45 protein-coding genes (1 of these 45 running past the window's edge) are annotated in these 57,671 nt (G+C 60.1%); 20 read left to right on the forward strand and 25 right to left on the reverse strand.

The genetic code is table 11. The annotated features are described in order from the left end of the window. Window positions 1-161: 161 nt before the first annotated feature. Genes FHT76_RS22425 through FHT76_RS22440 form a run of 4 tightly spaced genes read right to left on the reverse strand, consistent with a single transcriptional unit; the run spans window position 162 to window position 2,723 of the window. On the reverse strand, window positions 162-464 hold the full coding sequence (locus FHT76_RS22425) for a putative quinol monooxygenase (RefSeq protein WP_259185884.1): 303 nt from the start codon (window positions 462-464) through the stop codon (window positions 162-164). Between the two features lie 27 nt (window positions 465-491). Beyond that, window positions 492-1,175, reverse strand: coding sequence for a type 1 glutamine amidotransferase domain-containing protein (locus tag FHT76_RS22430; RefSeq protein ID WP_183863049.1), 684 nt, complete (start codon window positions 1,173-1,175; stop codon window positions 492-494). A 48-nt stretch (window positions 1,176-1,223) separates the two neighbouring features. Next, window positions 1,224-2,279, reverse strand: coding sequence for an NAD(P)-dependent alcohol dehydrogenase (locus FHT76_RS22435; RefSeq protein ID WP_183863051.1), 1,056 nt, complete (start codon window positions 2,277-2,279; stop codon window positions 1,224-1,226). 12 nt (window positions 2,280-2,291) lie between these two features. Continuing rightward, on the reverse strand, window positions 2,292-2,723 hold the full coding sequence (locus tag FHT76_RS22440) for a heme-binding protein (protein WP_183863053.1): 432 nt from the start codon (window positions 2,721-2,723) through the stop codon (window positions 2,292-2,294). A gap of 448 nt (window positions 2,724-3,171) precedes the next feature. Here FHT76_RS22440 and FHT76_RS22445 point away from each other — a divergent pair, with 448 nt between their 5' ends. From FHT76_RS22445 to FHT76_RS22455, 3 genes are all read left to right on the forward strand, one after another. Further along, entirely contained in the window at window positions 3,172-4,395 is a 1,224-nt protein-coding gene (locus FHT76_RS22445) for an MFS transporter (protein WP_259126301.1), read from the forward strand. A gap of 190 nt (window positions 4,396-4,585) precedes the next feature. Further along, window positions 4,586-5,302: an alpha/beta fold hydrolase gene (locus FHT76_RS22450; RefSeq protein WP_183863057.1), complete on the forward strand. Its 717-nt coding sequence runs from the start codon at window positions 4,586-4,588 to the stop codon at window positions 5,300-5,302. Between the two features lie 12 nt (window positions 5,303-5,314). Beyond that, complete coding sequence (locus FHT76_RS22455; RefSeq protein WP_183863059.1) at window positions 5,315-5,620, forward strand: putative quinol monooxygenase; 306 nt, start codon at window positions 5,315-5,317, stop codon at window positions 5,618-5,620. A gap of 9 nt (window positions 5,621-5,629) precedes the next feature. On the opposite strand, the gene FHT76_RS22460 is transcribed toward FHT76_RS22455, so the two are convergent. Beyond that, window positions 5,630-8,500 (reverse strand): helix-turn-helix transcriptional regulator, encoded by a 2,871-nt coding sequence (locus FHT76_RS22460; RefSeq protein WP_259185886.1) that lies wholly within the window; start codon window positions 8,498-8,500, stop codon window positions 5,630-5,632. Window positions 8,501-8,962: 462 nt separating this feature from the next. Between FHT76_RS22460 and FHT76_RS22465 the strand changes: the two genes are divergently transcribed. The 9 genes from FHT76_RS22465 to FHT76_RS22505 all read left to right on the forward strand — a co-directional run bounded on the left by FHT76_RS22465 (window position 8,963) and on the right by FHT76_RS22505 (window position 20,488). After that, the gene (locus tag FHT76_RS22465) at window positions 8,963-9,991 is read left to right on the forward strand and encodes a substrate-binding domain-containing protein (RefSeq protein WP_183757651.1); all 1,029 of its coding nucleotides are present in this window, start codon (window positions 8,963-8,965) and stop codon (window positions 9,989-9,991) included. A 167-nt stretch (window positions 9,992-10,158) separates the two neighbouring features. After that, a complete protein-coding gene (locus tag FHT76_RS22470; protein WP_259126304.1) occupies window positions 10,159-11,685 on the forward strand; it encodes a sugar ABC transporter ATP-binding protein in 1,527 nt (508 codons plus the stop codon). A 16-nt stretch (window positions 11,686-11,701) separates the two neighbouring features. Further along, on the forward strand, window positions 11,702-12,691 hold the full coding sequence (locus FHT76_RS22475) for an ABC transporter permease (protein WP_183863064.1): 990 nt from the start codon (window positions 11,702-11,704) through the stop codon (window positions 12,689-12,691). Window position 12,692: 1 nt separating this feature from the next. Then, entirely contained in the window at window positions 12,693-13,700 is a 1,008-nt protein-coding gene (locus FHT76_RS22480; protein ID WP_259185889.1) for a sugar-binding transcriptional regulator, read from the forward strand. Then, on the forward strand, window positions 13,697-14,692 hold the full coding sequence (locus FHT76_RS22485) for an aldo/keto reductase (RefSeq protein WP_183863068.1): 996 nt from the start codon (window positions 13,697-13,699) through the stop codon (window positions 14,690-14,692). Before FHT76_RS22480 ends, FHT76_RS22485 begins: the two co-directional genes overlap by 4 nt. A 12-nt stretch (window positions 14,693-14,704) precedes the next feature. Then, a complete protein-coding gene (locus FHT76_RS22490) occupies window positions 14,705-16,453 on the forward strand; it encodes a glycerol-3-phosphate dehydrogenase/oxidase (RefSeq protein ID WP_183863070.1) in 1,749 nt (582 codons plus the stop codon). Then, window positions 16,426-17,268 carry a class I fructose-bisphosphate aldolase gene (locus tag FHT76_RS22495; protein WP_183863072.1) on the forward strand — a complete coding sequence of 281 codons (843 nt, stop codon included), beginning with the start codon at window positions 16,426-16,428 and terminating at the stop codon, window positions 17,266-17,268. The genes FHT76_RS22490 and FHT76_RS22495 overlap by 28 nt, the downstream gene beginning before the upstream one ends. Before the next feature lie 68 nt (window positions 17,269-17,336). Beyond that, entirely contained in the window at window positions 17,337-18,866 is a 1,530-nt protein-coding gene (locus tag FHT76_RS22500) for an FGGY-family carbohydrate kinase (protein WP_259126306.1), read from the forward strand. Window positions 18,867-18,868: 2 nt separating this feature from the next. Continuing rightward, window positions 18,869-20,488: a GMC family oxidoreductase gene (locus FHT76_RS22505; RefSeq protein ID WP_210296714.1), complete on the forward strand. Its 1,620-nt coding sequence runs from the start codon at window positions 18,869-18,871 to the stop codon at window positions 20,486-20,488. A gap of 372 nt (window positions 20,489-20,860) precedes the next feature. On the opposite strand, the gene FHT76_RS22510 is transcribed toward FHT76_RS22505, so the two are convergent. The 12 genes from FHT76_RS22510 to FHT76_RS22565 form a co-directional block, all read right to left on the reverse strand. Next, complete coding sequence (locus FHT76_RS22510; protein WP_183863077.1) at window positions 20,861-22,111, reverse strand: glycosyltransferase family A protein; 1,251 nt, start codon at window positions 22,109-22,111, stop codon at window positions 20,861-20,863. Between the two features lie 127 nt (window positions 22,112-22,238). After that, a complete protein-coding gene (locus tag FHT76_RS22515) occupies window positions 22,239-22,997 on the reverse strand; it encodes a TylF/MycF/NovP-related O-methyltransferase (protein ID WP_183757669.1) in 759 nt (252 codons plus the stop codon). A 107-nt stretch (window positions 22,998-23,104) separates the two neighbouring features. Continuing rightward, window positions 23,105-23,917, reverse strand: coding sequence for a cephalosporin hydroxylase family protein (locus FHT76_RS22520; protein ID WP_183863079.1), 813 nt, complete (start codon window positions 23,915-23,917; stop codon window positions 23,105-23,107). After that, window positions 23,910-24,656: an FkbM family methyltransferase gene (locus FHT76_RS22525; RefSeq protein WP_183863081.1), complete on the reverse strand. Its 747-nt coding sequence runs from the start codon at window positions 24,654-24,656 to the stop codon at window positions 23,910-23,912. Before FHT76_RS22525 ends, FHT76_RS22520 begins: the two co-directional genes overlap by 8 nt. Then, window positions 24,653-25,888 carry an FkbM family methyltransferase gene (locus tag FHT76_RS22530; RefSeq protein WP_246712648.1) on the reverse strand — a complete coding sequence of 412 codons (1,236 nt, stop codon included), beginning with the start codon at window positions 25,886-25,888 and terminating at the stop codon, window positions 24,653-24,655. The genes FHT76_RS22525 and FHT76_RS22530 overlap by 4 nt, the downstream gene beginning before the upstream one ends. A 33-nt stretch (window positions 25,889-25,921) precedes the next feature. Then, window positions 25,922-27,223: a glycosyltransferase family 4 protein gene (locus FHT76_RS22535; protein WP_183863085.1), complete on the reverse strand. Its 1,302-nt coding sequence runs from the start codon at window positions 27,221-27,223 to the stop codon at window positions 25,922-25,924. Continuing rightward, on the reverse strand, window positions 27,220-28,293 hold the full coding sequence (locus FHT76_RS22540) for a radical SAM protein (RefSeq protein WP_183863088.1): 1,074 nt from the start codon (window positions 28,291-28,293) through the stop codon (window positions 27,220-27,222). Before FHT76_RS22540 ends, FHT76_RS22535 begins: the two co-directional genes overlap by 4 nt. Window positions 28,294-28,632: 339 nt before the next feature. After that, a complete protein-coding gene (locus FHT76_RS22545; protein WP_259126308.1) occupies window positions 28,633-31,932 on the reverse strand; it encodes an MASE1 domain-containing protein in 3,300 nt (1,099 codons plus the stop codon). A gap of 578 nt (window positions 31,933-32,510) precedes the next feature. Continuing rightward, the gene (locus FHT76_RS22550; RefSeq protein WP_183863092.1) at window positions 32,511-32,957 is read right to left on the reverse strand and encodes a hypothetical protein; all 447 of its coding nucleotides are present in this window, start codon (window positions 32,955-32,957) and stop codon (window positions 32,511-32,513) included. A 326-nt stretch (window positions 32,958-33,283) separates the two neighbouring features. Further along, on the reverse strand, window positions 33,284-34,120 hold the full coding sequence (locus tag FHT76_RS22555; RefSeq protein ID WP_405049259.1) for an alpha/beta fold hydrolase: 837 nt from the start codon (window positions 34,118-34,120) through the stop codon (window positions 33,284-33,286). 307 nt (window positions 34,121-34,427) lie between these two features. Then, a complete protein-coding gene (locus FHT76_RS22560; protein ID WP_183863096.1) occupies window positions 34,428-35,612 on the reverse strand; it encodes an adenylate/guanylate cyclase domain-containing protein in 1,185 nt (394 codons plus the stop codon). A 218-nt stretch (window positions 35,613-35,830) separates the two neighbouring features. Then, on the reverse strand, window positions 35,831-36,202 hold the full coding sequence (locus FHT76_RS22565; RefSeq protein WP_183757684.1) for a response regulator transcription factor: 372 nt from the start codon (window positions 36,200-36,202) through the stop codon (window positions 35,831-35,833). 774 nt (window positions 36,203-36,976) lie between these two features. Here FHT76_RS22565 and FHT76_RS22570 point away from each other — a divergent pair. The 3 genes from FHT76_RS22570 to FHT76_RS22580 are packed head-to-tail and all read left to right on the forward strand — an operon-like array spanning window position 36,977 to window position 38,753. After that, window positions 36,977-37,534, forward strand: a complete 558-nt coding sequence (locus tag FHT76_RS22570) for a TetR/AcrR family transcriptional regulator (protein ID WP_183863098.1) — start codon at window positions 36,977-36,979, stop codon at window positions 37,532-37,534. A 10-nt stretch (window positions 37,535-37,544) separates the two neighbouring features. Continuing rightward, window positions 37,545-37,964, forward strand: coding sequence for a sensor histidine kinase (locus FHT76_RS22575; RefSeq protein ID WP_246712636.1), 420 nt, complete (start codon window positions 37,545-37,547; stop codon window positions 37,962-37,964). Window positions 37,965-37,997: 33 nt separating this feature from the next. Further along, complete coding sequence (locus FHT76_RS22580; protein ID WP_183863100.1) at window positions 37,998-38,753, forward strand: SDR family oxidoreductase; 756 nt, start codon at window positions 37,998-38,000, stop codon at window positions 38,751-38,753. Between the two features lie 137 nt (window positions 38,754-38,890). Here the strand turns inward: FHT76_RS22580 and FHT76_RS22585 are convergent, their stop codons facing one another. The 8 genes from FHT76_RS22585 to hemA form a co-directional block, all read right to left on the reverse strand. Next, window positions 38,891-40,291: an amidohydrolase family protein gene (locus FHT76_RS22585; RefSeq protein WP_259185890.1), complete on the reverse strand. Its 1,401-nt coding sequence runs from the start codon at window positions 40,289-40,291 to the stop codon at window positions 38,891-38,893. A 108-nt stretch (window positions 40,292-40,399) separates the two neighbouring features. Further along, window positions 40,400-41,257 carry a LysR substrate-binding domain-containing protein gene (locus tag FHT76_RS22590; RefSeq protein WP_259126311.1) on the reverse strand — a complete coding sequence of 286 codons (858 nt, stop codon included), beginning with the start codon at window positions 41,255-41,257 and terminating at the stop codon, window positions 40,400-40,402. A 137-nt stretch (window positions 41,258-41,394) separates the two neighbouring features. Further along, the gene (locus FHT76_RS22595) at window positions 41,395-41,886 is read right to left on the reverse strand and encodes a heme-binding protein (protein ID WP_259126312.1); all 492 of its coding nucleotides are present in this window, start codon (window positions 41,884-41,886) and stop codon (window positions 41,395-41,397) included. Window positions 41,887-41,979: 93 nt separating this feature from the next. Continuing rightward, window positions 41,980-42,561, reverse strand: coding sequence for a response regulator transcription factor (locus FHT76_RS22600; RefSeq protein WP_259126313.1), 582 nt, complete (start codon window positions 42,559-42,561; stop codon window positions 41,980-41,982). Further along, complete coding sequence (locus FHT76_RS22605) at window positions 42,558-44,003, reverse strand: sensor histidine kinase (RefSeq protein ID WP_259126314.1); 1,446 nt, start codon at window positions 44,001-44,003, stop codon at window positions 42,558-42,560. The genes FHT76_RS22600 and FHT76_RS22605 overlap by 4 nt, the downstream gene beginning before the upstream one ends. A gap of 288 nt (window positions 44,004-44,291) precedes the next feature. Next, the gene (locus tag FHT76_RS22610; RefSeq protein ID WP_259185891.1) at window positions 44,292-47,450 is read right to left on the reverse strand and encodes an efflux RND transporter permease subunit; all 3,159 of its coding nucleotides are present in this window, start codon (window positions 47,448-47,450) and stop codon (window positions 44,292-44,294) included. 8 nt (window positions 47,451-47,458) lie between these two features. After that, window positions 47,459-48,676 (reverse strand): efflux RND transporter periplasmic adaptor subunit, encoded by a 1,218-nt coding sequence (locus FHT76_RS22615; protein ID WP_259185892.1) that lies wholly within the window; start codon window positions 48,674-48,676, stop codon window positions 47,459-47,461. A gap of 89 nt (window positions 48,677-48,765) precedes the next feature. Then, entirely contained in the window at window positions 48,766-50,124 is a 1,359-nt protein-coding gene (gene hemA / locus FHT76_RS22620) for a 5-aminolevulinate synthase (protein ID WP_183863110.1), read from the reverse strand. Between the two features lie 364 nt (window positions 50,125-50,488). Between hemA and FHT76_RS22625 the strand changes: the two genes are divergently transcribed. The 5 genes from FHT76_RS22625 to FHT76_RS22645 all read left to right on the forward strand — a co-directional run. Then, on the forward strand, window positions 50,489-52,768 hold the full coding sequence (locus tag FHT76_RS22625; protein ID WP_183863112.1) for a CDC48 family AAA ATPase: 2,280 nt from the start codon (window positions 50,489-50,491) through the stop codon (window positions 52,766-52,768). Window positions 52,769-52,930: 162 nt separating this feature from the next. Then, window positions 52,931-54,760, forward strand: a complete 1,830-nt coding sequence (locus FHT76_RS22630) for a sensor histidine kinase (protein ID WP_259126318.1) — start codon at window positions 52,931-52,933, stop codon at window positions 54,758-54,760. Continuing rightward, window positions 54,757-56,100: a sigma-54 dependent transcriptional regulator gene (locus tag FHT76_RS22635; protein WP_183863113.1), complete on the forward strand. Its 1,344-nt coding sequence runs from the start codon at window positions 54,757-54,759 to the stop codon at window positions 56,098-56,100. Before FHT76_RS22630 ends, FHT76_RS22635 begins: the two co-directional genes overlap by 4 nt. A 184-nt stretch (window positions 56,101-56,284) precedes the next feature. Then, complete coding sequence (locus FHT76_RS22640; RefSeq protein WP_183863116.1) at window positions 56,285-57,268, forward strand: tripartite tricarboxylate transporter substrate-binding protein; 984 nt, start codon at window positions 56,285-56,287, stop codon at window positions 57,266-57,268. A 118-nt stretch (window positions 57,269-57,386) separates the two neighbouring features. Further along, window positions 57,387-57,671, forward strand: the 5' portion of a protein-coding gene (locus FHT76_RS22645) for a tripartite tricarboxylate transporter TctB family protein (RefSeq protein WP_183863118.1). The gene runs 177 nt beyond the window's last position; the window shows 285 of its 462 coding nt (coding positions 1-285); the start codon lies at window positions 57,387-57,389; the stop codon falls past the right edge of the window.

Consider the following 57,671-nt stretch of genomic DNA (forward strand, 5'->3'; position numbering starts at 1 on the left):
CGAAAACATCCACCGCCTAACAGAGCCGGATCTCGGTACTGATGCGAGGCCAGCAGTGCAGCAGCCGTCAATGCGCATCGAAAATCGCGCTTACGGAAGATCGGCGATATGTTCGCGATCATAGGCTTGCACGACTTCAAGCATGAGATCCTCCGTTCCAGTTACTCTCCGAGCGCGACAGCTTCGAGGACAAGCGCCGAGCGATCCGCCAACGCCGGAACACGGGCGAGATAGGCCTGGAAGTGCTGCGTCTGGCGATGGGCTTCGACCGCCTCCGCGTCACGATAGAGCTCATCGAGCACGTAGCGCGTGGGCATTGAGGTGTCTCGCCATATGTCCCAGCGCAGATTGCCCGGCTCTGCCCGGCAATGCGGGATCATGCCGATCAGCAACTCGCGCAGTTCATCCGCCTTGCCGGGATGTGCAGTCAGGCTGGCGGTGATTTTCACGAATGATTGCGGCATGATGGTTCTCCCGTTTGACGTTGCTGCCTAGGCCAAAGAGGCGCGGTCTCGCAGGGCCGCAAGCAGCTTCTTTCCGAGTTCGCCTGCCGAAGCGGGATTCTGGCCCGTGATCAAACGTCCGTCGACGACGACATGCTCCTGCCAATTGGCAACCGACGAATAGTCGGCGCCCTCGGTTCTGAGCGCGTCCTCGAGTTCGTAGGGCACGTCCTCGCGGGCATAGTCATATTCCTCTTTCGTGGAGAAGCCCGTGAGCTTTTTGCCATGGACGAACGGTTTGCCGTCTCCGACGTCCACACCGAGCAGCGCGCAGGGTCCGTGGCACACGGCGGTCACCAGCTTGTTCGTCGTCCAGGCACGCGCGACCGCCTGCTGCACCTGCGCATTGCGCTGTATGTCGACCATCGGCCCCAGGCCGCCGGGCACAAGAATGGCATCGTAGTCGGCCGCATCCACCTCGCTGAGTTTACGACTGCGATTTAGCCGCCGAAAAGCCTTGCTCTCGAAGAACGCCTTCTGGGCGAGGTCCTTTTCGTCATAGGCGTCGTAAGGAGTCCAACCGCCGGCAGGAGAGGCGAATTCCACGGCGATGCCGGCGGTGTCGAGGACATCGAACGGATGGGCAACTTCCGCAAAGAAGAAGCCGGTTTTCCGGTTGTGCGGTCCGATCACGGCTGCGTTGGTGACGATGAACAGGACATGCTGGGTCATGATTGTCTCCTAGACATATGGTTCGGTTGGTTCTCGCGGGCCGTCCCGTCAGAATGTGACCACGGCACGCCCGACGATCTTGTTGTCCCGCATGAGATCGATGTATTCGTTGATATTCTTGAACGAGATCGTCTTGATCGTGTGCTGGATCTTGCCCGCGGCTGCCAGCGCCATGACCTCGATCAGATCCGCGTTGCTTCCCCAGAACGAGCCGTGAAAGGTTTGCTCGCCGGAGACACGTGGAAACAAAGGAATGTTGATCCGGTCGCCGATGAAGCCGACGTCGGCATAGTGCCCGCTGATCGCCAGGCGTGAGAAGGCTAGTTGCATCATCTCCGTAGCACCGGCGCAGTCGATGATCGCGTCGAACTTGTCCTGGCCGGTCGCCTTCTTGAGCTCTTTTCCGACATCCTCCGACGACTTGCCCTCGATCGCGATGATATGGTCGGCACCGTATTTCTTGGCGACCTGAAGCTTTTCCTCGTTCCGCGCGACGGCAACGACCGGGCCGCCCGCGCCCAGCAGCTTGGCATATTGGACGGCATAGGTGCCAAGGCCGCCGATGCCGAATACGCCGATGACCTTATCGGGTCCCAGGCCACCGGCATCGCGGATCTTCTTGAGTCCGCGATAGGGGGTCAGTCCGGCATCCGTCAGTGGTGCCAGCTGCTCGAACTTGAGATGTTTGGCAACTTTGATGGCATAGCGGGCTGGCACCGGGATGTATTCGGCAAAGCCACCATAGGTACCGAAGCCCGGCCAGCGGACATTGGGGCAGATATGCGTATTGCCGACCTGGCAATGCTTGCAGACACCGTCACCCCATCCGGGCGAGACGACGACATGATCACCTTCCGAAAGGCCAGAGGCTTTGGCCACCACGCCGCCGATCTTCTCGACCGTTCCGGTGATTTCATGACCAGGAATGACGGGGGGCGGGATATCGCCATAGCCCTGGAAGAAGCCATCGATGAGGAGCACGTCCGAGCGGCACATGCCACAGGCGGCGACCTTCACGAGCACCTCGTCGGGCTGAATATCGGGAACCTTGATGTCCTCAAGAACGAGGGGCTTGTTGTATTCGAGAATACGCGCGGCCTTCATAACAGGTCTCCTTCACCGTGTTGGATTTCTCATGATCGCGGCTGCCGCCGCCTCGGCGACCGCGATGTCCTGCTCGACAGAACCGGCGCTTGCGCCCACCGCACCGACGATCTGATCGCCAATCGTCACAGGCAGACCGCCGCCGAAAATCACGACACGGCCATCGTTGCTCTGCTCGATCCCGAACAGCGGTGCGCCGGGCTGTGCCAATTCAGCGAGATATTCGGTCGTCTTGTTGAACATCCGGGATGTCTTTGCCTTGCCGATGGCAAGATCGATGCTGCCTTCGAGCGCACCGTCCTGGCGTGCGAAGGCGATCAGCGCGCCACCCGCATCGACCACGGCGATGTTGTAGGGAATGCCAATTTTGGCCGCCTTGACCTCAGCTGCTTGGAGCATCTGCTTGGCGTCCGACAAAGTTAGCGTGCTCAGCGCGCGAGGCATGGTCCCTCCTCGATCCGATAGTTCCTCGACCAGTCACGTCCAGGCGCAAGCAGGCATGGCCAACAACGACCACCGAAAGCTAGAACCTGTTGATGCTGTCGGGCCGTAACCTGTGGGATTTCGTTATCCGCCGACCCCCACCTTGATATCACCGCTCAAGGAAGGTCGCCGGTTAAAAAAGGTAAATCTCCGATCAGGGCGAGCGGGCTCGGTTGGGATGGCCGCAATTCGCCTTCATATCCGTTTTGGACATGGTGGCCGTCGTATCAACGCAGCGGCCACTGTGGAGACAGCCCATTTCTCATCCGATCGGCCACCTTCCAATAGGTTCCGCTGGTGTTACGACTGTGGTCAACCGTGCATGAGTTGCAGACATAGATAGGTTGCCCATACACTTTTGCGCCGTGACGCGGTTGCCGGACAATTGGTTTCGACGAGGGAAGTCTTTATGAAGGGAACGGACTTCTCCGAATTCAGGAGCGGCTGGCGGATCGTTCTGGCCAGCCTGCTTGGAACGGCTTTTGGCTTGCCTGCCGTAGTGTTTTACACGATCGGCGTTTTCGCTCCGATCTTTGCGCGGGAATTCGGCTGGTCGTTCGCGACAATTTTTGGCGGCCTGTCGTTGTTGGCCGCTTCGGTCCTGGCTGTCGGGCCATTTTTCGCGATCTTGATCGACAAGTTTGGAGCACGGCTGGTGGCGTCGACCTCTCTGTCGTGCCTGGGCCTGAGCTATATGACGCTTGCGGCATCGAGCGGCTCGATTGGACAGTATTATCTCTCGTGGCTGGCCATCGCGATCTTCGGGCTGGGGGCGACGCCAGTCGTCTTCACGCGGGTGATCAACGGCGTATTCGAGGAACGCCGGGGGCTTGCCCTTGGCATCGCGTTGTCAGGCGCGGGGCTGTTCGCCTTCGTGGTGAAGCCGCTGGCGCAATTTTTGATCGAGACGGGCGGCTGGCGTGTCGCGATCCTCATCGTGGGCACAATGCCGATAGTCATGGCATGTCCGATGGTGCTTTGGGGCTTTGCCGGATTGCGCAGCAGGAATGTCGACGCGGGGTTGGCACCAAGGATTGCGTCGGAAGGCATGACCGCACGCGAGGCCTTCCGCTCACGCTCGTTCTGGCTTCTGGCCATCGTCTTCATTCCGATGTCCCTTGCCGTCGCGGCTCCGCTTCCCAACATCGAGAACATCCTTCGCTCGCTGCATCTGTCGCCGACCGAAGTCGTCCAGCTCGCCTCGCTCGTCGGCATAGCGGCTGTAGCCGGTCGGCTGCTGGGCGGCGTTCTGGTCGACAGGTTCTGGGCGCCGGCTGTTGGTACGGTCATATTGACGCTCGGCGCGGTCGCCTGCTTCACCCTGTCACTGGACGATGTGAGCTTCGCCATGGCTTGCATCGCCATTCTATTGCTTGGCCTGGTATCCGGGGTGGAATTCGACCTGATGGCCTATCTGGTTTCCCGCTATCTCGGGATGCGGAGCTACGCCACGACATATGCAACACTATACGGTATCTTCGTGGTCGGGGCTTTCGTGGGCCCCAGCCTGTTTGGCTACGCGTTCGACAGCACCGGCACCTATTCGGGCATCCTCAAAGCCTGTGCGCTGCTGCTCATCGGCGGCGCGACAGTGGTTCTTTTCCTGGGGCCTTATCCAACCCGGAAAGCCTAGCAGCGCCAGCGGGCCGATCCCGGTGGTTGTGTGACCGCGTTCGATTTTTACGTCTTTTAACCAGCCGAGCCGCAACCCTCACGATATCATCTCCGCAGTTTCCAGGACGGCCGGCATCGGTCCGCCGCCCATCGCGAGACATCAGGAGTTCGACACGATGAAACCCACAATCTGGATATTGTCCGCGGCCATGACTGCTTTTGCTCCAGCGGCCTCTGTCGCCGCCGAAAAACCCGTCTCGATCGTTCTGGTGCACGGCGCGTTCGTCGACGGCTCCGGCTGGCAGGCGGTGTTCGACACCCTGAGCAAGGATGGGTATGAGGTGCTGGTGGTTCAGAACCCGACGATCAGCCTCAGTGGCGATGTCGCGGCCACGGAGCGTGTGATCGCTAAGGCGAAACATCCGGTGGTCCTCGTTGGCCACTCCTACGGTGGGATGGTCATTACCGAGGCCGGCGATAACCCCAAGGTGCAAAGCCTGGTCTATGTCGCGGCGTTCGCGCCCGACGCCGGGGAGTCGGTGGCATCGCTTGCGGAACAGCCGGTTCCGGCCGGAGAATCGGCCGCACCGCTGTTGCCGCCCAGTGATGGCTACCTAACCGTCGACCCGTCGAAATTCCCGAAGGCATTTGCCGCCGATGTCGATGCCTCAATTACAGGCTTCATGGCCGCAGCCCAGGTTCCCTGGGGACTGGACGCTGTGAAGACCCCAATCAGCAAGGTCGCGTGGAAGGCCAAGCCCTCGTATTTCATGGTCACCACGAAAGACATGATGATCCCCCCAACCTTCCAGAGGGGATTTGCCAAACGGGCCGGCAGTGTGACCACCGAGATCGACAGCAGCCATGCCGTCATGCTTTCGCATGCCAAAGAGGTCGCAGCCTTCATCGAAACTGCGGATAAATAGCGGAACCGGATCATGCCCTACATCAAGATCATGGCCAACTTGCTTGCCAAGCCGGGCAAAGCCGAAGAACTTGAGGCGCTGCTCTTCGCCATGGCACCCGAGTGCAGGATGGAGCCGGGGAACCTGAGATGGGATGTCTGGCGGGATCAGGCGAAAGCCGACCGCTATGTTCTGGATGAACTCTATATCGACAACGCCGCGGTGGCGGCGCACCGCGAGACGCCGCATTTCAAGAATTACCTCGCCAGCATCCATGATCTCGCCGAACGGAGCGCCTTTGTCCTCGACCCCGTAATGGTTGCGAGCAAGAATGGCTAGGGTCAAAACTCAATCAGGATAGGTGTTTTGCCGGAGAGCTTCGAGAAGTTGACGCGCCTTCACCACGGTCACGCAGGGTAGTACGTCATCGAACTCGGCGCAGACGGGCGACAGCAGTTCGGCCGCGGCGTCGCGCCGGTCGGCTTCGACCCATAGTTCCGCCAATGCCGTCGATGCCCGAAGCCGGAAGAAAAGCGCGCCGCTTTCCCTTGCTGTTTCCGCCGCGAGCAGCAGCGTTTCCGACGCGCCCGACAGGTCGCCATCCAGTCGCTGCAGCATGGCGCGCACGCGTAACAGCTCCGGTCGAGACCAGTGTTCACCCTGTCGGTCGGCGCGGTCGAAAGAGGCACTCAGGCTGTCGCGGGCCAGCGCGATGCGCCCTTCGCGCAAGGCAGCCTCGGCGAGAGTGGCGAGATAGAACGGCACCCGAACAAGGAAGTTGTTGGCGACGAGTTGCTCGATCGCGAGTTTCATCGTGTCGACCCCTTCCGGGTCGCCGTCCGTGCTCCCGACGACGCCGCGGTAGAACAGGCAGACCGGCCGCCAGATCGCGATTTCGCATAGAGTAAGATTGCGGGCAAGCGCCGCGACATGCAGGCGTGCGATTTCGGTATCGCCGGACCAAAAGGCGATAGGCAAGGCGGCCTGCGCCAGAGCGTTGGAATGCGAGACCGTGTGGTTGAGTGCGACACTATGGTCGAGCGCGTCCTGCAATGCTGCCGCCGCTTCACGGCGATCTCCGGCTACCCAGGCCGTCATCGCCAATGCCACCCGGATCGACACGAACCGGTCCATCTGGAAGCGGGCAACAGCCGAGCGCTTTGCCGAGGTGGCATTGTCGCGCGCGAGCCGTTTCAGGCCGGAATGCGCGCGCCCGATATCGCCGCGATAGAAGACGGCCGTGAGCCTTACCCGTTCTCCCTCTACGATAGCCAGCCGTTCATCATCGCCGCCTGCGAGTTTGGCAAACTGCTCAAGCGTCGCGATCGCCTGCCTGTGTCGCCCGGTGAAGCTCTGCAATATGCCAAGCCCCCACAAGGTGCGAAGTTGATAATCGACATTGCCGATCTCGCGCGCCAGTCGGTTTGCCTCCGTCCACGCCGCGTCGGCTTCGGGACCGAGATTATCGGAGAAATTGAGGCCCGAGGCATAGGACGCGATGAGCTTCATCTTGATAGCGGGGTCGCAACGCGACAGTGCTTCCGTGCATCTCAGCGCACGCTCGACACATTGCCGGCTTTCAGCGACGGTCGACAATTCGTCCCAAAGCGGAATTGCAGCGGCGGTAAGGCGCACGCCCACCTCCGGCTGGGCGCCGTGACCGAGTGTCCAGTCGATCGCCTTGCGCAAGTCGTTCGTCCGCTGTGCGTAGCACGCGGTCCATTCATTTCTCGGCCTCCACAGCCACTCCGCTTCGGCTTGCTCGAAAAGCCGGAGCAGGTAGCGCGCGTGGCTGGATCGGGCATTGGCGGCTTCTCCACTCCTGTCCAACTGCTCGGCCGCAAAGCTGCGAGTGCAGTCGAGCAGACGATAGCGTAGTCCTTCGACGTCGTGCGCGGCCGACAAAAGCGATTTTGCCGCAAGGTTTTGCGTACAAGCGGCGATCTCCTCGATTGCTAGGCCAATGTGGTCGGCCACGCCGATGACATCGGAGAAAGAGAAGCTTGCCGAAAAGACCGACAGGAAGCGTAGAAGCTTGGCCTCCTCCTTGGACAGGAGCTGATAGCTCCACTCCAGGGTCGCGAGCAGGGTCTGGTGTCGTGGCGGGGTCCCCGCGGAACTGGCGACAAGTGGCTCAAAACTGTGCTCGAGCAGAAAGAGCAGGGTTGTCGGTTTCAATAACGGCAGCCGCGATGCTGCGAGCTCGATTGCAAGCGCAATACCGTCCAGACGCCGGCATATTGCTGCCACGACTGGTGCGTCAGCGTCATCGAGTTGGTATCCGCAGGCTTCGTTGACGCGTTGAACAAAGAGTTGGACCGCGGGGAAGGTCAGGGCATCTGCTCGGTTCTCTCCGCGGTGTTCGTCTGGATAGGGAAGCGGAGACAGGCGATAGACGCTCTCCGACCGTGATCGAAGCGGCTCCCGGCTTGTGGCGATGATGTGAAGGCCCGGAAGCGCAAGCGTAAGGTGTTCCGCGATCGCCGACGCGGTGCTGAGAACATGCTCGCAGTTGTCCAGCACGAGCAGCATTTCGTGACTGCGCAATGCCTCGACGATCCCGGCAAGCGTATTCGCCGATCTGCCGCCGATGCCCAGCGACGTCGCTATCGTCACCTCCACAAGCTGGGGATCGCCGATGACGGCAAGATCCACAAAACAGACACCGTCCCGATAGTTGTCCAGAAGGCTTTTTGCCGTGGCGACAGCGACAGTCGTCTTGCCGACTCCCGCTGGTCCGACAACGGTTACCAGTCGGCTTTCCGGAAGCCTGGCGGCGAGCTCCGCAACGACGTCGTGGCGACCGACAAGTTGCGGCAGGCGGGGCAACTCGCGGATGAAAGCGTTGGCCGCATCGAAGGAGAGGTGCGGCTGGCTTCCACCATAGATGCGCAGGGGCGCAACGAAGCGGTAGCCGCGGCCGGCCACGGTGGCAATGCACGACAGGCCTGAGGCCGTTCGTGGAAGGGCCCGGCGCAGCGCGGCGATGTTGACTTTCAGGTTGCTTTCGTGAACGAAGGTGCCCGGCCAGGCGAAACTCATAAGCTTGTCCTTGCCGACGACCTCTCCCGGGTGGCTCACGAGCAGGTGGAGCAGATCGACGGCCCGGCTTCCCAACCGCAACGGCTTGTCGCGAAACATCAGTAGTTGCCGGTCCGGAATGAACCGATAGTCACCAAAGCAATATGTCTTGCCGTCTGATTTGCCGGATCGTTCCATGCGCTCTCAGATGATTTCGCTGTGACCGTGCTGTCATGAGTTGCGCCGAACGAATTCAAGGCTCAAACTGGCGCTTGCCAGCGAATTTAGCCGCTTTTCGCGCCAGGGTCACCCACCCGTGTTGGCTCAACAAGTGAAGACGTTCATCATGACTGAGCGCACGATCATGCCGCACTCGGGCGACAATATCACCTCGCGGTAAAGTGCTGGCATTGCTGGACCTGTTGCGCCGTGGCAGCAATAACGACGCAAGGCATGCAACCTCGCAGCCGAAATTGAATTCCGTCTGATTGTGACGTTGTGAAATATATTTCACAATATGAATTATATTGACAAGTATTTCATCTTCGCCTTTATTGTTCCCATCGAACTTCGAGGAGGAAGTTCGGTTTCAACGCGATCAGCGGCGTCGGTTTGACGCCCTCGGGCTTTTGGGAGGGGCTTCGGCCTCGAGGAGGAATCTTGCGCAAATTTTTAGGCTCGACCGCATTGGCGGTCCTTGCAACAACGCTTTTTGCCGGCACGGCGTCGGCGGAGACCGACAATCCGTTCCGCTGTAAGCCGGGTGAAAAATACGTCATGAACGTCATGGTTTCGGGCGTCGAATACTGGTTCCCGGTCTATGAGATGTTCAAGCAGGCCGGCCAGCAGTTCGGCTGCGAAACGGCCTATACAGGCACGCCGGAATATGACGTCAACAAGCAGATCGCCACCTTCGACCAGGCGCTGGCCCAGAACCCGGCCGGCATCCTCGTCCATCCGATGAACTCCGATCCGTTCATCGAGCCGATCAACCGCGCCATCGACCAGGGCACGGCCGTCGTCACCTTCGCCGCCGACTCGCCGCTTTCCAAGCGCGTTTCGTTCATCACCTCGGACAACAACCGCGAAGGAGTCTATGCCGCCGATGCGATTGCCGAGAAGATGGGTGGCAAGGGCGAATATGCGGTTCTGGAAAATCCTGGTCAGGACAACCACGACAAGCGCATCACCGCCTTCATCGGCCGCATGGAAGAAAAGTGGCCGGACATGAAGCTGGTTGGCCGCGCCGCTTCCAACCAAGACCCGACCAAGGCCTATCAGGGGCTTTCGAGCCTGATTCAGGCCAATCCGAACCTCGGTGCAGTCTTCATGCCAGAGGCGAACTCCGCGATCGGTGCCTCGCAGGCGTCCAAGGAAAACGGCGGCAAGGTTCTCGTGATGTGCGCCGACGTCAACGCCAACATCCTCGACATGATCAAGGCCGGCGAAGTCTTCGGATCGATCAACCCGAACCAAGGCATGCAGGGCTATATGGGCTTCATGCTGCTGTGGCTTGCAAAGCACCCGGAACTGATCGACCCGATGAATGACGCCAAGCGCTCGGGCTTCAACCCGATGAGCATCCCGGTGGTGGACAACGGCCTTTCGATCGTCACCGCCGAAAATGCCGACGACTTCTATTGGGACAAGTACCTGAAGCGGCGTGGCACGAAGGGAATCGAGGAATAAGGGGCTCTTCTCCCCGGGTGGATGAGGGGCTGGCTCTGAGCATGCCGCACTGTCCCTGTCCCGTCATCGCCTCGCAAACTTGGCACTTCTCCCCGCTGGGGGAGAAGCGTCAGATTACAGCGGCCGCCTCGATCTGTTGCCGGCTATGAAGTAAGGGAAAATGACCAATGACGGAGCCGGTGCTTACCATTCACGGCATGACCAAGCATTTCGGGGCGGTGAAGGCCTTGACCGATGTCAACTTCACGCTCGAACGCGGCGAGGTTCATGCGCTGTGTGGCGAAAACGGCGCCGGAAAGTCGACCCTGATGAACATCATCGCGGGCGTGCTGCAGCCGACCGAAGGCGAGATCCGCGTTGATGGCAAACCCGTGCGTATTGCTTCGCCGGCTGCCGCGCAATCGCTGGGCATCGGTCTCGTGCATCAGGAAATCGCACTTTGCCCGGATGCGACAGTGGCCGAAAACATGTTCATGGCGGCGACCAACCGGCGACGCACCCCTTTCATGAATTACCGTGCCCTGGAGCGCGATGCCCAGGCAGTGATGAACCGGCTCGCCGCCATCGATGTGCGCCAGAAGGTCGCGGACCTGCCGATTTCCAGCCAGCAGCTTGTCGAGATCGCCAAGGCGCTGACGCTAGACTGCCGCGTTCTGATCCTCGATGAGCCCACTGCTGCGCTTACCGAAACGGAGGCGCAGCGGCTCTTTTCCATCATCCGCGACCTCAAGGCGAACGGCATCTCGATCATCTATATCAGCCATCGCATGGCGGAGATCTTCAGTCTCTGCGACCGGGTGACCGTGTTCCGTGACGGCCGTTATGTCTGCACCGACAACATCGCCGATGTCACGGCTGACGACGTGGTGAGCCGCATGGTCGGTCGCGAGATTACGCAGCTCTATCCCGACAAACTCGGAGCGGGCGAGGCATCCAGCGAGACGATCCTTGAAGTCGATGGCATCAGCGACGGTGCGCGTTTTCATGACATCAGCTTCGATTTGCACAAAGGCGAAATCCTCGGCATTGGTGGCCTGATCGGCTCCGGCCGCACGGAAATCGCCGAGGGCATTTGCGGCCTTCGTGCGCATACATCCGGCGAGGTCCGCCTGCATGGCAAGTCTCAGGCGATCCGCGCCTATGCCGATGCCGTTAAGGCCGGTATCCTCTATCTGTCGGAGGATCGTAAGGGCGCGGGCATTTTCCTGGAAATGTCGATCGCCCAGAATATCTCGGTGCTGAACCTGAAGGCGCTCACCAATCATGCCGGTCTGCTCAACGGTCGCGCCGAGGCGATGGTGGCGGAGGATTTCGCGCGGCGGCTGGCGGTGCGCATGCTCGGCGTCGAGGCGCCGGTCAAATCGCTTTCGGGCGGTAACCAGCAGAAGGTGGCGATCGCCAAGCAACTTGCCGTCAATCCCAAGGTGATCCTGATGGATGAGCCGACACGCGGCATCGATGTCGGCGCGAAAGCCGAAATTCACCGGCTGCTGCGCGACCTTGCGCGCGGCGGTATCGGTATCGTCGTCATCTCTTCGGAAATGCCCGAGCTGCTCGGGCTCTGCGACCGCGTGATGGTCGTGCGGGAGGGGCGCATCGCGGGCGAGCTTGGCCCGCAAGACATGACGGAAGAAGCCGTGATCCGCCTTGCATCGGGGGTCAGCGCGGCGAGGACGGCAGATCATGCCGCTTAAGGAGGGGGAGACGGGAATGGCAATCGACACGATGGCGGCGGACATGCCGAAAACGGGGCATTGGAAACGCATCGGCACCATGCGCGAGGCGGGGCTGATCGCTATCATCCTAGCTCTCTGTGTGATCATGAGCTTTGCCTCTCCGCACTTCCTCACGTTCGGCAATTTCCGCGCCATGCTGATGAGCTTTTCTGTGGAGGGCATCGTCGTCGTCGGCATGACGATCCTCCTGATCGTCGGCGGTATCGATCTCGCCGTCGGCTCGGTGGTCTGCTTTGCTATGGTGCTCTCCGGCTCGCTGTTCCTTGCCGGATTGGACCCGTGGACGTCCTCGCTAGTCGGCATTCTCGCCAGCGGTTTCATTGGGGCGATCATGGGCTTCTTCGTGACGGTGGTCGGGCTCAATCACTTCATCACCTCACTTGCGGGCATGGTGATCGTACGCGGGCTTTGCCTGATCATAACCAAGGGCACGCCGCTCTCGCTTTTCACGCTGCCGGCAAGTTTCAAGGCCGTGGGGCAGGGCACGTTCTATGGTGTTCCCTACGTGATCCTGATCTTCGTCGCTGTGGTCATCCTGTTCGATTTCCTGCTGCGCCGGGCGACTGCCTTCCGCAAGGTCTTCTACACCGGCAGCAACGAGAAGGCGGCACTCTATTCCGGCATCCGCACCAACCAAGTGAAGTTCTGGGTGACGGTTCTCTGCTCAACGCTGTCAGGTGTCGCAGGTGTCATCTATATGTCCCGCTTCGGTGCCGCGACGCCCACTTTCGGCGTCGGCATGGAGCTGAATATCATCGCGGCGGCGGTTATCGGCGGGGCTTCACTGAACGGTGGCTCGGGCACGATCTTCGGCGCCATCCTTGGCATTGCGCTGCTCTCGGTCGTCACCTCGTCGCTGATCCTGCTCGATGTCTCCGTCTATTGGCAGGACATGATCAAGGGGTGCATTCTGCTCGCCGCCGTTTCCATCGATCATTTCCTGCACAAGCGGAAGGCCGTCTGATATGCCGATCGCCAAACTGAAACCCAAGACCACAGCGCCACGCGAGGAAATCGTCATCGCGCGCCAGATGCACCAGGCGCTCGTGCTGCACTTCCTCGAAGGTTTGACGCAGTCGCAGATCGCCGACCAGCTCGGCATCTCGCACGCCACCGTCAACCGGCTGATCAAGCGCGGCCGCCAGCTCGGCCTTGTCGAGATCAAGATCAAATCGCCGGTCGAACCGCTGGTGGACATGGAAGAACGCCTGCTTTCGCTCGGCGGCATCCGCCGCGCCGTGGTGGTGCCGACAGTCTCCGACAATCCGCAGACGGCGTTGCAAGCGGTTGGGGAAGCGGCGGCTCGGCTGCTGCTGGAGGAAATCGCCGATGGCGACACGATCTGCATCACCGGCGGCAAGGGTGTCGGGGCAGTCGTCGCCGGCCTGCAGCCCGCCCGCCGTTTCGACGTCGAGGTGATCCCCGCGACCGGCTGCGTTCAGGGCAAGCACTATACCGACGTCAACCACGTCTCGACGCTGATGGCCGACCGGCTCGGCGGACGCTCCTACCAGATCCACGCGCCGCTCTTTGCCGATGATGCCGTGCAGCGGGACATGCTGCTCAACATGCGCGCCGTCGCGGATGTCTTCCGGCGGGCGCGGGAAGCCAAGGTCGCGGTGGTTGGTAGCGGCTCGATCCTCAGCGCAGACTCGACGTACTACGATCTGCATCCTTCTTCGAGCGAGGACCGCAAGGCCATTGAACATTCCGGCGCGAGTGCGGAACTGCTCGCCCATCTGCTCGATGGCGAAGGCCGGGTCTGCGATTACAGCCTGAACCGGGCGCTGGTTTCGCTGACGCTGGAAGAGTTCGCCTCGATCCCGACGAAGATCGGCGTGGCAAGCGGCCTCAACAAGGCCAGCTCGATCCTGAGCGTCCTACGCGGCAACCATCTCGATACGCTCGTCACTGACGAGGCCACCGGGGCGCGCATTCTTGAAATTGCATCCGGGGAAGGGTTTTCGGCATGAGCGGCGAACAGTTGATCCGCGAGATCGGGCGCTCCGGCGTCAGGGCCTCGGCCGTAGGGCTGGGCACGTGGGCGATCGGCGGTTGGATGTGGGGCGGCACCGACGAGGCGCAATCCATCGCCGCCATCCACGCCTCGCTTGATGCCGGCGTGACCCTCATCGACACGGCCCCGGCTTATGGCCTCGGCCGCTCTGAGGAGATCGTTGGCAAGGCGCTCACCCGCCGGCGCGACAAGGCTGTCATCGCCACCAAGTGCGGCCTCGTCTGGCATACACAGAAGGGAAAGCATTTCTTCGACCAGGATGGCAAGCCGGTTCACCGCTATCTCGGGCGTGACTCTATCATTCACGAAGTCGAGGAAAGTCTGCGCCGGCTCGGCACGGATTATATCGACCTCTACATCACCCACTGGCAGGACGTAACGACACCGATCGAGGAGACCGTGCGGGCGCTTGAAGAGTTGAAGTCGGCTGGCAAGATCCGTGCCATCGGCGCAAGCAACGTCGATAAGGCCGGGCTTCAGCAATATGTTCAAACTGGATCGCTCGATGCGATCCAGGAGCGGTTCAGTATGATCGATCGCGAAATCGAGGCGGACCTGCTGCCACTTACTGTTCAAAGCGGGATTTCGACGCTCAGCTACTCCTCGCTGGCGCTCGGTCTGCTGTCGAGCACCATCGGACCGGATCGCATCTTCGCAGGCGACGACCAGCGCAAGGGCAATCCGCGCTTCTCCGTCGCCAACCGGCAGAAGGCGAAGGCGTTTTCCGACGCGATCGGGCCGATAGCGGAGCGGCATGCGGCGAGCGTCGCGCAGGTGGTGATCGCCTGGACGCTTTCGCAGCCGGGCGTCACCTTTGCTCTCTGTGGCGCACGCAATCCGGCGCAAGCACTCGACAATGCACGAGCCGGAACGCTCAGGCTTTCTGCGGACGATCTTTCGGCCATTGACGCGGCGCTGGCCGCGAAACTGGCTAACATGGACGGATAACAGGCTGTCATCATGAACCGTGAAGAGACATTGGACGGGCTCCGCAAGAGCCCGAAGGTGGACGTGTGCGTCCTCGGCGGCGGTATCAACGGGCTCAGCGTCTTTCGCGAGCTGGCGCTGCAGGGCGTGAATGTGCTGCTGGTCGAGAAGGGCGACTATTGTTCCGGTGCCAGCGCCGCGCTCTCGCGCATGGTGCATGGTGGGCTGCGCTATCTCGAAAACGGCGAGTTCAGCCTGGTCCGGGAATCGCTGGTCGAGCGCGACCGGTTGTTGCGCAACGCCCCCCATTACGTCGCACCTCTGCCGACCACCGTTCCGATCTTCGACGTTTTCTCGGGTCTCGGTAATGGCATCGTGCGTTTCCTCGGCCTCACCCGCCGCCCGAGCCGCCGCGGCGCCATCGCCATCAAGGCGGGGCTCAGCATCTATGATTTTCTGACACGCAAGCGCGCCCTGATGCGGAAGCACCAGTTTCGCGGCCGCCGCAGCACGCTTGCCAAATGGCCGGCGCTCAACCCGGCGATCCGGAGCGCCGCTACCTATTACGACGCCTGGGTCAGCCACCCAGAGCGCGTCGGTATCGAGATCTTACGCGACGGCCTCTCAACCGACACGAATGCCTCCGCTCTGAACTATGCGACGATCGAGCAGGCTCCAGCCGGAGGTTTTCTGCTGCGTGACGGGATTTCGGGCGAGACGCTGACAGTCAAGCCATCCCTCGTCATCAACGCCACCGGCGGCTGGATCGATATCGCCAATGACACGCTCTTTCCGCAAGAGGCTCCTTCCGCGCCGCTGATGGGCGGCACCAAGGGGTCACATCTGATCATCGACCATCCCGGTCTGCGCGACATGCTCGACGGCCACATGATCTATTATGAAAACGAGGACGGCCGCATCTGCATTCTCTTTCCCTATCTTGGAAAGGTGCTGGTCGGCTCCACCGATATCCGGGTGGATGACCCCGAAACGGTGCGCTGCGAGGCAGACGAGCGGGATTATATCCTACAATCACTGGCATTCGTGCTGCCGGGCATTTCGATCCGGCCCGAGGAGATCGTCTTCCAGTTTGCTGGCGTTCGGCCCCTGCCGGCAAGCAATGACAGCTTCACCGGCCGTATTCCGCGCGATCATTTCTGCACGATGCTTGAAGGCCGCGACGGCGAGCCGCCGGTCCTCTGCATGATTGGCGGCAAGTGGACCACTTTCCGTTCCTTTGGGGAACTGGCAGCCGATATGACGCTGGAACGGCTCGGCCGAAAACGTCGCATTGATACCGCCGAGCGTACCTTCGGGGGTGGGCGCGGCTTTCCAGGCAAGCCGAACCTCTGGGTCCATCAGCTCGCTGAGGCGACGGGCATCACCCTCGATCGCACGGAAACGCTCTTTGAACGCTATGGCACGGACGCGCAGGAGGTCGCCCACTTTATTGCGCTGGAACCGGACTATCTTCTGCCTCATGCCGGCTACAGCACCCGCGAGTTCATCTATCTCATGCGTCACGAAGCCGTGGAGCATCTGGACGACCTGCTCTTGCGGCGCACAACACTCGCCATCAGTGGTGAACTTTCGCTCGACATGACCGACGCCGTGCTCGCCATCCTCTCGGTGGAAAAAAGCTGGCCGCCCCAGCGCGCCGCCGAGGAGCGAACCCGTTTTCTGACCCTCCTGAACGACCGTCACGGCGTTTCGGAGGAAGCCCTTTCCGCAAGGAACGAACAAAGGAGTGAATTATGCGAGACAACCGCAAGGTCCGGATGAACCGGCTGTTCGGCAACGGCCGTTGCCTGGACGTGGCGATCGATCATGGCGTCTGCAACGAGCCGTCCTTCCTCGATGGGCTGGAGAACATGCCCGCCGTGCTGAAGGCGCTGGTCGACGCGAAGCCCGATGCGATCCAGATGAACTATGGTCAGGCCGACCTGTTGCAGGACCTGCCCGGCAAGGACAAGCCGGCACTCGTCATGCGCATCGACATGGGCAACCCCTATAACCGCATCCGCCACCGGGATATGTGGGCCGTGTTGCAGAACGAGGCCGAGCCGCTGATCGGCGCGCTGCAGGCGGATGCGGCCTGCGTTGTCGTCAATCTGTTCATGCTGCCGGATGAGCCTGATCTTTTCCGCCAATGCGTCCAGAACATTGCCCGTGTTCGCGCCGATTGCGAGAAATACGGCATGCCGCTGATGATCGAGCCGCTTGTGATGCAGCCGGTGACTGAGCACGGCGGCTACATGGTCGATGGCGATGCCGACAAGATCGTGACGCTGACGCGGCTTGCCCGCGAGATGGGTGCCGATATCGTCAAGGCCGACCCGACGATCAACCCGGAGGATTTTCACCGCGTGGTCGAGGCGGCACGCTGCCCGGTTCTCGTGCGCGGCGGCGGCAAGGAGGACTTGTCCGCCGTCTTCGCCAAGTCCGCCGCCTTGATGCGGCAGGGTGCGGTGGGCATGGTCTATGGGCGCAATGTCTACCAGCATGCCAATCCGAGCGCCGTCGTGCGCGGCCTGCTGGCGATCATCCACGAGAATGCGACTGGCGAAGAGGCGTTTGCACTTTATCGGAAGGGGTGATGGAGCTGGGCCTGTGTTTTCAGCCAGAATCACGCAAGACTCTACCAGAACCTTGGGAGGGGTTCGGAATGGAAAAATATCTGTTGGGGCTCGATGCCGGAAACACGGTCATCAAGGCTGTAATCTTTGATCTCAATGGCCGGGAGGTGGCTTACGCCGGGGAGGAGGGGCATAGTCGTATGCCGTACCCCGGTCACGTGGAGCGCGATCTCGGCGAGCTCTGGGCCAATGCCAAACGGGTGATCCGCACCTGCCTCGACAAGGCCGGCATCGCTGCCACGGATATCGCCGCGATCGGCTGTGCTGGCCATGGCAATGGTCTTTATGCGCTCGATCGCGATCGTCAGCCGCTTCTCGGTATCCAGTCGCTCGATACGCGCGCGACCGGACTTGTCGAGGAATGGGCAGCGGAAGGGGTCGGCGACCGCACAGCACCGATCGCGCGTCAGCGCCCTTGGCCCTCCCAGACGCCGACGCTGCTTGCCTGGCTGAAGCGCCACCGGCCGGACATGTTCCAGCGCATAGGCACGGTGTTCTTCTCCAAGGATTTCGTTGTCAACCGACTGACCGGTAGCCGCGTCAGCGAAGTTTCCGACATGTCCGGAGCCGGCTTGCTCGACCTTGCGGCCCGCCGCTATGACAGGACACTGATGGCGGCCTACGGCCTCGCAGACAGCATGCACATGCTGCCGCCGCTGATAGAAAGCGCCGATATCGCGGGACATGTGGCGGAAGAGGTGGCGGCCGAAACCGGGCTCGCGGCAGGCACACCTGTCATCGGCGGGCTGTTCGACGTCGTGGCCTCGGCGCTCGGCTCGGGCGTGTCGCGCACCGGCAGCGCCTCGATCATCGCCGGCACCTGGAGCATCAACCAGGTGATCATCGACGGTCCCGATCTCAATGGTCCTGTCTTCATGTCCTCCACCTTCGATCGCAGCCGCTATATGGCGATGGAAAATAGCGCGACGTCGGCCGCCAATCTCGAATGGCTGGTGCGAGAGTTCTTCGAAGGGGAGCATGAGGAAAGCGTCTCGCCCTTCGATGCGGCTTGCGCGCTTGCAGCCGCGGTCAAGCCGGCGACTGACGATCCGCTCTATCACCCCTATCTCTATGGCGCCCAGCAGGATGGCCACGCGCGGGCCGGCTTCTACGGCATGGCCGGCTGGCATACCAAGGGGCACCTGATCCGGGCGCTTCTGGAAGGCGTCGCCTTCGGCCATCGCCAGCATATCGAGACGATCCGCAAGGCGGGCGCAACCTTCGAGGAGGCTGTGCTCTCCGGCGGCGGCTCGCGCAGCAAGCTCTGGCCGCAGATCTTTGCCGATGTCCTCGGCGTTCCTGTCACCGTCGCCGTTTCGCGGGAAACCGGGGCGCTCGGGGCTGCGATCGCGGCGGGGATGGGCGTCGGCCTGTTTGCCGATTTCACCGAAGGGGCCACCGCCATGGTCCGCAACGATCGGCATTATCAGCCGAACGGCGCGCTGTCGGCCCACTACGACCGTCGCTATGGGCTCTACAAGGATATTGCTGAGGCGATGGCGCCGCTGTGGCGGCGCCTTTCGGAAGCGCAAAGTCCCGCGACAGGAGTTGCAGCGTGACCATGCCCATGAATGAAATGCCCGTGGATGAAGGCAGCTACGATTTCATCGTCGTTGGCGCGGGGTCGGCTGGTTGCGTACTGGCAAACCGGCTCTCGGCCGATCCGAAAAACCGGGTGCTGCTGCTCGAAGCCGGCGGCTCGGATCGGTATCATTGGGTGCATGTGCCGATCGGTTATCTCTATTGCATGGGCAATCCGCGCACCGACTGGATGATGAAGACGGCCGCTGAAAAAGGCCTCAACGGCCGCGTCCTCAACTATCCGCGCGGCAAGGTGCTCGGGGGCTGCTCCTCCATCAACGGCATGATCTACATGCGGGGGCAGGCGGCCGATTACGATGGCTGGCGGCAGGCGGGCAACGCCGGCTGGGGCTGGGATGACGTGCTGCCGTATTTTCTGAAGTCGGAAGACAATTATCGCGGCAGATCGGTCATGCACGGCGCGGGCGGCGAATGGCGCGTCGAGCGCCAGCGGCTGTCCTGGCCGATTCTCGATGCGTTTCGCGATGCCGCGGAAGAACTGGGTATCCGAAAGACCGACGATTTCAACGACGGCGACAACGAAGGGTCCGGCTATTTCGAGGTCAATCAAAAGGGCGGGCTACGGTGGAACACGACGAAAGCCTTCCTGCGGCCGGCGATGAAGCGCCGGAATTTGCGCGTGCTGACGGGCGCCGAAACCGAGCGGCTGGAATTTGACGGGAAGATGGTAACGGGCGTGCGTTTCCGCCGGAAGGGCCGATCCTGTGTTGCGCGGGCGTCACGCGAGGTCGTGCTCTCGGCCGGGGCGATCAACTCGCCGAAAATTCTGGAGCTCTCGGGGGTCGGCCGGCCGGATGTTCTTTCGGCGCTCGACATTCCTGTCTTGCACGATCTTCAAGGCGTTGGCGAAAATCTGCAGGACCATCTGCAAATCCGCACCGTCTTCCAGGTCGAGGGCGCACGCACGCTGAACCAGCTCTATCACAACCTCTTCAGCCGGGCCGGCATGGGCCTGCAATATGCAATCAGCCGCTCCGGTCCCTTGTCGATGGCGCCGAGCCAACTCGGCATTTTCGCCAGAAGCGATCCGGCAGTTGCGACGGCCGATCTCGAATATCACGTACAGCCGCTCAGCACCGACCGTCTCGGTGAACCGCTTCATCGTTATCCTGCCGTAACTGTCTCTGTCTGCAACCTCCGGCCGGAAAGTCGCGGCGCGGTGCACATGACGACTCGTGATGCCTCGGTCGCCCCTGAAATCCGTCCCAACTATCTGTCGACCGCGGGCGACCGGCTGCTGGCGGCAAATTCTATCCGCCACGCGCGCAGCCTTATGGAAACGAAGGCTATCTCCCGTTTTCGACCGCAGGAGATGCTGCCGGGCCGGCAATATCAGAGCGATGACGAGTTGATCCATCGTGCCGGTGATATCGCGACCACGATTTTTCACCCTGTCGGCACCTGCAGGATGGGAAGCGATCCGATGGCGGTGGTGGATGCAAATCTGCGCGTGCATGGGCTTGAGAAGCTGCGCGTTGTTGATGCCTCGATCATGCCGACGATTGTGTCCGGCAATACGAACTCCCCGGTGATCATGATCGCGGAAAAGGCAGCGGAGATGGCGCTGAGGATGCAATAGCTGGACGATGCTTTCTTCCATCCGCCTAGACATTCAGGAGCATCTACCAGTGCCCGAGATGTTCAAGTTCAGCACTGTGCCAATGGTCAACGCCCCGCACACATCTGTCGCGATGCAGGCTTTTTTGTAAGTCGCTGTGTGATCAGGCGCCGCAACCAAACTTCCCTATGCCAAGCCCGCTTTATGCGGGCTTCTTACGTTTATGCTAATCGCCGCAGCGGCGCTCCATCAAGGTTCAAAAGACGGCCTTGACGGGCCCGACGCAACGAAGGCTCGCCGCCCGCCTGCCGTATCGCTCGTCTTTGCGGCGCCTGCCAAGCGTTAAGGTAACGCAATATTCGGGCCGAAAACGATATGCAGCTCGCCTGCAGACTAAGTCACCACCGACGACACCATATCGCTTTCGCAAAAGACCATGTTTGGCCTGTATCCGTTGTCCAGGAAAGTGTCGCGCCCAGCAGCACTTGACGTAAATACTGCTGCTGCGGACGTTATTTCGGGGGTGTGCTCGGTTGGCGCCGGAAGTATCGTGATGTTATTGTTGAGGCCAACCTCGAGAAGAAGGCTTGCGAGCGAGTCGACGGACGAGACCTGATCAAGGATCAGGTACTTCAGGCTCGACGCGGCATTCACTTTTTGTGCCAACGTTTGAACCGCCACCATCAGGGGCAGCCTCTCACGGAGGCCTTGGATCTCGGGATGTTGGCTGCCGCCCCCATAGCACATTCGCGCAAAAATCTCGTAAGCCTTGATATATTCGCCTCGTTCGAACCACATGCGCAATGCCACCGACATTCGTCGCATTGTAAAGACCTTGCACGCCTCCTCGTATTGCGTCGATTTTGCTGGCGAGAGGTCAATCTGGCCCCGTTTTGAGCCCAAATAGAGAAAGTATTCGAGGCCACCCCGATAGCGGTCCCATCCTGTCATTGCCTCGTCGTTACCGGCCTGCGCACGGTCCCGCACGACAGCGGTCCGCACGACGGATCGATAGAAAGGCTTGTCGAGAAAAGCGACTGCGCCGACATCGAGCAAATGGGCAAGATGGGAGAATGCCCAGAAGCAAAAGTCTTTCGGCACGAAGGCCGACCTCAAGGCCGACGTTCTATAGATAGCGATTTCAGGAAAAATGTGCCGCTTTGTCATGAAGTCGAAGACGTCGCTGAAGCTTCGGCGAGAGAATTTGCGATTCTTTTCAATGGTGTAGAACAGACTAAGATCGACCTGATCAATGGCATCGTACATCGTCCACGGGGCATAACAGGCGACCGTTTCGGGATTGATGTTGAGGTAGACGATGGCCGCCCGCAGGTTCTGGAAATTCAGAAGATCGTCGTCGGCAAGATAGAGTGCGTACTCTCCGACCGCTTGCTGATAGGCGTTTGCGAGGTTGGGCCAACCTCCGCCATCTACGTCACGCCGGCAATACTTGATCGGCAAGCCCTGAAGGAGAAACTCCTCGACGACCGTCGCCGTGTCGTCGGTAGAAGCGTTGTCCGAGATGACGATTTCATACGGAAAATCGATAACTTTCTGTTCTACGAAAGTGGTCAGCAGAAAGCGTAGGAAGGCCGCGCGATTGTACGTCGGTATGCAAATGCTTAACTTCGTCTTTTTTTCCATTGCTGCGTTCCGCTGTCGTATTCGCGCGCTCAGCGCTGTCCTGCTTAGCCCTTTGGCCGCTCATCCAAGGTGGCGTCCACGTGGACGACCAGACGTGAGATCTAGTGCCCGGCGTTCCCTGTCGACGTCACTTGACCACCCATGCTCCCGGTGCGTTTGCCCAGGGGAATCTTGATAAGGGTTTGTCGATCTTCCTGTTGCGCGCGAATTCATCCCAAGCGAGCGTTTCGCCTGGCCACTTGCTTGTCGCATATTCATCGAGGATCAGCACGCCGCCGGGCACCAAGCGGTCCCAGCATTGCTCGAGGATGATGCGCGTCGGCTCATAGATGTCGACGTCGAGATTGAGCAGACAGAAGCGAGCTTCGGGATTTTCTTCGAGCCAGCGAGGCAAGGTCTTGCAGATATCGCCCTTGACGATCGAGCCACGATTGCTGGGGATCACTCCATCTTCGTTGTGGAGCTTGAGCAGCGCCTGGAATTCCTCCAGGAAGCTGCCGGAGCTAAGGCCGCCGACTTCCTTCTGGATGTTCGCATCAACCGCACCGTCTTCGCTTGCAAGCGTGGGAAAGCCATCGAACGTATCGAAACCGATGACCTTCTTATGCGTGGCCGTTGGTGTAAACGTCTCGAGGAATTTATGCCAGCTGAAGAACGACTTGCCGAAATAGACGCCGAAATCTGCATAGTGTCCGGGCAGATCTACAGTGAGCTTGAAAAGCTCATAGTGGGCAAGCTGGCGAATGAAAGAACGGCGGCTCGCATAGACCGGGAACAGATCCAGGTAATGCCGAATTTCATGCGGCCATCTCTTTGCGAGTTCATCAAGCTTCGAGAAGAACACGCTCTCGCCGCCGGAAGGATAGTAAAAAGTATCGGTAGCCATTCAGTTTTCCTGCTCGTTACGGGATCGCTTCAAAACGTCGTTACTTTCGAAGCGGAGGTGCTGCACGGTGACAAACGGATAGAGCGCTTTCTGCCTGTGGGCAGCGTTTAAATGCGGCGCAAGAATCCGTCAGCCGATGCCGTAATCATGATCTTGTTCTCGATGATCTTGTCGGTTTCGAATGACAGCTTTCCACCCTCCGAACCGGTCCGTCCTTCAGATGACAGGAGTTCGAGATACGCCCTGACGGCGGTCTTTGGGTTGTTTCCTTTGCCCCAAGGTCGATCGCCGCACATATCTTCGGGCAGATCCTCGACACCAGTGTCCCACACGACGCAATAGGATCCCTTTGACGTCAACGGCGCATAAAGCTCCAATTCAGCGAGGACGTGGTCATGCGTGTGGTTGGAGTCCAGAAAGACCATGACCCGTTCGTAGCCTTTCGCGTGCGCAGCTACCTGGGAAAAGACGTCCGGTGCGGTCGACGAGCCTTCAATCGTGACGATCTTATGAGCGAGCGGATGACTCTCTATTCCCGCGCGGTTGTGTTTTCGGATATCGATGTCGACAGCGACGACCTTGCGGCGGCTCGCCTTGGGATCGAGAACACGCCCATCGGCAATGGCGTCACAATAGTCGAGCATGGCGAGCATCGACGCGCTCATGACGAGCGATCCGCCATGTGCGATGCCTGTCTCGATGATGAGGTCAGGCCGGCATGCCCAGATCAGTTCCTGTATGGCATAAATATCCTGCGGCACCTGGATGATCGGGCGGCCCAACCACGTGAAGTTCTGAACGTAGTTGTGACGGATGCATTCGCGGACCCACACTTGTGAGAGGCCGATGAAGCCTGCATCCTTACTCGCACTCTCGATGTTGCCGGCGACGTATGCCGCAAATTTCTGATCTTCAGTCATGATGCTTCTCTTGGGGCGTACGCGTGCAGTGGATGTCCCACCACTGCGTGCGCGGGGCTAGTCTGTTTCCATTGAAGTCGCGGACAGTGTGCGAATAGCTATCGACAACAGAGCCGTACGATGACCATGCGCCAGGAACGTCATCGCCGAACGGCCCAGACGAACCCACCGGAAAATTGTGGCCAAGCGAGCTATCGCGCAGCGACGGAACGGTCGATTGATCGAGCAACTTGAAACCGTCGTAGCCGCATGCAGCGAGCGTCTCCAGATACTGGAAGCCGAAACGACAATCCTCGACGCTGACGTACAAAGGGAGGCTCGGGAGTTCCTTCAATTGATCGAGGACCACGTGGTCGACGCCCTCGACATCGATCTTTAGATACAAGGGTACGCCGTACGTGGCGAACAACTCCGACAAAGTCACGCAGCGAACGGTGATCTCACGGCAATTGCCGTCGTTGCGCCCAGCCCAACCGATATCAATGCTGCTCCAATGATCGTTTTCGAGGTTAATGTGGAAGACCGCTTCGCCTGAACGCTCAAAGATTGCCGCGTGAACAATGGTCAGTCGCCCGTCGTTCAGTTCCATCTCGAAACGCCTGGCGGCCCTTTCGCAAAGCTCCGGGTTGGCTTCAAGCGAGACCACGCGGAAGCCGCGTTTCAGATAGTAGTCCGTGTCGTCACCGTTGTTCATCCCGAGATCGAAGACGAGTTGGCTGCCGCTTGCGAAGTGTTTCATTGGATACGGACTTTTTCCTGAGGAACTGCATAGACGACCGCTCCGGTGCCACACCAGCTATGAAGCCGCATAAAGAAGCGGTACGCCGGAAGCTGCTCCATCAAATACTCAGGGGTGCGCCATAGACCGTCGCTGTTGTGGTAGGTTGTGACGGCAACGATGGGCCGATGCCGCTGCAGCGTTTCGGATGCACCCATAAGGGCGTTCAGTTCCGCCCCTTCTAGGTGCAGCTTTAGAAAGCCGGGGGAGAGAGCCAAACTATCCAGCGTTACAGTCCGAACATGCTCTCGACCCGTATCGGATAGTTGGGAGGCGTATCCGAGCCCGTTGTGGAAGCAGCGTTCATGCTCCATTGAATCAAGTGCATATGGCAGCAGCGTCACATCGCCGGCGCCCTTGGCGTCCAGAGATGCAAGCCTTCTGCTGAAGGCGGCGGCATTCTTCGCATCCGGCTCGATTGCAACGATAGCGGCCTGACGAGGCCCGGCGTTGGCGATCAGCTTCGCAGTAATGCTTCCGTCATGCGCGCCGCCATCGACAAAGACCGACACTGCATTCAAGCAATGCCGTATCTCCGGAATGAAGAAACGATCGTCGCCGGTGACCGGTGCGCCTTCAAAGGTCCATTCATCGCGTAGACGTCGCCATGCCAGAAATTGCAGGTGGTGGGCACGCGAAAGATCATCCTCCCATCCCAGCAGGACTTTCGTTGTCGTGGCGAATTCTTCCGATGTCAGCTTTTCGGCGAACCAACCGTTCGAGAGGGGATGCTGCTCCCGGTAGCTCTCGGCGATATCGTAAAACGGCACAACGTCATGCCAGCCCGCTTCACGCAAAGCCGTTTCCAAAGGAACGAAGGGCGTCGTGGCGATGCTGACCGCCAGCAGCGCCGAGCGCATCATGTCGTTAGGCACCTCGGACGGGTGAAGAACCTGCACGTCTGCCCAAAACGCGTCGTTACGAAGTGCGACTGCATTCCTGTCGACGACGAACGCAAAGTCATGCCCTATTGAGCGAAGGTAATCACGCGCAAGGCGTCCCATGTCGCCGGCGCCGTAGAGCACCAGTGGATCGCGCAGCGGGCGCGCTGAAAAGCGGCAGGTGGCATCATTAATTCGACGCAGAAGCTCTTGTGCAGCCAACCCGTCCGGCAGTGCAGGAAAGTGAAGCGCGCCGTGCGCGGCAGACGCTTGTGCGACCTCTTGCGATCTCGCTCCTTGGTGATGAAACATTGCCGTCACGTGACCTTCATCCTTCTTTCCTGGTCACGCGACCACACACTCACGGTCTCGAGAAAGGCAATTGAAACGATCCCGTGACCAATCTTCGTCCATCGGTTCGGCAACCAGCGAGAGCAGCGACGTGTCTTCGGGAAAGCAGGTGAGAAAATGATCAATCGTTCCCTTTGCTGCACGCCCACCCGTCCGAAGATCGAGCTTTTCGAGCGTTGCAGTGGCCAGGGTCTTGGTCGACAAGAACCATTCAGCGGCTGTATTGCCAAGCCTGCTGCGGAAATCAGTGCGCCGCTTTTCGACCTGCAGAAGGTCAGCGTAAATTTTCTCAAACGCCATGGCGCTAGAAACGGGCGTCCGCGTCGTGGCTATATGGTCAGCTGCTTTCCTGCCCATTTCTGCGACAGCTTCCGGATTTCGCATCATCCAGCGAAGCCGTTCCGTGGCCTCCGCGATGCTGCTCACGATAAATCCTGTTCGACCATCTTCGACGATGGCCGCTTCCGCGGGATTGTTAAACACGACCGGCACACACCCCGATGACATTGCCTCGGTCAGGGCGTTTTCCGCCGTCCCAAGATGTTCCGTCTGCAGCAAGTAGAGAAAGATGCTGGTTTGCGCGAAGACATCCGCCGGATTGTCAGTATGACCCATAAAGCGGACGCGTCGCGGGTCCTTCATGGCAGCCGCCGTATGAACGACTTCGCTCAATGGGCTGACTTCGCCCCATAGACGGACCGGTGCCTCTGACGTGGCCGCCTCGTCGGCGACACGAAAGATATCCGGGCTCATCTTGGCGAAATCGACTGTCCCCAGGTAGCTGATGGAATTGCCGTTTCGCCGTACACCGTCAACTGTCCGAGGTGGAAGGCCAAAGCCGCTGTTGACGACACCAAATCTGTTTCTTGTCGCGGGAGGAAGCGTTGCGACGTTAGGCGCAGCGAATGAGCACTCCGACGAAAACACGAATCGATCGTCACCGGTCAGAAGCCCAGTCGGCAGATAAGGAGCCGCAATACCCGAGATGTGCGACCAAAACAGTGTCCGCATCTTCGGCCAGGCGGTTTCGCACAGGCATTCGTACAATCTCGGATGGTTCCACCATTCGACCTGAACGATATCCGCCTTTGCCGCCATCGACGATATGGTTTTGCGATCCGGTGCGACCACAACATCGGCGCCGACTTGCTTAAGCAAGTCGACATGGCGGAGGTCGCGGGGAGCCTCGAGTAGAAGGTAGGTTCGCTTGATGGAAGTTGGATCAACGCTGCACAGGCTGCTGTGCGCTTTGCCCACTCCACCTCCGAGATGAGCCGCAATGTGTAGAATGTTCATTCGGCCGCCTCGACTGCAAGTCTGCGGCCGCCGGGAGCCTGAGCGCCGGGATCCATGGTCACAGCAGACTTGAATTTCTCGAGTAGCATCGGGCGAAACGCGTCGATGTTGTCGGGGAGGCAATGGGTCAACTGGCCACAATTGCCGCAGGTACCGTTTTCACATCGACGCCCCTCCAGATGTTGCAGTCGCAGGGCATTCATGGTGTCCGAGTTCCATATCTCCCTCATCGTCTGCTTTCGGACGTCACCGATGATGAGTTTTCGTCCCCAATCAAGGAAGCATGAGCTGACGAGGCCGTCGGCGTTTACGGAATAGCCGTAGAAAATGTAGGGACAGGTGTCGGTATTGCCGATCTCCTGCTGGTAGATGCCGCCGGTGATTTTGACACCCGTATGCTTTTCGATATCGAATTCCGGCCAGCACGGTGCAAAATTCTCAATGAAGATGCGGTCACAATGATCGCCGAACGTATCGAAGAACTCTTGCCTTTGGGCTTGGGTGATCAGTTCTCCAGGGATCTTGATGGAGATCTCCATGTTTCCCTTGTTGGCATAGAGCCATTTGACGTTCTTCACGAAAGCGTCGAAATCGAACTTGAACCCTGTAAACTGGATGTACTGCTCTCGCGTCATTCCATCCACGGAGATGTTGAGCTTATCCAATCCAGCTTCAATAATCGGCCCCATTCGCTCTGGGGTGATGAAAGTGCCGTTCGTCGTTGAATCGATATAGTCTGCATGTCCGCTTTGCTTTGCGTAGGCAACCATGTCAGCGAAGCGCTTGTTCAGAAGCGGCTCACCATCCTTGTACATCCTTAGGACTTTGATTTTTTGTGGAAACTCGCCAAGATTGTCGACGACTTTCTGAAAAACCTCATACTTCATCGCGCCTTGAAAGCGGCCGGTATCGGCGATCAGGTCGCGGTGTCCCGTCGGACAGAATGTGCACTTAAAGTTGCAAGAACTGGCCGGATCAACAAAGACGATGAAGGGCGTGTCGAGGGGTATAACCGTCTCCAACGCAGTACGATCATCGAGATTGATTCTGGGCTTAAGCTGCGCCTTCATTAAACGTCTCCGGTCTCTCCGGCGTTGAAAGGCTGCAGGCGCGCACGACGACAGGACGATATTGGCCGGCCTTGGTTTGGCCCCCGATATTCCCACGCCAGCACCCGCAAACCGCTCACAACGGCTGGATATCACGGCTCAACTCAATCAAACGTTGGTTGCGCCAAGCTGACCGCGCTCGCGGCAGCGGTGGCTGAGGACAGACGGTAGTCTCAGGCTGGCACGGCCATATTAGGTGGTTGGTTGCCCGCGTCCGATGTGCGACCGGCGAGCGGTCGTCGAGAAAGTCGCGGGACGCGATCCCGTTCGGCCCTCAGACCAGATTGAAGCATCTTGTCCTCACAGTTCCAGGTTCACTTCGATCGGCAATGTGAAGATGAATGTAGCGCCGAACGGCTTGTTGTCCTCCGCCCATAGCCGTCCGCCATGCGATTCGACGATCGAACGACAGATCGCCAGTCCCATGCCCATTCCCTGTTCCTTCGTCGTGAAGAACGGCTGGAAGATCCTCTCGGGAAATTCGACGCCAGGGCCGTGATCGCTGATCTCGGTCTGCACGACGCCCTTCATGCGGCGCAAACGCACGCTAAGGACTCGATCGCCTGTCGTCATCTCCATCGCCTCCATGCCGTTGCGCATCAGATTGATCAGAACCTGCTGGAGCTGGACGCGATCGACCGCGACGCGCGGGAGGCCGTCTTCGACTTCGACGAGCAGACGGACGTGACGTCTCGAAGCTTCCTCGGCTAAAAGGTCGCGCGCCTCCGCGATGACCCCTTCAAGGTCCGTAAGGCTGCGGGTCTCCACGGATTGTTTGAACAGCGCGCGAATGCGGGTCACGACATTGCCTGCGGAGTTGGCGCTACGCATGATGCGCTCCAGAGCCATCCGGGCGCGCTCCATATTGGGTGGGTTCGCGGTTAGCCAGCGCTGGCAGGCGTCCGAACTGGATACCAAGGCCGCCAGCGGCTGACCGACTTCATGGGCAATGGATGCCGAAAGTTCGGCAAGGCTAGCGGCCTGGCTCGCGCGCGCCATGTTCTCGTGAGCCATCCGCAGATCCTCCTGCGCCTTGATGCGATCCGTAGCGTCGAGAAAACTGCCGATGCTGATGCCGAGGCTGGCGAGGGCCGACGGGAATACCGTGGTGTGGAGACCTTCGAGCGCGCGTCCGTCATAGGTCGTGAACTTTGCATGCTCGGCGTGAGACTGCTCGCCACGGAAGCGTGCTTCGAAACTCCGCCTCACCCTATCGGATGGCGCCTGCCAATACGGGGTGATCGGCCCCGTCAGGTCGATGTCGTGCTTGGCGCCGAAGAGCTCGATGGCGCTCCGATTGACTTCTTCGATCACAGTGAGGTCCATGGCCTCCTTCAGGAAGTCGGGATGCTCGTTCATGTACCGGCCGAGGTCCGTTACGCCCTGCGAGCGCACCTGATTCAATAGCTCATCGAGGCGGGAAGTATTCACCCGCCAAAGAGGAATAGGTGTGTAATGGAACACAGCGCGATAAAGCTGCTCGCTTTGGCGCAACGCCTCCTGGGCGCGCACCTGGTCATCGATGTCGTGGGAGAGGCCAAACCACTGGGTGATGCGCCCGCTTGGGTCCCGCAGCGGCTCGGCACGACCATCCACCCAGCGATAGACGCCATCCGCGTACCGCATGCGATACTTCATGGAGAAATGCTCGCCTGTAGCGAGGCAGCGGCCGAGCGCCTCCTTCAGACCCGCGACATCATCGGGATGCGCAATAGCCTCGATAATCGTAGGCAGTCGGTTCCCTTCCGGGTTGTCGAGGTCTGGTATCCCCGGGCCGAAAAAATCCCCGATACGCTTGTTGAAGAAGGTCGTCCGCCCTTCGGGGTCCAGCCGCCACAGGAGGCTGGGCACCATGTCCACCAGTTGCGAGAGTTCGCGCTCGCGCTCGCGCAGGGCTTCCTGGGTGCGCATCTCATCGTCGATGTCGACGCTCACGCCGTACCATTGGACGATCTTGCCTGAGTCATCGCGCAGGGGCTCGGCACGGCTCTCGACCCACCGATGGCAGGTACCGGAGCGGCGCTGACGGTACCTCGCCGTGAAAGAAGTCCCCGTCGCGATTGCGTGCGCCAAGGTCCTATCCACCCCATCCCGCTCATCCGGATGGACGACGGCCAAATATCGCGCGCCATCAGGCGCGACCATATCCTTCAAAGTAATGCCGGTGATATCCGTTGTTCGCTTGTTGAGGTAACAGGGTGTTCCTTCCGGTGTCATGCACCAGATCATGGCAGGCACGGTGTCGATCATCTGCTGCAACTGCCGCTCGCTTCGCCGCAGCGCGTCTTCCGCGTGCGTCTGATCGTCGATATCGTGACAGAGGCCGTACCACTGGACGATGCGTCCACCGTCGTCCCGCATCGGCTCTGCCCGGCTCGACATCCAGCGATAAACACCATCGGCACGCCGCAAGCGGCATTGCAGAGCGAAACTGTCGCCGGTGGCGAGGCAGCGTCGCAGACTCTCCCTAACCTGAGCCGCATCGTCCGGATGCACGGTCTCTGTGAACGCTTCCAGTCGGCTCATGCCGGGCCTATCTGTGTCTTCTACGTCCATGCCGACATAGTCGACCATGCGCCGATTGAAGAAGACTGGTTCTCCGTTCGGGCTCAGCCGCCAAAGGTGGATGGGAACCATGTCGATGAGCTGCGATAGCTGCCTCTCGCTTTCACGCAATGTCGCCAACGCGGTATGGTGCTGCCGGGATATTGCCGCCACGACGAGCGCCGAAAGGGCCGAAATCGCCAAAAACAGCTGCAGCATGATCTGCTTTTGATGCTGGGATTCGGGATCGCCGGCAAACTGACTGACGCCGGTGATCGTGAATGCTGCCGTGATCAGAGCGAGGAGAGCCAAGGCGATGACCGCACCCTTAAACTCAAAACGCACAGCGGCCCAAAGTAGAGGCGGCATGATGAGGTAGGCGAAGGGCAGGTAGCTGCTCAAGGAAAAGGCGGCGACAACCAGAAAGATCAAGCCGACGGCGCAAGCTTCGATCCATCGCGGAGCTGCCGAGATCGGGTTCTCACGACGCCAGTTCTGGACTAGAACCAGAGCTAGCGGTGCGACGATCAGCACCCCGGTGGCGTCTCCGATCCAGAACAATGGCCAGGCCCCCGTGAAGGACTGCATGCCAAACCACGCGAGAGTCGCACTTCCCACGGTCGCGCTGACAATGGGCGCAATTCCAGCGCCCACCAAGGCCAACACGACAACCTCGCGCAAGGTTTCCAGCCGAACCGGACGCCTGCAGGTCCGCTGGATTAGCCATGCGCCGAGTACTGCCTCGAGTGCGTTGCCGGCATTGATCAGCACGGCGACTGGCAACTGATTGTGGAACCACAGGAGGTTGCAGGTCAGTTCGGCCAGGAGGCCCGCCAGCACCCACCAGGGCCAGCTTGGCGGCGTAGCAACGACAAGCGTAGCGATGAACACACCGCTCGGCGGCCAAATGGAGATGCCTGTTCCGGGCACGACGGCGAGCAACTGAGCGAAACCAGCGCCCAACACGTAAGCCGCTATGAAAAGCCCCATGTGCAGGAAGCGCGGGCGGTGCCACCCAATGCGAGACCACCTGCTTTGTTCAAGTTCGCTGATCATATTGTCGCCCAGTTCGTTCAGCGCGAGAGATCCTTTTTCCGGACAGTCCAGATTGCGCATTGAGGACGGTCGCCGCAGCCTTCAAGGCTGCGCTGACGCCCAAGAGCCGCCCGACCATCCTGGTCCGCTATCGCACCGAACGGTTGCCAGCCTAAAGCAATGCAAGCGAGCAGGCCGAGCGGCGCATGAGCCGGGAAGCCGCCTGACCGGCGGCGGAGGCCAGCATCGTATGCACTGGGCGTTGGCAAAACCGCCCATAGTCAGGGCTCTCTGCCAGAACAAGACCGAGAGTCCTCAGATCTTGTTTCGTATTCGGGCTCGGCTTCAACGCCAGCGCCGCCGCGGTCAGGCATCAATGCGCATGGCCGGCCAACAACGCTTGCCCGTTCCCGCCGACTGCCCGACCAATATCCACCACAGGACCGGAACCCGTTTGCCCCCGTGCCCAGCCCAAACGGCACTCCCCGCCAGCATCACGACCGGCTGACGCCGATCTTCATGATTGGGGCGTAGGTCGACAGCCGTCAGTGTGCTTACGACGGTTCGCCAGCGCATCCCCTCCGCATGTCGACCTATGCTCAATAACCTTGCAAGGGTTGCTGAGATCCTTTTTGCGCCGAGGAGCCAATCGCGTGGCGAGCCGCCCAAAGCGTTGCAACAATACCGAAGATTGCCGGAAGGCTAACGGCCGGGAAGTCCCGCAAGATCACGGCGGGGCCGCAGATACCAACCGCCACTTCCCAGTAGTGGAAGGTGGCGTGAGCGATTAGCCACAGCGTCCCGCCAGCCCAAAGCTCCAGGCGGCGGGCGGGCTTCCAGAGGCCGATCGCAAAGGCGAGCGCGACGAAACCCTGGATGATTCCGATATCTCGAATGAAATGCTGGTTGAACATCCCGGTATCCGTGACGCCCGGGACGAAATAGTACCAGCCTTCGGGGTCGTAGAGCATGTGAATGCACAGCCAGGTCGACAGCAGCGCGTTGAACCCGACCATGCCATAGACGAAATATCTGGTTGCCTGCATTGTGACCTCCAACACAAAATTGTTGCCAAAATTAGCACCAGCGACGACCGGCTTCTTCAAACGAAGGTATGGGGGTGCCAAGTGCCCGTTGTTGAAACGGGAGGTGACGAACATCGCGCGTGTTCAACTCCGCATCCGTTGAGCGAAACACCGCGGAGCATCGATCGCGCTGGAATTCCTTTCCGCGACCTGACGGCGCAAACAAAAACAGCCTCCGAATGAAACCGGAGACTGTCGCAATCCTGAGGAGATTTCTTTTGGCCTGCTCCTTTGGAGTGCGAAATCTTCACGATGGCGGATGATATCTCTGGCGCGTCGTTGGATTCCTAGGCCTTCAAAAAAGCGAGAAGGTGGGCGTTGATGACATCCGCATGCGTCGTTGCCATGCCGTGCGGCAAGCCTTTGTAGACCTTAAGCGTCGCAGTCTTCAGCAACTTTGCCGAAAGAAGCGCGGAGTCGGCAATCGGCACGATCTGGTCGTCGTCACCATGCATAACGAGGGTCGGTACATCGATCACCTTCAGGTCTTCGGTGAAATCCGTTTCCGAAAATGCCTTGATGCCTTCGTAGTGCGCTTTTGCGCCGCCCATCATGCCCTGGCGCCACCAATTCTGCACCACCGGCTGTTGGACCGGTATACCCGGACGGTTGAAGCCGTAGAACGGACCGCTGGAAAGATCGACGTAGAACTGAGACCGGTTGGCCGCAAGGGCCGTACGCAAACCATCGAATACTTCGATCGGCAAGCCGCCCGGATTGGCTGGCGTCTTGACCATGATGGGTGGCACCGCTCCGATCAGCACAAGTTTCGCGGCCCGTCCCTTGCCATGACGGGCAACATATCGTGTCGCTTCACCGCCACCGGTCGAATGTCCGACATGGATCGCATTGCGAAGATCGAGGTGCTCCACGACAGCCGCCACGTCGGCAGCATAGTGGTCCATATCGTGACCGTCGCTCACCTGGCTTGAGCGACCGTGCCCACGACGATCATGGGCGATCACCCGGTAACCCTTGCTGAGAAAGAACAGCATCTGGTTGTCCCAGTCATCGCCGCTGAGCGGCCAGCCGTGATGAAAGACGATGGGCTGGCCATCCTTCGGGCCCCAGTCCTTGAAGAAGATTTTGGTGCCATCCTTCGCGGTGACGTATTCGGTGGTCATTTCAAGCGTTCCTTTTGGTGTCGTCGGTTTGGCAATGGCTTCGGTGGAAGAGGTCTGAAATGCGACCGCCGCGGCGGCAAGGTTGAAGGTGCCCGCCATAACGTCGCGACGCGTAGCTTCAGTGTATTTCCGATCCATATCGTCTCCTGTCCCGCGTGGTCTCTACGCGGCAGATCGTCGAGTTTTCTGCTGATCCTGTTGCCGAACGGCGATACCAACCTAGCGGCCCCGGGAGGCTGGCGGAACTAAACTTACGTTTTGGATCGATGTCTGGCGCACGTGGAAGTCATCGTGCCGCTTCAAAAAATCAGACAAAGGTGTGAGCTGGAAGGCGCAGCGCGTGAACTTCTACCGGCTCTTCAAATCCCCTCAGATTGTGGAGTCCCATGCGCTCGGTTCGCTCCGAACAGTTTGCCAACTTGACAAACTCGGACGAGATCAAGACCGGGCGCTGGAGCTCCTTTGTGAGATTTTCGAGACGAGAAGCAAGGTTCACGGCCGGTCCGATCACGGTAAAGTCGAGCCTCTTCTGCGAGCCGATATTGCCATACATTACTTCGCCGACGTGTACGCCGGTGCCGTAGCGCAGTTCATCCGCGAATCTGGTCCCCTGAGCCTTCGCAATCGCTTCGTGGGCGTCGTAAACGGCTTGCAGGAGGTTTTCGCACGCTTTTGGCTGTTCTAGTGGAAAAACGGCAAGCAGCCCGTCGCCGATGAATTTCAGGATCTCTCCGCCATGCCGGTCAACCGGACCGGCAACGGCATCGAAATACTGGTTCAGTATGGAGATGACTTCATCGCGCGGACGACGGTCCGACAGTTTGGTGAAGCCGCGCAGATCGCAGATCATGATCGCCGCGTTGATTGACACGCCGCTTCCGCGCGTCGTCGCCCCGTCCAGTATCTGCTCGCTGGCATGCGGTCCGACATAGGTCTCAAGTAACGTGCGTGCCAGCTGATTCTTGACCCGGATTTCGCTGACCAAAGAAAACAGGGGCAGTATTTCGCGCAGAAATCCAATGTCACCATCATCGAAGCCACTCGGTCTGGCTGTCGAAAATGTAATGAGATGCCGCTTGCCCTGCGTGTGATCGATTGGCCAGCCGGTATATTCAGAATGACCCTGCTCGCGCAGCTCCTCGTACAGCGGAAAGGCGTGCGGCCCGTGGATCTGAAGCTTTTGACGGATTTCCGAGCCTGTGCTGAAGACGACGCGATAAGGGCTCTGGAGGAAGGTAGCGGTTGCCTCAACTTCGTAGCCCACGATCTGTACATCCGGTCTCGATTGCCCCCTGGCCCATATGATCCTCGTCCCGAGCCACTGCGGATGGTAGACGCGGATATGCAGGCTCGCCCGGCTGAGCGCGACGCCACAGTCAACGAGCCGAGTGCAGAGCTGCATGAATATCTGCGCGATATCGCGTTCCTCGCGAACGCCAGCGAGCAACCACTGAACGAGCGAATCGCGGCGGGGGTTATTCAGAAGACTCATCTTGTTCCTCCCGATCGAGCGTCTGAACTCATCGACCGAAACCTTGACCTTCGCACTGATACCATTTCAACGGTTATCGGTGGGCGGATCTTGGCAGGACCGCCAGCGGCCGCGCGGTTCTGGGTATTTACGTCTGCATTTGGTACTGCACGGCGCCCGGAGGCGCCAATGGCGGCAGCCAGAGACGCTCGCGAGAAACACGTCCGTGCTGTCTTTCTTCAACGCGACGTGGCTTGCGCAACAAACTCGAGCAGATCCTGCGAGTTCAGAGGCTTCGCCAGAAACAACGCTGCGCCGGCCGACAGCGCGTGCTGCCTGATGGTGCTCTCAGCAAAGGACGACATCATGCAAACCGGAGGGCCTTCAGCCCGAACCACCGCATCGAGAAGCACGAGGCCGCTGGTCCCTGGCATTCTTACATCGGCGAGCACGCAGTCCACACGGGACAGGTCGCCCGAGTCCAAGAAGGCGTCGGCCGAGCCGTAAATCAGACTGGAGACGCCGACGGTTTCGAAGAGGTCACGGAGTGCCTCCAGCAAAGCGCAATCATCGTCTATGATGGCGATCGTCGTTTGTTTCGTGGCCTGCATGGAGCATGGAACCTCAGAAGAGTGGGCCGGGGCAGTTCCCGGCGGTTAAAAGAAAATTTCGTTCTAAAAGCACTGGATAACGACGCTCGGCCTTTCAAACATTCCGGGCGGTGAGATCAGCCAGACGGTGCTCATGCGCACGCCTTGGTCAAAAGGCTGTGGCGACCCTATGACCTCTAGTTCGCAAGCGTCGGTTCCAACGCTATCTGTCGAAGACAGCTGCTGCGTGCTCGTCATTCTTCGCTCGAAGGTATTTCAGGCTCCCGCCAAGATCGCGGCACCTCTCCGCCCGATGACGAGAACTCCGGTTACATCTCATGGTATCAGACCGGTAAGGCGATACAATTAAACGAACGTTTGGTCGCGGACCGAAAGTCTTTGATTCAACGCTGAGCGGGGCTCTGTGCGCGCCACTCGTTACCCGATTCATCTCTGCGCTCACTGAACGCACAAAATCCCCCAACTCAGGTTTGAGTCGACCGCTAGCACCCCCGACAGAGGGTCCGCGACGGTCCTGAACCGGCACGTCTCGACCCGGCAAAGCAGAAGCGAAGGCACAAACACGATTGAACAGCTGGAGTGGCCGAGGTTTTGCGGCAAACGCTGCCCCTCTTTGCAATTGCCGTCGTGATGTTAGGTGCGGCTTCGTGGCTCTTTCGACGTCGTCTCGAATAGGGACGCCTCTCCAATTTCGTTCGTTTCCCGATTGAGCCGCATGGGGCGGTACGCTACAGTACCGTTACCATTTCAGAAAGACTTCGTTTGCGATCAACTATGAACCAGACGACGGTGTTTTTCGAGAAGGGCTTCTCCCGGACGTCGATGGATGACGTCATCGGGATCGTCGGCGGCTCCAAGCGGACCCTGTATAAGTACTTCCCAAGCAAGGACGAGTTGTTTTTTGCGGTTGCCGTGCGCGTTTCGGACCGCACTGTGGAAGAACTAAGGGTCAAGCACAGCGGCGATCTGCAGGAAACATTGACAAAGTTCGGAATGAGTTACCTGCGAACTGTTGTCTCGCCAGAAGGGCTGTCTCTTTTCCGCGCAGTCATTTCGGAGGCGCCGCGCCTGCCGAAGCTGGGGGAAGGCTTTTTACGTCATTTAACAAATCGCATTTCTCAGCTTCTGGTGGACTACTTCGAGACACAGGAAAAGATTGGCGATGCAATCTCGGCTGCGGAGCAGTTTCTAGCCCTTGTCCGGGGGCCGACCCACTATGTGGCTTTGCTCGGTGGTAGACCGCCGAGCGATGAAGAGATCGCATTCGCGGTGAGGCAAGCGGTCGCGACGTTCCTCTATGGAGCTATTGGTAGCCCAGATACCAACGTCTGACCCCAACGTCTTGGGCGACCGCATTCAGCTTCAGCAAGTCATCGTGAACGTGCTGCTGAACGGTATTCAGGCCATCTCGCATGCCGGGACCGACCGGCGCCAAATCGTTGTTGAGACATCGTATGGTTTGGACGGAGTGACAATGCTGAGTGTGGAAGACACCGGTGGTGGCATAGCTTCCGACCATCTAAGCCGGATCTTCGACGGATTCTTCTCGACGAAGGCGGACGGCGTTGGCATCGGCCTAGCCATATGTCGTTTCATCGTGGCAGATCACCAAGGAGCGATCAGCGTCGAAAATGAAGCGGGCGTAGGCGCACGGTATTTGGTCACACTTCCCGCTATATCCGACGGAGAGGTTTCGAACGACGGTGGCAAGGTTGCGGACAGCAGTGCACTGGCGCCGACACGGACAAGGGACAATCGATGAAGAAGCAAATTGCATTCACTTGAGGAAAAACGCATGAGCATTCAACTCTTCAGCTTGAAGGGCAAGCGGGCCCTCGTCACCGGCTCCTCGCAGGGCATCGGCTATGCCCTGGCCGAGGGCCTTGCAGGCGCCGGCGCAGAGATCGTGCTCAATGGCCGCGACGAGGCGAAGCTACAGGCGGCCGCCCAAAGCCTCGGCGTGAAGCGCACGCTTGCCTTCGATGCTACGGATCACGAGGCCGTGCGCAACGCCGTCGACGGCTTCGAGGCGGAAATCGGCGCCATTGACATACTTGTCAACAATGCTGGCATGCAGCACCGCACTCCATTGGAGGACTTTCCGGCAGATGCCTTCGAGCGGTTGCTGAAGACCAACATCTCCACGGTTTTCAATGTCGGCCAGGCGGTCGCGCGTCACATGATCAAACGAGGCGCCGGGAAGATCGTCAATATCGCCAGCGTCCAGACCGCGCTTGCTCGCCCCGGCATCGCGCCCTATACGGCGACCAAAGGCGCGGTCGGCAACCTGACCAAAGGCATGGCGACCGACTGGGCGAAATACGGTCTGCAATGCAATGCGATCGCCCCTGGCTATTTCGACACGCCACTAAACGCCGCTCTCGTCGCCGATCCGGCCTTCTCAGCCTGGTTGGAAAAACGCACGCCGGCTGGCCGCTGGGGCAAAGTCGAAGAGCTTGTTGGCGCCTGCATCTTCCTTTCCTCCGACGCTTCCTCTTTCGTGAACGGACATGTGCTCTACGTCGACGGCGGCATCACGGCTTCGCTCTGAGGCATCCCGGCGCATTGCGGTAAGGCGGTCGGGTACGAGCCGCTCGCCCAACCAGTTATTCCAAAGATCAGAAACTGCCCGGAACGCGATCGTGCCGCCGCGATGGGAAAGGCCGCCTTTCGGCGGCCTTTCCGCTTCTACGAGGATGCCTTGCCGATTCCTCCGGAAACGAGGCGACCCTCGTGGAAGGTGGCGCCGCGGGCCGGCATGCGGGCGACGGCTTCGGCCGAGCAGCTCGCGGTCGTCAGCGTAAAACCCGCATCGTCGCCGGGTTTCGGCCAGGCGCGATTGCCGTCATTGTCGAGTGGCAGGACACCACCGGTGGAAATGGCGAGCGAGCGGGACAGGTGGTACTCGTCGGAGCCGCGGTAGAGCTGGGCGTAGAGATTGGCCTTCTCCAGCATGTCGCCGCTGCCGAAGGGCGACCAATGGTCGATGACGCTGTCGGTGCCGGTCATCACGAAGACGCCTGCCTTGCTGAGCTGTGGTAGCGGCATCATCAGCCCGCCGATCGGTACGGTCGATGCGATCGTCATGCCGTTTGCGGCAAGCCGCGCCGCCGTCTCTTCGAGGACTTCGGGGCTGAGCGTCGTCAACGCGAAGGCGTGGCTGATCGTCACCTTGCCCTTGAGTGCCGGGTTCTTCTCCACCGTGTCGATCATGTAGTTGACCGCGGCAACGCCTGCCGGACTTGTCTCATGCAGGTGAATGTCCACGCCCTTGCCGGTGTCGAGTGCGATCTGGAACATCGCGTCGAGCGATTTTTCCATGGCGCCGTCGACATTCGTCGGGTCGAGGCCACCCACATATTCGACGCCCATCTGCATGGCTTCACGCATCAGGGCATCGACCTTCGAGTGCAACAGGCCGTGCTGTGGGAAGGCGACGATCTCGCAGATGAAGTCGTCTTTGTGTTTCTCCAGCGCAAGCTTCAGGTGCTCCAGGCTTTTCAGGCCGCTCACCGGATCGATGTTGCAATGGCTGCGGGCAATCGTGCTGCCCTTGGACTGCAGGAGCGCGATCAGGCCTTCGGCGCGCTGGACCGAGGCCGGGAGCAATTTCGGTAGCAGCTTTTCCTCGAGTGCGATCATATCCATGATCGTCTTGCCTTGGCGTGGTAGCGGCGCCTGCCACGCGCCACCGTAGAATGTCTTGTCGAGGTGGATGTGCATATCGCGCATGGTCGGCAGGGCGAGTTGACCGCCTGCCTGGTAGGTCGGCAGGCCCGCCGGTAGCGTCGCTCCGGCGGCATGCAGCGCGGCGACCTTGCCGTCTTTGACTTCCAGTGTGTATAGCGCCGTGCGGGTGGCGACGATGACATCGCCATCCCTCTCGAAACCCTCTTCGAGGCGTATGTTGCCGAGCAGGTAGTGGCTGTCTTTCACCGTCGTTACCGTGGCGCTCTGTGCGCAATTCATGGTCTCGGCTGCGGCCTCGCGGCTCATGCCGCCGGTCAGCCCTGTGACTGCCGCGACTGTTGTCAATTGACCGGTGCGGCTTAGGAAGGCCCTGCGGCTCTGCGATACAGCGTGTTGCACTATCGTCTCCTCATCGTCGTGCATGGAAGGGATGACGTATTTTAGGAAATGTCCCCGTTGCATGGCAGCGACAATTGAAAATGCTTGCTATTCGATTTGCCACTGACGTCAGCGTGTCAGACCACAGAAAGCAATGAGCCGATCAGCGAGGTCGAGCGCCAAGGGGGAAGCGTTGTCCCGGTAGAACAGAGCAAGCTCGAAGTCCTCGACCGGTGGCAAGTGCTCGGCGGCACCGAGCACACGATGCGCCGGCAGCCGACAGCTTGCCGGTAGCAAGCTAACGCCGAGACCGGCGGCAGACGCGGCCGCTAGGGCTGCGAGGCCCCCGCCGCTATAGCTGACGCGCCAGCGAACGCCGAGGCTGTCCAGCGTCTGGCACAGTTCCTCGCGGTAGAGCCCGTTAACGGGAAAGACGGCGATCGGAACCGGCGATTGGTCGATAGCTGGGTGCTTCTGGCTATCGAGCCAGAGCAGTGGTTCGGCCCGTGCGGCGCGTGGCAGATGTACTCGTCGCTGCTTGACCAGCACGAGGTCGAGTTCCTCTTGAAGGTAGGCGCGGTGCAGGTCGCGGCTGAGGCCGCTGGTGACGTCGAGTCGGAGATTCGGATGCTCGCGCTTGAAGGCTGCAAGCAACTCGACCGTCGGCACGGTGAAATCCTCAGGCATGCCGAGCCGCAAAACGCCGTCTCGCCACGGTCCGGCCAGCGCATCGTGCGCCTCCTCGTTGATCGCAATAATGCGTCGCGCATAGCTCAGAAGCTTGATGCCCTCTTCGGTTAGCCGCACCTCGTGGGAGGTTCGCTCGAAGAGCGCCTTGCCGAGAAGTTCCTCCAGGCGGCGCACCTGCTGACTGACGGTGGACTGCGATAGCGACACCCTGTCGGCCGCGCGTGTAAAACTGGTGGTCTCGCTCACGGCCACGAAGCTGATCAGAAGCTGCGGGCTGAACATGGGATAGCGATTCATAATTCCGCCGTCGCGCGTTGGACCATTATCACTTCTAACCGGACGCGAAGGACTCCACAATGTTCGCATATTCGAAGGCGTAGGCAGGCAAATGAAGCGTCCGAACCGCAATTGGGCACGGACGCTTTCCATCACAGTTACTTCAACCTGTCGGCCAATTTCTCGATGGCTTTGACGGCGCAGGCTTCATCGAGGTTGCCGCCCGGTGCACCGCCGACGCCGATCGCGCCGATCGTGTCCTTCCCGACCTTGACCGGCACGCCACCGGCGAGCACCAGGAAGCCCGGAATATCTGCGAGGCCAGCCGCGGCACCGTTCTTCTGCACCGTCTCGGCCATGCCGCTGGTCGGATTCCGCGAGGATGCGGATGTATAGGCCTTGGCTGTCGCGGCATTCGCGGTGTGAGCACCTGCGCCTTCAGCGCGGACGAGCGCCAGCAAGATGCCCGCGCGGTCGGTAACGGCGGCTGCGACGTTGTAGCCATCAGCGGCGCACGCGCTGACGGCGGCTTGAGCAAGATCAACCGCAAACACACTGCCGAGGCTGGTTTGCTTGGCGATATCTTCGGCAACAGCCGGAGCGGCGACAACGGTGCCAAGAACAATAGAAAGAAGGACGCTTTTCATCATGGGAACCTCCAGGTGTTCGTTTTCCCGGAAGAGGGTGTATCCGGCGTGGTGCTGTTCCGAAATTCGCACGGTCACGGAAGCTTATCGGTAGGATTACCGATACACGCCGAGCCAGATGCGCGTCTGCTCGGCGACAGCGGGCGTTCCAAGCTTCATGGCGATGCTTGCTCTGTGGCTGTCGACGGTGCGAACGGAGACGTCGAGGGTTGTTGCAATATCTTTGCTGCCCAGCCCCTTTGACACGAGCTCCATGACCTCGCGCTCACGGGCAGTGAGCTGGTCGAGCAGGCCGGCGGTTTCCTGTCGGGCAAGCAGCTCGGCAAGTTGCGCCTCGCACGAGGCAATCGCCTCGATCAGCACATGTTCATCAATGGGCTTGACCAGGAAGTCTGCCACGCCGGCCTTGAAGGCGCGGCGGCAGGCTTCGACGTCGCCATGCCCGGTGATCATGATTGCGGGCCACGCAATGCTCATCTCGGCCAGCTTCTTCAGGAGCTGCAATCCGCTCGTTGCCGGCATGCGCAGGTCAAGGATCAGTATGCCCGGCTTTGCCTTGTCCATATGGGCGAGCAGGTGCGCCGCATCCGGGAAAGCCGTTACTTCCTTGCCATAGGTCGAAAGCAGCAGCACCAGAGCCTCGCGCACCGAGGCGTCGTCATCGACAAGATAGATCATTGAGCTCCTCCCGACGGCAGGCGAATGATGAAGCAACCACCGTCATCGTTGCGTGCCTCGATTGTGCCGTTCATTTTTTCGATCAGGCGCGCACAAAGAGGCAACCCAAGACCCATACCGTCCGGCTTGGTGGTAAAAAATGGCTCGAAAATGCGGTCCAAGGCAGCGACATCGATCCCCGGACCGTTATCAGCGACAGCAACGATGACGTCTTGGCCTTCGGATCCGGTCCACAGGTTGATGCGCGGTTCAGGCCGACCAGAGAGAACTTCGACCGCATTGCGGATCAGGTTGTGGATGACCTGCTGGAACGAGATGACATCGATTGCCACCATGCAGGACCGGTCGGAGATCGCGATGTTCAGCGCGATGCTCCGTTGTGCCAGGTCCGCTTCGACGAGCCGCACCGCATCAGTCAGCGCATCGGCAAGCGCCACCATCTCGATCCGTGCCTTTGCTCCAGAGATATAGGCCCGCATACGGCCCAGAATGTCGCCTGCGCGTTTTGCTTCACGGACGTTGGCGTCGAGCGCCTGCAACAGGATGTCATTGTCCTGGATCACCAGCGCCCGTCGCGCGGCCTGACTCTGGCTCAGCAGAGCGGTAACCGGCTGGGCCAGTTCATGGGCGATGCCCGAAGCCATCTCGCCAAGTGCGTTCACCCGCCCGGCGTGGGCAAGGCGCGCCTCCTGCTCCAGCAGGGCCGCGCGTAGCTCCTGACGATGTCTTTCTTGCCTGGCATTGCGATATCCCGCCACCAGCCAAACGAGCGCCGCCAAACCGAGCATCAGTGGTGCAATGAGACGCGGAGGCATGAGCTCGCCGAGGCTGAAGTACCGTCCCAAGGTGAGGTGCAACGGTTGACCCGGATTGCTGGCCGACAGGCTCGTCGCTGCGCTGAGGCGTGATGCCTCGTTCGCTCCACTGGTGAATAGTTTGATGCCATCGAGCGACAGGCCGACGAAATAGCCAGGAGAAATCTCGTCGGCCGGTAACAACGCGCCGGCGTTGATGCGCAGCCGTAGCAGCCGGTTGCTTTCGACCAGCTTATAGATGTCGTAGGCATTTTTTCTGGCGATTGCTCGGATTGCAGTTTCGCCGGGCTTATTCAGTCCCGGCAACTCGGCACCAGCCGGGTATTCGGCAACCGTCGGGCCGGTGGGCTTTCCGTAGGTGACCACATGGGCCGTCGGACCATCAACGTGGATCGTCGCGATGTCGTCGATGCGCGGGTAGAAGGCGGTAATCGAGTTGGCAAGCCCCTGAATGGTAGGGGATGGCTCGGTCGGCGACATGCGGATTACGGCCGCAAGTGCGGTCATGTGGGCATCATGCTGTGCCAGCTTTTCAGCGAGCAGCGTATCGGTCTGCCGCGCCAGCGCCGAAAGTTCTGCAAGGCCTGCACGATATTCGATCGCAGCTACCGTGGCGATGCTGATCAAGCTGCTAATCAGCCAAATTGCGAGCGGTAGGATCCACTGAGTCGAGCGATTTCTTTTCATTGTGTAGCGACGAGAAGGACAGGCCTTTGCATACTAAAAAACCTCAGGATCATTCACCCTGTCCGGAAGGGCGGCCGTGGAGCAAAATGACGCCGCTACGCTAGAGCTGCACCTCCTCCTCATTAAAGCAGGAATTCACGTGATTAACCGCCTCTGGCGCGCAAAGCAAATTCGCCCAAAATCAAGGGGCTTCATTCGGCCGTGAAGCTTGTGTGGGCCAACCCGTGATTAGTCACGCCTTGCATCTAAGCTCTGGACCATTCGAGTCTGAGGGCGGAGAGAAGGTTTTGGTGACCAAATACGGGTGATCATGGCGCCTATCTTCTGTACTTGCAGATAGAGCGCCGGCACGAAGACGAGCGACAGCGCCGTCGAGGCGACCAGTCCGCCGATGACGAAGATCGCCATGGGAGCGCGGAATGCGCCGCCATCGCCAGTTCCGAAGGCGACGGGCATCATGCCGGCAACCATGGCAACAGTGGTCATGACAATCGGCCGGAGTCGCCGCTCGGCAGCCAGGACAACGGCCTCTCGGGGCTCCTCGCCCGCCTCGATTATCCGACTGGCCAGATCCACGATCAGAATGGCATTTTTAGCGACGATGCCCATAAGCATAAGAGCTCCGATCAAGACTGGCATAGTCACGCCATGGCCAGTCGCGGCGAGCGCGATGAGCCCGCCGGACAGCGCCAGCGGTAGCGACAGAAGGATTGTCAACGGTTGAAACGGACTACCGAAGAGAACGAAGAGAATGACAAAAACGCAGGTCGAGCCGAGAATGCTCGCGTCAACAAAGCTCGCAAAAAAATCTTCCATCGAGCGCGTTTCCCCGGCCGTTTGCAGGATTACACCGGCCGGTAGCGGATGTTGTTCAATCAGTGACTTCACGAGCGCGAGCGCCGTCCCCGGCGAGGCGCCCGCAGCAAGATCGGCGTTGAGTTCGATCCGGCGCAATCCGTCCTGGCGAAGGATCTGGCCGGGTCCATAAGCTGTCGCGATGCGTGCAACTGCCCCCAAGGGAACCACCTTCCCGTCTCCTGTTCGCAGGGGAATGGTCTCGACCACCGACAGTTCATTGGCCGATTTTGCGGCCTCAACCCGAACGGGGACGCTCCGGCCATCGATCTGGAAGGAGCCGAGTTCCCGATCCCTGTCGCCCATCGTTGCAACGCGCACCGCATTCGACAGCGAATGCAGGTCGACACCCAAGGAGGCGGCAAGATCAAGGTCCGGGATGATTTGGAGCTCCGGCCTGTGCGCAGCGCCGAAGGATGAGACATGACCGACTGAGGGGATGGTTGCCATTGAGGATGCAAGCCAATCGGATGCGCGCTCCAGTGCCGCCGCGTCCTCTGACAGCAACGAGACGGAAAACTGCCGCCCGCCCGTCAGCCCAAGTTGATTGACCCCGATGTCGGCAACCGATGTTAGTTTCCGGGCGATATTGGAGGCGATGACCTGTCGCGTTTGTGCGCGATCGGCAGGGTCGGTGAGTTCAATCTGGATGGAGAAGGCCTGTCGGGTTGCGACGCGGCCAGCGGGGGCAGATCTGTAAGCGTAAACATGCGTGACATTTTCATCAGCGGCGAGCAACCTGGTCACTTCGCCAGATTTCTCCCGCATGGAGGCGTTGCTCGTGCCGCCCGCCATCTCGACCGTAAATCGCAGTTGTGTCCCGTCCTCTTCCGGAATGAAGCCCCGTGTCAGGCCGGGCAGGACGAAAAAGGCAGTCCATGCAAGGGAAGCAATGCCGAGAGCAATCGTGATGACGGACATGTCAAGCGTCATGGCGCGGCGAGGCAAGCCCGCTCTTGATCGTCCAAGTGGAATGCGGTGGCGGCCGGTCGCAAATCTCAGCAGTCGGGAGTAGCCGCTGGCAGGCAAGGCGGAGTTGCGTAGAGCGGGCGCCCTCGGCCGGAGCATTCTCGAGGCGAGAAGCGGCGTCATGAGACGGGCAACGAGCAGAGACGCCACCGTTGCCGCTGCTACCGTCATGCCGAACTCGCGAAAATATTGACCGGGCATGCCGCCGATCATCGCAAGCGGCGCAAAGACGGCAACGATCGTCAATGAGATCGCAATAACGGAGCTGCCGATTTCGTCCGTTGCATCGATAACCGCCTGAAACGGGGGCTTCCCCATTTCCAGATGCCGGGCCGTGTTCTCGATTTCTACGATGGTGTCATCGACAAGCAGGCCGATCGCCAACGTCAATCCGAGCAGCGAGACGAGGTTTAAGGAGAAGCCGAGCGCCTCCATCACGAAGAATGTCGGAATCACGGCAAGCGGTAGGCTGATTGCTGCGATCGTGACCGAACGCCAATCTCTCAGGAAGAGAAACAGCACCGCAATCGTGCAGACCGCGCCTTCGATCATGCCACTCACGGTGCTTGCAACATTGTTGCGGGTGTAGCTGGCATTCTCGTCCAGCAAGGTGAACTGCAAGCGCGTGTCTTCAGCGGCGAAATTGTCAATCGCCGCGCGGATGCGGGTGAATGTTTCGACCTCGTTTGCCCCTTTCTCCGTGAAAAAGGAGAGAGCCAGGATGGGTTCCCCGTTTAGTTGGGCGAAGCCGTTGGCCTCGGCCCAGCCATCTTCGATCCGGGCGATATCCGAAAGCCTCAGAATGGAACCGTTGGCATCCGGCAATACGACGTTGGCGAGTGCGGCAAAGGCCGAAGGCGCCGATACCGTTCTTATTGGCCGATCGATGTCATTGGCGGACGCGATGCCCGCGGGGGAATTGGTGATCGCAGTGCGAAGCGCGGCGCTTATGGCACCAGTCGACAACCCGCGTGCGAGCATCTCGTCAGGGTCGAGCCAGACCCGAACCTCACGGTCGTCACCGCCTCTAAGGACGACCTTTCCAACGCCACGAATTCGCTCGAACCGGCGCAGGACATCATCGCTAAGCAAGCGGTTGAGCGCCTGGAGAGACATTGTGTTCGACTGCACGGCGAAGGTCGCAATGGCGATCTCCCGCAAGTTTGATATCTCGATCGCCGGCTCTTCGACCGCCGCTGGAAGGTCGCCTCGAATCGAACGGATAGCGCGATCGGTACGCTCGAGCGCCAACTGTGGGTCAATGCCGCTATCGAACTCCACGTTGAAGGTCACAGCGCCATCCTCGATCGTAGTATCAAGGCGACGGATACCTTGAAGTCTCAGCAAGGCATCTTCGGATTTCTGCGCAACGTCATATTCGAGATCGCTGGCCGAGGCAGCTTGCTGCCGAAGCACGACCTTGACGATTGGAGATTCCATTTCGGGAAAACGGCTGATCGGCAAGGCACGCAGCGACAGAAGGCCGATCACGACGAGAAGAACAAAAATCGCAATGCTGTAGGCGGGCCTTTCGATCGACCAGCGGGAAAGGTTGAACGACATGAGCAACCTCACTTGCTCGAGGCGAGAACGGAAGCGACGGGCACCTGTCGCACCCGCATACCCGCCTGGACGATTCCGCTTGCACGCAGCACGACATGCTCGCCCTCGCGCAAACCTGACAGGATCTGGATCTGCTCAGCAGTCTGCTCCCCGGTCACCACGCTTCGCCTTTCAACGACACCTGAGGTCACCACATCCACCTGCGCTCCTTCAGGCGCTTGACGGACGGCAGCGAGAGGCAGGACAAGCGACCTTCCTTCGACATAAGGCAGCTCAGCGCGCGCGAAGGCGCCAATCTTCAAAACATCGGATTGGGGAAGGGCGATGCGAAGGCGCGCCATCCTGGTGGACGGATCAACGCTGGGCGCGATGTGCCGCAGCGTGCCAGAAACGGCTGTGCCCATACCTTGAACCGTGACGACGACAGGCGAATCAGTTTGAACACGCCCGACAAGACGCATTGGCGCCATGGCCTCGAACTCGACGAGACCATCTCTGACAAGCCGGAATAGCGGCGCGTCGGCGGAGGCGATGTCGCCGAGCCTTGCGATCCGCTCGGTGACGATGCCGGTGGCGGGCGCCCTGATCCGGTTCTTTTCGAGGCGGGTCATCAGCTCTCGGCGTTTGACGTAGGCAATCGCGCGTTCTGCGACGGCAACCCGTCTCGTTTGCTGCGCGGTCCTCAGCTTGGCTTTGGCTACCTTCACGTCGGCCTCGCGCTGCTCGAGCGCGTCAAGTGATGTCACCCCACTGCGTGATAGCGGCTGGGCCCTTTCGAGTGCCTTGCGGGCCAGGTCCAAATTGGCCTCTTCCAGCGCGATCGAGCTTTCGCTTTGGAGGAGGAGGGCGCTCGCGCGCTCGATCTCGACCTCGTTCATCGAGACAGCGATTTCATCGAGATCGGACGCCAGGAGGGCGAGTATCTGCCCTTCATGGACTTGATCGCCTTCTTCCACGAGGACCGCCTGAATTCTCGCGTGTTGGCTCTCGGTTCCAACCGACACCTCCTCACGCGCCACAAGCGATCCAGAGACGATCGTGCGCGTCTCGAGACGCCGGGTTTCGGCCGTGACCGTTGTGACGGTCGGCGCGTTGTCGGCATTTGAAACGAGGCCTATATCCGAGACAAGTTTCGGCGAACCCGCCCCCAAACGCGACTTTCCGACAAGAAGGGGACTGACGAGCACGGCGGCGGCAATCGCCGCAAGCGCGATCGCCGATGCCATTTTCCGCAGCCAGGCGACGCAACCTTGCACGGTGGCGTCGAGCCGAGATTTATTCGTCCATCGCCGTCTTCCGTTCATGACGGTGCCCTCTACGCCAAGGTGGCACTCGCAATCGCAGCGCGGTCGCCACCGGTGGAACAGTTGCTCATGGCCAAGAGGGTGCGACAGCCGGCGCAGATGGCCGGTTCCTTTGGCTGCCAAGCCGGTATCGGTACCCTTGTCGGCTGCTTTCTGATCCCCGAAGCGCGAGCGAGCCCCATCTGCTCCCAAACCTCGTCCAGGGCCGCGACCAGCCGATCGATGTCTGCCCGGCTATGGAGGGGCGAAGGGGTGATGCGCAGCCTTTCTGTGCCGCGGGGAACGGTTGGGTAGTTGATCGGCTGGATATAGATGTCGAAATCGTCGAGCAGCAGATTGGCGACGGTCCGGCATTTCACGGGATCGCCGACCATTACCGGCACGATGTGGCTGGGGTTGGCGAGGTGCGGAATGCCCCGTTCGTCGAGGCGCTCGCGCAGCATCCGAACGTGACGCTGTTGAGCTTCCCGTTCCCGTTGGCTCTCCTTCAGGTGCCGTACGGAGGCAAGAGCTCCGGCCGCAAGCATCGGCGGAAGCGCCGTCGTGAAGATGAAGCCGGAGGCGAAGGATCTGACGAAGTCGACCACCGGAGCGCTGGATGCGATGTATCCCCCAACGACCCCGAATGCCTTGCCGAGCGTGCCCTGGATGATTGTCAGACGATTCATCACCCCGTCACGCTCTGCGATCCCTGCACCATGCCGGCCGTAGAGGCCGACGGCATGGACTTCGTCCAGGTAGGTCATGGCGTCATACTGTTCAGCCACGTCACACAGTTCCGCGATCGGCGCGATGTCGCCGTCCATGGAATAGACGGACTCGAAGGCGACCAGCTTTGCGCGGCCGGGTTCGACTTCGCGCAGAGAGCGTGCCAGATCCTCTGGGCTGTTGTGCTTGAAGATCCGGTAGTCGGCCCGGGAGTGACGAATGCCTTCGATCATGGAGGCATGGTTGCCGGAGTCGGACAGGACGACACAGTTCGGCAGCTTCGCCGCAAGGGTAGAAAGGGCCGCCCAGTTGGAGACGTAGCCCGACGTAAACAGCAGAGCGGCCTCCTTGCCATGGAGGTCGGCCAATTCGCGCTCCAGCAGGACGTGACTATGGTTGGTGCCGGCGATGTTGCGCGTGCCGCCGGCGCCGGTGCCGCACAGGTCGATCGAACGATGCATGGCTTGCCGAACCTTGTCGTTCTGCCCCATGCCGAGATAGTCGTTGGAACACCAGACAATGACATCACGGACGCGCTCGCCATCATGATAGCGGGCGCGCGGAAAGGCGCCCGCCACTCTTTCTATGTCGGCAAAGACGCGATAGCGCCCTTCCTGACGTAGCCCATCCAGGGCGTTGGTGAAGAACGCACGATAGTCCATTGCCCCCTCCTTGGTCGGATCCCAATCCTCGGTACGAGGTTCCGACTTGATTCCACCTTGTATGGTAAGGGAGTTCACGGGCTGTCAGGGACCTACTTAGGTTGAACGAAGTTTGCGACGTAGGTGCCGTTGGACTGGACGAAAGTCCCATAGTTTCCTGCGACCTTTGTAGTTGGTCTCGGAGACGCCCCCTCAAATATGGGCTCTGTCTCCAACCGGCAGCCGGAGGTGCGTGCGGACCACCCGTTTTGGGCTGGCAAGAGTGCCAACGGACCGCGCTTACACCGTTCCGTGGCTTGCCTTTTTCTCTGCGCCTCTAGCTACCACCTGATCGTGTTTCAGGAATGATTTTGTGGAGAGGGTGATGTCTGTTCCGGACGATCAGGTTCTAACGCTGCAAGTTGCCAACATGAGGCCACAGGACGCCGGAGCGAGCATCGCGCGGCTATCCGCTACGGCAATGAATAAGGTTGGCGTGCGCGAGGGCGATCTCATCGAGTTGATAGGCAAGCGTCACACGGCCGCTATTGCGATGCAGCCTTACCCGGATGACGAAGGGCTCAACATTGTGCGCCTCGATGGCTTGCAGAGGGTCAATGCAGGTGCGACGAGCGGCGATCACATCGAGGTTCGCAAGGTCGAGGCGAGGGCGGCCGCCAAGGTCGTGCTCGCGCCCGCGCAGAAAAATCTCGTTCTCCAGGGCTCCGGCGAGGCATTGCAGCGAACGTTTCTGCATCGGCCCATGGTCGCAGGCGACGTCATCTCGACCTCCGTCCAGCAGCGCGCAAGCGGACGAGATCCGCGGGATCAGGCGTTGCGAAACCTTCTCGATCTGCCGGCATACGGCCTCCAAGAAATCAGGCTCGTGGTCGTGTCGACGCAGCCGCGCGGCATCGTCCAGATGACTGAGCAAACCGTCGTTGAGCTTCGCCCGCAGTTCGAAGAGCCGAAGGAAGCACGCAGGGCAGACGTTACCTACGACGATATTGGCGGTTTGGGGTCTTCTGTGGACCAAGTCCGGGAGATGGTCGAGTTGCCATTGCGCCATCCTGAACTGTTTCAGCGGCTCGGGATCGATCCGCCGAAGGGTGTTCTTCTTTACGGCCCTCCAGGGACCGGCAAAACGCTGCTTGCGCGAGCCGTTGCCAACGAAACGGAAGCCAACTTCTACCATATCGCCGGCCCGGAAATCATGGGCAGCCGATACGGTGAGTCCGAGGAGCGGCTGAGGCAGGTGTTCCAAGAGGCGTCGCAAAACGCGCCGTCGATCATCTTCATCGACGAAATCGATTCCATCGCCCCAAAACGCGAGCAAGTCACCGGCGAAGTGGAGCGGCGCATCGTTGCTCAACTATTGACCCTGATGGATGGGTTGGAGCCGCGGCAGAACATCGTGGTGATCGGCGCGACCAACAGGCGCGATGCTATCGACGAAGCGCTTCGTCGGCCGGGGCGCTTTGACCGCGAAATCGTCATTGGTGTGCCGGATCAGAATGGAAGGCGGGAGGTTCTTGCCATCCATACAAGAGGAATGCCGCTCGCTGAAAACACCGACATGGATGAGATCGCCCGGACGACCTACGGCTTTGTCGGTGCCGATCTCGGTGCATTGGTACGCGAGGCGGCCATGGACGCGTTGCGGCGCGTTCTGCCGGACATCAATCTGAGGGATGGCATCCCCGCCGAGGTCCTCGAAAGACTCACGGTATCGCAAGATGATTTCATGTCCGCAATGAAGCGCATACAGCCATCGGCATTGCGCGAAATCATGATCCAGGCCCCCAATGTCCGGTGGGAGGATGTTGGCGGCCTTGATGAAGCGCAAATGAGGCTGAGAGAAGGGGTGGAACTGCCGCTTCGATCTCCCCAGTCGTTCAAGCGCATGGGCATCCGTCCGGCGAAGGGCTTCCTGCTATTCGGACCGCCCGGAACGGGCAAGACACTTCTTGCGAAGGCGGTCGCTCGCGAGGCCGAGGCCAATTTTGTCGCAACCAAATCGTCCGATCTCCTGTCTAAATGGTACGGCGAATCCGAGCAGCAGGTGTCCCGCCTTTTCGAACGCGCCAGACAGGTCGCGCCGACCGTGGTCTTCATCGACGAGATTGACTCGTTGGCACCTGCGAGAGGTGGAGGCTTGGGCGAGCCCGCTGTGACAGAGCGCGTCGTCAATACGCTTCTGGCTGAAATGGACGGCCTCGAAGACATGCAGGGTGTCGTCGTCATGGCTGCCACCAATCGCCCGAACCTGCTTGATCCGGCTCTGCTTCGCCCGGGCCGTTTCGACGAGTTGGTCTATGTTCCCGTTCCCGATGCGAAAGCGAGACGGAAGATCTTGGGCATTCATACGAAGAAGATGCCATTGGCTGGCGACATCGATCTCGACGACCTGGCTGAAAAGACGGAGCGCTTCACCGGAGCCGATTTGGAGGATCTGACGCGGCGGGCAGGGCTGATCGCGCTTCGCCAGTCTCTCGACGCATCGACGGTCACCAACGAGGATTTCACGAGAGCGCTGCAGGAGGTGCGGCCGTCTGTAACGCCGGAGATGGAGCGAGAGTACGAGGAGATGCTGCGCACACTTCGCCAGGAGAATCCGCAGAGAATGCAGATCGGCTTTACAGCTCGGCGACAAGCGGCCGAGTAGCCTGCCGCCTGTCCAGCGGACCGCTTGTTTCGGTTGTCATGCGCGAAGCCATTCCTGGCCAGGCGGATCCATCGGGATCGCTCTTGGAAACTCTGCCTTTGATCTCTACACTTACTCTGTGCTCGGAAGGGCCATGGCGAGGGGAGGGAGGAGCCCGCGTTCGTGAAGCAGCGATTTCGTGTTCTTGTCGGACTCTGCCTTTTGTCGGCTGCTTGCTACGCGGCTATCTCTTCCGGCAGGGAATTCGCGACGCGAAGCTATATGAACGAGGCGTCCTTGCAGGCTGGTTCCGCCTTGCGCCTGGCCGTTTCGGCGCTTGCGGGACATCTGAGCCGATATGAACCGCTGCCTGAATTGATTGCCGATCATGACAATATCAAGCAACTGGTGAACGATCCCGGCAATGAGGCTCTCCGCAGTAGAGCAAACACTTATCTCAAGGAAATCAATAGCCTGCTTGAATCGTCCGACATTTATGTGATGCGGATGAACGGCGATACGATCGCTGCGAGCAACTACGATGGGCCGACCAGCTTCGTGGGGGAGAACTTCAGCTACCGCCCCTACTTTCAAGACGCTGCAAGGGGGAGTCAGGCGCGGTTTTACGCGCTCGGCACGACGTCGTTGAAGCGAGGCTACTACTTCGCCTCTCCCATCCAGGTGAACGGGACCGTACGCGGGGTTATTGTCTTCAAGGTCGACATCGACTCGATCGAGGGGTCGTGGAAGGGCGGTGAGTACAAGATACTGGTGTCCGACCCGGAAGGCATCATCTTCATGACCGGTAGCCCCGAGTGGCTATATTCCTCCGTCCTGCCATTGACAGAGGAGCGCCTGCGACGCACCCAGGCATCGCGCCGCTATGCCGAGGCTGTTCTCAGGCCACTTCCAATTAGCGAGCAGTATGCTGATGGTCATCGGCTGCTTACAGTCGCCGACGGCGCCGCGCCCAGGGAATATCTGACGCTCTCTCACTATATGAGGGATGCCGACTGGACCGTCAGTGTGTTGATGGACACAAGTTCGGTGCATGCGCAGGCGCGGACCATGCTCATCGCAGTGCTGCTTTCAATCGGTCTGATGGGGCTGGTTGTCGCGATCGTGCTGCAGCGTCGCGCCCGGGCGCAGGAGCGGATGCGCATGCAGATCGATGCGCGCAATGAACTTGAGGAGCGCGTGGAGGAGCGGACCGCCGCTCTCGCGCACGTCAATCAGCGCATCGAAGAGGAGATCGCCGAGCGGCGCCTGACTGAACAGAAGCTTCGCCAGACACAGGCGGATCTCATCCAGGCAGGAAAACTTGCTGGCCTCGGACAAATGTCAGCCGCGCTATCGCATGAACTCAACCAACCGCTTGCTGCCGCCAAGACCTATGTGGACAGTGCCGCAATGCTGATTGCGCGCGATCGAGTCGACGAGGCCCGCGATAACCTCTCTCGCATCTCCGGCCTGATAGACCGGATGGCGTCGATAAGCCGACACCTGCGCAATTTTGCGCGCAAACCAAATGAAAAGGTAGGGCCGGTTTCGCTCGCGACTGCGATCGCCGATACGCTCGAAATCGTTTCCGCGCGTTTGAAAGTGGCAGACGCGACACTCGTCATCGACCTCGGCGAACCTTCCGCCGCCGTGCAGGCGGGCTCTGTGCGTCTTCAACAAGTTCTCGTCAATATCATCACCAACGCCGCTGATGCGGTGGAAGGTCTTGATGACCGACGTATCCATGTCGTGGCGGTTCAGGATGGCGCCAAGATGATCCTCACGGTCCGCGATCATGGTCCGGGTGTTTCCCCCGCGATCGCCGAGCGCATCTTCGATCCGTTCTTCAGCACGAAGGGCGTTGGCCGCGGCCTCGGACTGGGCCTGTCGATCTCCTACAATATCATCAAGGATTTCGGTGGCACCCTTTCGGTCAGCAATGCAGAAGACGGGGGCGCCGAGTTCCGTATCGTGCTTGATGCCGCGCCCGTTGTCAGTGAGGCGGCCGAATGAAGGAAGGCCGGATACTCCTGATAGACGACGAAGAGGAGATGCGTCGCTCTTCCGCCCAGGCGCTCAGCCTGTTCGGACTCGACGTCGCGACATTCGCGAGCGCCGAGCCGGTCCTGGAGCGGGTCGGCTATGGCTTCGACGGCGTGGTGATCAGCGACATCCGGATGCCCGGAATGGATGGCATGACTTTGTTGCAGCGCGTCCGCGAAATGGATTCCGAGATACCGGTCATTCTGGTGACGGGACACGCAGATGTGCAGCTCGCCGTCAGCGCCATGCACGCCGGGGTCTATGACTTCGTTGAAAAGCCCTTCGCGGCCCAGCATCTGGTTGGCATCATCCGACGCGCGCTGGATCGGCGCAGTTTGGTTCTCGAGAACAGACGGCTGCGCGCCGTGGCCGGCAAACGCGACGACATCGAGGCGCGCCTGCCGGGACGCACCCAGGCCATGGTGGACCTGCGGTATCGACTGCGTGCAATAGCAGCGACGGATGCCGACACACTGATCATCGGTGAGACGGGCGTCGGCAAGGAGGTGGTAGCCCGTGCGTTGCACGATACCAGCGCCCGCGCAGAAAAGCCGTTCATCGCGATCAATTGCGCTGCGTTGCCGGAGACTCTGATCGAAAGCGAGCTGTTTGGACACGAAGCCGGTGCTTTTCCCGGAGCTCTTCGGCCGCGATACGGCAAGTTCGAGCACGGCCGAGGTGGCACGATCCTGCTCGACGAAATTGGTTCGATGCCGTTCGATCTTCAGGCTAAATTCCTGCGCGTGCTGCAGGAGCGCGTTATCACGCGCCTGGGCTCCAACGAGGCTGTACCGCTCGACGTGCGCTTCATCGCGACGAGCAAGGTTGATCTGGAGATCGAAGTCGCGCAGGGCCGCTTTCGTCCAGACCTTCTTTACCGTCTCAATGTCGCTACTATTCACGTGCCCGCGCTTGCGCAACGACAGGCGGATATTCCGCTTCTGTTTCTCCAGCTTGTTCGAGAGGCGGCCGCCCGCTACGGGCGCAGCGACGTGGAGGTGCGGCCAGAAACGATCAGCAGGATAGGCTCGCGGACCTGGCCGGGCAATGTGCGTGAATTGCGCAACGCCGCCGATCGGCTGGTTCTTGGTCTCGATCTCCAGCCGGAGGACACAGCGGAGCAAAATCAGAAACTCGCAGACAGGGTTGCCGCCTACGAGCGTGGCCTCATTGCCAGTGCGCTTGCCACCCACGGCGGCAGTCTCCGTCCGGTCTATGAGATGCTCGGCGTTTCGCGAAAGACGCTCTACGAGAAGATGCAGAAATACGGGCTTGAAAAAGGCAGGAGCGACGATGAGGACGAAGCGTGAATGGGTGGAAATCCACCCACGATCCCGTTCGTTTGTCCCCTTTCCCACCCGTCTCGTGTGGTATCATGCAGGAAAATGCAAGGAGCTATGCCTCTGCCGGTTGTCCGGCGCACTAGGCGTTCCACAGTGACAGTTCGTGACCGGAGCGGGGGGAGCCGTTCCGGCGGGTTACTGGGAGGATGAAATGAAAATATTGAATGCCTTGCTGGGCGTGACGGCCATCGCTGCCGCTTCGCTCGTTTCCGCATCCGCAATCGCTCAAACCTACCCGGAACGGACGATCACGATGGTCGTCCCGTTTGCCGCTGGCGGCCCGACGGATACTGTGGCCCGTCTGGTTGCCGAGTCGATGTCGAAGGACCTCGGCCAGCAGATCGTCGTTGAAAATGTCGGCGGCGCTGGCGGTACCCTTGGTGCAGGCCGCGTCGCTCAGGCTGATGCAGATGGCTACACGCTGCTCTTGCACCACATCGGCATGGCGACCAGCGCCACGCTCTATCGCAAGCTTGCCTATGACACCCTGAATTCCTTTGAGTATGTGGGCCTTGTGACCGACGTGCCGATGACGATCGTTGCGCGCAAGGATTTTGAGCCGGCCGACCTCAAGGGCCTTGTCGAATACGTCAAGGCCAACAAGGATAGCGTCACCGTTGCGAATGCCGGCATCGGCGCGGCTTCGCACCTGTGTGGCATGATGCTGATGAGCGCAATCCAAACGCCATTGACCACCGTTCCATACAAGGGCACCGGCCCCGCCATGACTGACCTGCTCGGCGGCCAGGTCGACATCATGTGCGACCAGACCACCAACACGACCAAGCAGATCCAGGGCGGCACGATCAAGGCTTACGCTGTCACTTCGCCTGCACGCCTGAAGGTGCTTCCCGATGTACCGACGGCAGTCGAAGCGGGTCTTGCCGACTTCCAGGTCGGCATCTGGCATGGGATCTATGCGCCCAAGGGTACACCGATTGCGGTAACCGAGCGGCTGTCGAAATCGCTGCAGGTTGCCCTCAAGGACCCGAACGTTGTGGCCCGCTTCGCCGAACTCGGCACCGACCCATCGCCGGAGGCGGATGCAACGCCGGCCGCCCTCAAGGCTAAACTCGAAGCAGAGATTACCCGCTGGAAGCCGGTGATCGAGGCGGCGGGTCAATACGCCGACTAGCTATGTCGATTGCCGCCCGGAATGGGTTTCGGGCGGCGCGATCGCTGCGGCAGTCGGCCGTGCTTTTCGCGTCGGGACAGCCGGCGAGCCGCGCCACGACCATCGCCAAGGGGGACATATGAAATCGCTGACGTTCGACAGCACCAACGCGCTTTGCGGCACGCTTTTCATCGGGTTGGGCTGCTTCTTCATCTATCAATGTCTTAATCTTGAACTCGGCACCGCCCTGCGAATGGGGCCGGGCTACTTTCCGCTGCTGCTTGCTGTCGTCCTGACGCTTCTTGGCCTGATCGTGCTGATCCAGGCAACACGGGTGCACGGCGAACCATTGGGCCCGATGGCGCTGCGCGGAATGGCTTTCATCCTGCCGGCACCGATCGTCTTTGGATTGACGGTGCGCGGG

This window comes from Rhizobium sp. BK176, assembly GCF_024808055.1.

Excerpts from the sequence above, each read along its gene's own strand:
- FHT76_RS22600 (WP_259126313.1), bottom strand. The coding sequence starts at position 42,561 with ATGATCTATCTTGTCGATGACGACGCCTCGGTGCGCGAGGCTCTGGTG.
- FHT76_RS22470 (WP_259126304.1), top strand. The coding sequence starts at position 10,159 with ATGACGGAGCCGGTGCTTACCATTCACGGCATGACCAAGCATTTCGGG.
- FHT76_RS22440 (WP_183863053.1), bottom strand. The coding sequence starts at position 2,723 with ATGCCTCGCGCGCTGAGCACGCTAACTTTGTCGGACGCCAAGCAGATG.
- FHT76_RS22475 (WP_183863064.1), top strand. The coding sequence starts at position 11,702 with ATGGCAATCGACACGATGGCGGCGGACATGCCGAAAACGGGGCATTGG.
- FHT76_RS22435 (WP_183863051.1), bottom strand. The coding sequence starts at position 2,279 with ATGAAGGCCGCGCGTATTCTCGAATACAACAAGCCCCTCGTTCTTGAG.
- FHT76_RS22480 (WP_259185889.1), top strand. The coding sequence starts at position 12,693 with ATGCCGATCGCCAAACTGAAACCCAAGACCACAGCGCCACGCGAGGAA.
- FHT76_RS22550 (WP_183863092.1), bottom strand. The coding sequence starts at position 32,957 with ATGCAGGCAACCAGATATTTCGTCTATGGCATGGTCGGGTTCAACGCG.
- FHT76_RS22640 (WP_183863116.1), top strand. The coding sequence starts at position 56,285 with ATGAAAATATTGAATGCCTTGCTGGGCGTGACGGCCATCGCTGCCGCT.
- FHT76_RS22625 (WP_183863112.1), top strand. The coding sequence starts at position 50,489 with ATGTCTGTTCCGGACGATCAGGTTCTAACGCTGCAAGTTGCCAACATG.
- FHT76_RS22490 (WP_183863070.1), top strand. The coding sequence starts at position 14,705 with ATGAACCGTGAAGAGACATTGGACGGGCTCCGCAAGAGCCCGAAGGTG.
- FHT76_RS22485 (WP_183863068.1), top strand. The coding sequence starts at position 13,697 with ATGAGCGGCGAACAGTTGATCCGCGAGATCGGGCGCTCCGGCGTCAGG.
- FHT76_RS22495 (WP_183863072.1), top strand. The coding sequence starts at position 16,426 with ATGCGAGACAACCGCAAGGTCCGGATGAACCGGCTGTTCGGCAACGGC.
- FHT76_RS22545 (WP_259126308.1), bottom strand. The coding sequence starts at position 31,932 with ATGATCAGCGAACTTGAACAAAGCAGGTGGTCTCGCATTGGGTGGCAC.
- FHT76_RS22635 (WP_183863113.1), top strand. The coding sequence starts at position 54,757 with ATGAAGGAAGGCCGGATACTCCTGATAGACGACGAAGAGGAGATGCGT.
- FHT76_RS22590 (WP_259126311.1), bottom strand. The coding sequence starts at position 41,257 with ATGAATCGCTATCCCATGTTCAGCCCGCAGCTTCTGATCAGCTTCGTG.
- hemA (WP_183863110.1), bottom strand. The coding sequence starts at position 50,124 with ATGGACTATCGTGCGTTCTTCACCAACGCCCTGGATGGGCTACGTCAG.
- FHT76_RS22580 (WP_183863100.1), top strand. The coding sequence starts at position 37,998 with ATGAGCATTCAACTCTTCAGCTTGAAGGGCAAGCGGGCCCTCGTCACC.
- FHT76_RS22555 (WP_405049259.1), bottom strand. The coding sequence starts at position 34,120 with ATGACCACCGAATACGTCACCGCGAAGGATGGCACCAAAATCTTCTTC.
- FHT76_RS22530 (WP_246712648.1), bottom strand. The coding sequence starts at position 25,888 with ATGTTTCATCACCAAGGAGCGAGATCGCAAGAGGTCGCACAAGCGTCT.
- FHT76_RS22540 (WP_183863088.1), bottom strand. The coding sequence starts at position 28,293 with ATGAAGGCGCAGCTTAAGCCCAGAATCAATCTCGATGATCGTACTGCG.
- FHT76_RS22460 (WP_259185886.1), bottom strand. The coding sequence starts at position 8,500 with ATGGAACGATCCGGCAAATCAGACGGCAAGACATATTGCTTTGGTGAC.
- FHT76_RS22560 (WP_183863096.1), bottom strand. The coding sequence starts at position 35,612 with ATGAGTCTTCTGAATAACCCCCGCCGCGATTCGCTCGTTCAGTGGTTG.
- FHT76_RS22535 (WP_183863085.1), bottom strand. The coding sequence starts at position 27,223 with ATGAACATTCTACACATTGCGGCTCATCTCGGAGGTGGAGTGGGCAAA.
- FHT76_RS22425 (WP_259185884.1), bottom strand. The coding sequence starts at position 464 with ATGCCGCAATCATTCGTGAAAATCACCGCCAGCCTGACTGCACATCCC.
- FHT76_RS22455 (WP_183863059.1), top strand. The coding sequence starts at position 5,315 with ATGCCCTACATCAAGATCATGGCCAACTTGCTTGCCAAGCCGGGCAAA.
- FHT76_RS22565 (WP_183757684.1), bottom strand. The coding sequence starts at position 36,202 with ATGCAGGCCACGAAACAAACGACGATCGCCATCATAGACGATGATTGC.
- FHT76_RS22520 (WP_183863079.1), bottom strand. The coding sequence starts at position 23,917 with ATGACTGAAGATCAGAAATTTGCGGCATACGTCGCCGGCAACATCGAG.
- FHT76_RS22525 (WP_183863081.1), bottom strand. The coding sequence starts at position 24,656 with ATGAAACACTTCGCAAGCGGCAGCCAACTCGTCTTCGATCTCGGGATG.
- FHT76_RS22450 (WP_183863057.1), top strand. The coding sequence starts at position 4,586 with ATGACTGCTTTTGCTCCAGCGGCCTCTGTCGCCGCCGAAAAACCCGTC.
- FHT76_RS22615 (WP_259185892.1), bottom strand. The coding sequence starts at position 48,676 with ATGGCATCGGCGATCGCGCTTGCGGCGATTGCCGCCGCCGTGCTCGTC.
- FHT76_RS22610 (WP_259185891.1), bottom strand. The coding sequence starts at position 47,450 with ATGTCGTTCAACCTTTCCCGCTGGTCGATCGAAAGGCCCGCCTACAGC.
- FHT76_RS22510 (WP_183863077.1), bottom strand. The coding sequence starts at position 22,111 with ATGGAAAAAAAGACGAAGTTAAGCATTTGCATACCGACGTACAATCGC.
- FHT76_RS22500 (WP_259126306.1), top strand. The coding sequence starts at position 17,337 with ATGGAAAAATATCTGTTGGGGCTCGATGCCGGAAACACGGTCATCAAG.
- FHT76_RS22430 (WP_183863049.1), bottom strand. The coding sequence starts at position 1,175 with ATGACCCAGCATGTCCTGTTCATCGTCACCAACGCAGCCGTGATCGGA.
- FHT76_RS22445 (WP_259126301.1), top strand. The coding sequence starts at position 3,172 with ATGAAGGGAACGGACTTCTCCGAATTCAGGAGCGGCTGGCGGATCGTT.
- FHT76_RS22515 (WP_183757669.1), bottom strand. The coding sequence starts at position 22,997 with ATGGCTACCGATACTTTTTACTATCCTTCCGGCGGCGAGAGCGTGTTC.
- FHT76_RS22570 (WP_183863098.1), top strand. The coding sequence starts at position 36,977 with ATGAACCAGACGACGGTGTTTTTCGAGAAGGGCTTCTCCCGGACGTCG.
- FHT76_RS22505 (WP_210296714.1), top strand. The coding sequence starts at position 18,869 with ATGCCCATGAATGAAATGCCCGTGGATGAAGGCAGCTACGATTTCATC.
- FHT76_RS22595 (WP_259126312.1), bottom strand. The coding sequence starts at position 41,886 with ATGATGAAAAGCGTCCTTCTTTCTATTGTTCTTGGCACCGTTGTCGCC.